Below are 57,671 nucleotides of genomic sequence, written 5' to 3' on the forward strand. Positions count from 1 at the left end.
GGTTTCAGTTTCAGCATGGAACGAATCGTCAGCAACTGATCATTCTCACCCTGCACCAGTTTGGCATACTTTTTGTACAGGTTGTAATCGCCTGTGCGAACGGCGTGTTGTAACGTATGAATCGTTTGCGGGTTGAACAGATGTTCCTCCCCGTCATTACGCCACTGATATTCACCGCCTGAATCCAGCACTTTGTCATTGCCGTCTTTGTCCGTAAAGGCACGATTATGGTGAGTCAGCACCTCTGCTGCCACTTCTTCCAGACCAATACCACCGATCCGGGATGGCGTCCAAGTAAAGTAACGATCAACGAAATCAGACTTCAGGCCAACCGCTTCAAAAATTTGAGCGCCCCGATAGGACTGAATTGTCGAGATTCCCATTTTGGACAATATTTTAATAACGCCTTTGGTTGCGGCTTTAATGTAGTTTTTGACAGCTTTCTCATGCGAGATGCCGCGCAGCAGCCCTTGCTGAATCATGTCATCCAGTGTTTCGAATGCCAGATAAGGGTTCACAGCACTTACGCCGTAGCCCAGCAGCAATGCGTAGTGATGAATATCACGAGGCTCTGCCGATTCCAGCAAGATGCTGACTTTGGTTCTTGTACCCTGACGGATCAGGTGGTGATGCAAACCTGCCACTGCAAGCAGTGCAGGAATGGCCGCATTCTCCGCATCCACGCCGCGGTCAGACAAGATCAAAATGTTATGACCTTTGTCGATGACACGGTCCGCTGCTTCAAATAGCAGATCCATTGCTTTGCGCAGTCCTTCCGCACCTTCTTTGGCCGTGAAGAAAATCGGGATGGTCATCGAACGGAAGCCTGGACGGCGCACGTGACGAATTTTCGCGAAATCTTCATTGGACAATACCGGTGTATCCAGACGAATCTGGCGACAGCTCTCCGGTTCAGGATTGAGCAAGTTGCGCTCTGGACCAATCGTTGTAGCCGTAGACGTGACGATCTCTTCACGGATGGCATCAATCGGTGGATTGGTTACCTGTGCAAACATTTGTTTAAAGTAGTTATACAAACGCTGTGGACGATCCGACAGCACTGCCAGTGGGGCATCATAACCCATGGAGCCCGTAGCTTCCATGCCTGTGGATGCCATTGGCTCCAGCACTTTGCGCAGTTCCTCAAATGTATATCCATAGGCCAGCTGAAGCTGGGTTACGTTATCGTGTTTTGGATCTGGAAGTTCCGGCGCTTCCGGCAGTTCATTCAGATCCATCAAGTGCTCATCGAGCCACTCCTGATACGGATTCTCGGCTGCAATTAGAGCTTTTACTTCCTCATCCGAGATGATGCGTCCTTCTTTTGTATCCACGAGCAGCATGCGACCTGGACGCAGACGATCCTTATACAGAATTTCTTCCGGAGCAATATCAAGGACCCCGACTTCAGAGGACAAAATGATACGATCGTCTTTCGTTACATAATAACGTGCCGGACGCAGACCGTTACGGTCCAGTGTTGCACCAATCTGCAGACCATCCGTAAAGGCCATTGCTGCCGGCCCGTCCCACGGCTCCATCATCGTGCTGTGATATTCATAAAATGCTTTTTTGGCCGGATCCATTCCCTCATCCGTGCTCCACGGCTCAGGAACCATCATCATTGCCACGTGTGGCAAGGAACGTCCGCTCAAATACAAGAACTCCAGTGTGTTATCAAACATCGCCGTATCCGAACCGTCCGGGTTAATGATCGGCTTCACTTTGGAGATGTCGCTACCGAACACTTCGCTCTCAAACAGCGATTGACGTGCGTGCATCCAGTTCACGTTACCACGCATCGTATTGATCTCACCGTTGTGGATCATGAAGCGATACGGGTGGGCACGCTCCCAGCTCGGGAATGTATTGGTACTGAAACGGGAGTGTACTAATGCAATCGCCGATTCAACCAGGTCCTCTTGCAAATCCAGGTAGAACTGTCCAACCTGCTCGGTTGTCAGCATGCCTTTGTAGACAATTTTACGACAGGACAAGCTTGGCAGGTAGAACGAACCGCCTTCTTTCTCATCAGCCGAATATCGGATCGCCAGCTCAGCACGTCTGCGAATCACATACAGCTTCCGCTCGAACGCGAGCTCATCGTTGATATCCGCAGATCTGCCAATGAACACCTGACGCACATAAGGCTTCGCAGCCAGGGCGGAACGACCAAGCATCTCATCAAAGGTCGGCACATCACGGAAACCGAGGAATGTCTGTCCTTCTTCTTCAATGATTTTCTTCAGGCTCTCCTCGTGAGCATGACGAATCTCAGGATCCTGAGAAAGGAACAGCATTCCCACGCCATACGCTCCCTGCTCTGGCAGCGCAAAGCCGAGGCGCTCTGCTTCCTGTGCAAAGTAACGATGTGGAATCTGAATCAAAATACCGGCTCCGTCACCGGAATTCGGCTCACTGCCCTGTCCCCCGCGGTGCTCCATATTACTAAGCATGGTCAGTGCCTGGCTAACGATATCGTGTGAAGGTACTCCTTTGATGTTGGCAACAAAACCCATTCCGCATGCATCTTTTTCGAACTGTGGGTCATACAAACCCTGTTTAGGAGGTAATCCGATGTGTCTCATGGAACGCAACCTTTCTATAATGAAGTATTTCGGAAAGATCAAGAACATAGGCAACAAGCAACAATGAAACGGGAGGAGCGGGCCTATAGGTTGAGAACCCTGCTGAATAATCGGGGTGACCACAATCGGGTCATTGGATTTAGAGTACTTCTGCTGCTGGAGAAGAAGTCATTCTTTCGTAGTGCTTCCGGATGAGCCGGTAAAGGAGCACAATTATAATTACTCGCAGTCGCTGGCACGACCGCTGATATGGAGCGACGTTTTTTGATATAGTTCTATTATTTTAACACCGACCTAACATCAGCGCAATTTAAACTTTTTAATACCTCTGATAAGAAATGTTTTGCAGTACAGCTTTAGTGTAATGACGTTTAAATTCATCTCTTTTTCGAATAATTATACACATTTTAAGACAGAGTACAACTGATTTTATCTGCTGACAAAAGAAAAACATTCCATATGCAGCCTGCGTTTCTGCTTAATATCACCAAATTCCCATTCCGTTTTCGAGCAAAATGCAGCCCGAACATGCATTTGTATACAAAAAGAGCCTGTGGCCCATTTTGGGGTCACAAGCTCTTTGCACTTTTTGACTACTATGTTGCATAATTTTGATACTGGTTAACAAACTTTATTTTTCCAACCAAGCCATTACTCTGCATTACTTCAGACTTATGCTGTCACAACTTGACCCGATTCGGCCGAATCAGTCATTTCAGCTTCTTTTTTCGGACGACGGCCACTCCAGAGGAAATACGCCAGCGTCAACAGAACGGATACCCCTGCATAGATGGCCAGGATTCCAGCCTGATGCCACATCACATCGAAGTTGCCACTGGATACGACTGCTTTGAAGCCCATAATGCTATGCGTCATCGGTAACCATGGGCTAAATGCCTGAAGCCAGGACGGAATCAGTTCTACCGGGAAGGTTCCTGCACTTGCCGCAAGCTGGAATACCAGCAGCAGAATGACCACATAGCGTCCAGGCAGATCAAGCCAGGTAACAAGCGCCTGAACAATCAACATGAACGTCAGTCCCGTAATAATTGTGAACAGATAGAACAGTCCTACACTGTGCGTTTTCAGACCAAGACCATACAGCATAAAGCTCGCAACGATAACCGATTGGAAAATACTCATGGAACCAAATACGAGTGTACGGCTTACAAAACGGCTCCAGCCGGATGCGCCCGGTACGGATGTATCACGCATTTTCAAAATAATTGTCGAGATAAGGGATCCGACAAACAGTCCAATGGACAGGAAGAATGGCGTCAATCCTGTACCGTAATTGGACACGGATTCTGCTTCATTCTCAGCCGAGTTAATCGGTTCAGCAAACATGTTGACCACATCATCAGTCTTTTTCACTTCAGACGTTTTCTGAGCAGCATCATTCAGCTTGGTCGCCAGTTCACTTGAGCCGTCTTTAAGCTCAGTCAAACCATTCGCCAATTCGCCTGCACCATCACCAAGCTGTTTGGAACCGTCTGTTAGTGAACTCACACCACCGCTCAGCTTGCCAACTCCGGTTTGCAAGGCACTTGTGCCTGTGCCAAGTTGTTTGGCCCCGTTCACCAGCTGAGTGCCGCCGCTTGCAGCTTCACCCAACTTGCCGCTAAACTGCTTCAGGCCTTCTGAGAGCTTCGCTCCGCCTTCGCTAAGCTGATTGGCTCCAGCCAGCAGCTGCTGCTGTCCATCAACCAGCTGGTCGGCTCCAGCCAGCAGCTGCTTTTGTCCGCCGTGAAGCTCTGTCGCACCTGCTGCAAGCTGCTGGTTGCCCTCGTGAAGCTGATTGGCACCTTGCGCCAGCTTTTGCTCGCTCTCGTGCAGCTGCGCGCTGCCTTCTGCCACAGCCTCACTGGCTGCCAGCAGCTTCTGAACATCCTCACTTGCAGCCAGCTCCGGATTAGATGCAGCCAGCTGTTTCAAACCATCCGCCACACCTTGGGCACCATCCGCAACTTTACTGCTACCATCAACGGCAGACTGTAAGCCTGACGCCAGAGTTCCACTACCCTGCACTGCACTTTGCAGGCCTTCAGACAGCTTCGCACTGCCTTGTTCGGATGATAGAAGACCTGCCTGCAGCTTGCCTGTACCATCAAGTGATGATTGAAGACCTGCCTGCAGCTTGTCACTGCCATCCTTTAACTGGTCTGCTCCGCTTTGAAGCTGATCCGAGGCCGCAGCCTGCAGCTGCTGAAGGCCGGATACCAGACTGGTTGTTCCGCTTTCCAGCTTGGTAGCCCCGGTATGCAGAGCATCAACACCATCGCTCAATGGGGATAGCCCATCCTGAAGCTCCAGTGTTCCGGATGCCAGTTTGGCCAAATTGTCTTTCAGCTTGACGGCACCATCATCCAGTTTGCCTGCCCCCGTATTCAGTTCGCCCGCACCATCGCCGGCTTCCGCCAGTCCGTCAGATACTTCGGAGAACTTGTCGAGCAGCGTTTCGGCATAAGCCTCTGTCACCTTGGCAGATACTTTCGCCTTAAGATCCTTGATTGCCGTCTTGCCGATCTGTGCGCCTACGAAGCTGTAATTGCCGTTCGGTTCGTAGATCAGTTCAGCAGGCTGCGGTTGATCATCCAGCAGCGTGGTGGCCTGGGATGAGAAATTTTCAGGAATCGTAATTTGCATATAGTACTTGTCGTTCTGCATACCCTCTTTGGCTTGAGATGCATTAACGAATTCCCATTCAAAATCTTTATTTTTCTTCAGCTCATCCACCAGATCATCGCCCACCTGCAAGGATTTGCCTTCAAGCTCTGCTCCCTTGTCGAGGTTGACGACAGCCACCGGCATCTGGTCAACATGACCATATGGGTCCCAATAGGCAGCCAGATAAATGCCGCTATACAGGATCGGAATAAACATTACTGCAATGACGGGGATCAACACCTTCGGGTTTCTCACGGCCGATCCCACATCCTTGAAAAACACGGATAAAGATTTCATGTCTTTTTCTCCCCTAACTCTCTGCTTCATGAGCAGGAACTAACTTAATGTAAATATGTGAATAAATTCAGCAATTTGCTGAAATACGAACTGACTACTTTCCTCAAACGGTCAATTCAGAACAAAAAAACAAACCTGCCTCTCGGCAAGCCTCACTGCCTTCATGGAAAAAGACACTCCATATTCTCCCTATATTATAGTAGAGAAATTTGGAAACTACATGATGGCAGCAATTCCTTCCATTAAGAAAAGACGAAAGTAATTTTTGATTTCCTCTTTGCTGAGCGGTTCGTGCTGTTTATTCCAATCCGAGGTGAGTGCAATATACAGACGGATCATCATAAAGGCCACGACTTGCGGATCACAATCCCGAATCTCACCGCTGTCTCTGGCTTTCTCCAGCTCCTTGGACAAGAAATCGGAAATGACCTTCTCCACCTTGTCCAGACCCTCCTTGGCCTGAAGTGTTCCAAAATCCTTAAGTTCCTGGGATAGCTTCACCAATAAATCATGATCACGTCGGAATTCCAGCAATGAATCCAGCACACGAAACAGGTTATCAAAAAAGGCACTTTCCTGACGCACTTCACGATGGGCAATATTTTTCATTTCCTGGATGACTTCCACCAGAATCTGATCAAACAGCTGCTCCTTGTTCGTAAAAAAAGTGTAAATTGTCCCTTTGCCTACATTCGCTATCTTGGCTACCTGATCCATCGTGGTAGCTTTGTATCCAAACATGGCGAACGACTGAGCTGCTGCATGAATGACCTGCTGCCTCCGGTCAATCGGAGCCATCATATCCCCTCCTTCACTAATCTTCACTTACAAAATGACCAAAAATACAATTTGGTCACTTGGTCAAAACTTACATTATCACCTTCGTCAACAGATTGCAACCCTAACATTTCAAAATTGTGTTAATTTATTTTAACCGAAATGCAGTGGAAAGTGATTCATTCGTCGTCTATAGTGTATGATGGTTCCAATAATACGGATTAAACGAAGATGGACTGTCTCAGAACATCAACTTTCGTGTAAATATTTATGGAATGAACATGATTTTCCGTTTCGCTGTATATTCATGTATTGAAGGGTACGGCAGAACGGTGAACTTATCAAATTTAAACTTATGAATAAAGGTGAACTCATGCGAAAACCAAGAGTGCTCTTATTATCCGAAGGTTTCGGCACCGGTCACACCCAGGCCGCACATGCGCTGGCAAGCGGCATCAAAAAGGTCAGTCCACACGTCCATAGCCGCGTGATCGAACTTGGCAAATTCCTGAATCCGACGGTGGCTCCGCTTATTTTTTCCGCCTATCGAAAAACATTATCCGTCCAGCCCAAACTGGTCAGCATGCTGTATCGGACACAATATAATAAATCGTTAAACGGATTTACCAAACTCGCCTTGCATCGGATTTTCTATACTCAGACGGCGCAGGTCGTATCCCAGTTGAAGCCGGATGCCGTAATCTGCACCCATCCGTTTCCGAATGCGGTCATTTCAAGACTGAAACGGCAAGGGCTGAACATACCACTGTATACGGTCATTACGGATTACGATGTGCACGGTACATGGATCAATCCTGAAGTAAACCAGTATCTGGTCTCTACCCCACAGGTTAAGGCATTACTTGAGATTCGGGGAGTCGACCCCTCTCGAATTCAGGTTACGGGAATTCCCGTGCATCCTGATTTTTGGGAAGCAGGTGACAAAGTACGGCTGCGTCAGGAAATGGGGCTTCAGGATATGCCTACGGCACTGCTTATGGGCGGTGGATGGGGGCTTTCCTTTGATGAAGAACATATGAAACTATTAACCTCCTGGGCTGATCGGGTGCAGCTTGTATTCTGCCTTGGAAGCAACGAGAAGATGATCTCCAAGATGAAAGAGATGGCTTGCTTCCAGCATCCGAACATCCGAATTCTCGGTTACACAAGGGAAGTCAGCAAGCTGATGGACGTATCGGACGTCCTTATTACGAAACCGGGCGGCATGACTTGCACAGAGGCTCTGGCCAAAGGGCTGCCGATGTTGTTTATCCCACCGCTCCCCGGCCAGGAAGAAGAGAATTGCGAGTACTTTGTACAAGCCGGATACGGCCAGGTGATACATTCAGCAGACGTCATTACCACTAGGTTCAGAGAACTGTGTGACCGGACAAAAGCACCAAATGAAGCTGAAAGTCAGCTGAAAGTTGTACGCAAACCGTGGAACAGACCATCCTATGATCCGAAGTCTTGTGCACAGGCTGTTCACGAATTATTGTGTCCGGCTGCAGCCGACTTCCCCTCCACGCCCAAGGAACGCTTCAAGGCCGGAATTCCTGCCACGACGCTGTCAGGTACCAGAATTCCTTTTTAAAGCCTCTAAGGGCCCTTAGAGCTCTTCTAGGAGGGTGTTGAATGCGGATAGACATGTCTTATGATTAACATCAACTCATTTGAAACGAAATGGATACAGAAAAGGTTCCCTTCTCATTTTGGAAGGGAACCTTCTTCAATTTCCTTTAAAATAAACGTATGTTTTACCAGAAAAAAGGGTAATTTAAAGGAAAGAGATCCATTTAAATACCGAAATAAAACTCTGTTTCAGGTGTTTTCAAAGGTTCGTGTAATGTTAATACATTAACTACCCTGCCTGTTTGCAGAATTTTCAGATCAATTACTTGTAAAAAGTATGATGACCGATCGTTTTCACTTTTTTCTTCGAACGGGCAACCGTCAGATCATCGGCAAGCGTCAATGATAAGAAATAATACGTATCATCAGCGACTTCCTTCTGTCCATTCAGTGCAGCATTCACTGCCTTCACGCTGTCCTCATTGGGAACTACACGCTTCAGACGTCCGTTGGCTACCGGGCTGAATTGAGACTTCTGATAGATTACCTTATAAATAGTATCGGGAAAATTGGCTGACCGCAGCCGGTTTAAGACAACATTGGCAACTGCCACTTTGCCTTCGTACGGTTCACCTTCCGCCTCTGCCATGACAATTTTTTGCAGCAGAAGCAGCTCTTTATCGGACACACTGTATGACCAGGTTGCAAGTTTCGAGTCCTCCTGGTTCAAAAGCTCGGTCCGCGTAAAGTAAAGTTTTTGGGGGGGAGTTGTTACAGCAGCAGCCGCTTTGGCCTTCTCTATTTTGGCCAATTTCAGGGCAGCTTCTTTTTTGGCTTTGGCCGCCGCAGCAGCTCTGGCCTTATGCTTGGCCTTGGCTTCCTTCAATTCCTGTTCTTCCTGAGCAGCCGTAAGCCAGTCCTTGGCTGGCAATGAAGCCGTCCAGTTTGCCGTATGAATCGATGAATCAGCAGACAGACTTGTCCCGTCTGTCATCATACGCCTGTCCCCAGTTGAAGAAGATGATGCGCTATTTTGCACAGAAGCCGCCAGATCAGTCATCTGTTTACTATCACTTGCCTCGTTCCATTTCCCAGTTGCCTGGACTACATTAACCCCCACTATACATACAAGCAGCACAGATAACATCGGTGCTACCCAACGATTCTTGCTTATAATATCCATTCGTAAGATTCCTCCTGTCGCAACAATTCCCTTAACTAAGTAACCCAAAAAAAAGAATTTGAATAACGATGGCTAATATTACATAGGGATAAACGTAATGTCAATGTGATTTTATGTCATAAAAACGAGTTTCAGGAAAATGAAAACGTATCCACAACCTCATACATCGGCGATTGTCCCAGCCTGGTCACATAAAGTACAAAGTCCTCCACAATCCATGATTTAGCACCCAAGGAATGTTCCGGAAGCACCCCATAAATACCTTTATCTTCATTTCCTGGGGCTAAACCCAGAAATTTGCGTGCAATTGTAATGTGCGGAGAGTAAGGTCTCAGCTCTGCTTCATATCCAAGTGTCGATGTGGCCTCCAGAATCCGTTTGTGAAGAAGATTCAAAGACTCCAGCTCGCCGTCCACACCCCTCCACAACACCTTCGGAGCATCTTTCAGACCAAAAGTTCCCCAACCGGAAGTTTGCAGTTCAAACGGCTTAATTCCATTACTCGCCATGCGCAGCGCTTTCCGCAGATGCCCGATATCACTCACCAGTGTATCTCCCAGAAATTGCAGCGTGATATGGTAATCCCGATGGTCTGTCCATTTGCGAAAATCAAGTCCGTTCTTCACCATTCCTGCATCAAGTTGAAGGGATTCCTGAATAGCTGCCGGAAGACGTAACGCCGTAAATAATCTTTCCCGCCGTGATGGTAGATCCGTATATGAATAGTTATTCATCATCGTATACACCTCTCTAAAGTTCGTTCTATTATTTCACAATTATATGTATCGTTTCAAGTTGGGTAATTATAGATTGACATAAGTTTCGGCACTTGCACATGAGGCTGCACTCCTGCCTTTCTGCAACATTTTCTCAAATCTGCTACACTTATCACACAACTCAATCGAATTCAGGAGGTTACACACTATGGGTAAAATTGTATGTTTTCCATCTTTATCTGCGGAACAGCAGCAGCGCATTTTAGACGCCGCACCCGGCTACACGCTGACCGTCAGCAAAGCCAAGGAGATTGACCCTGCAGCGTTAACAGAAGCTGAAATCATTGTTGGCTGGTCTCCACTCGTCACAGAACATGCCTTGAAGAAGGACAGCCTCCTGAAGTGGGTACAGGTCTGGTCCGCAGGTGTGGATAACCTCCCCTTCTCGGATTTGGAACAAAAAAATATTCAGGTGACCAGTGCCAATGGCGTACATGCCATCCCGATCACTGAAATTATTGTAGGCATGATGTTATCGCACAGCCGCTGGCTGAGACAAGCCATGCTTCATCAACAGCAAGCCGAGTGGAAAAATCCCGGCAAACCACTGCCAGAACTGCACGGCAAAACGGCTGTCATTGTTGGTGTAGGAGAGATCGGCACCGAAGCTGCCCGTATTCTCAAGGCGTTTGGCATGAATGTCATCGGGGTTCGCCGGTCCGGCAAAGACGTTCCTAATGTCGATCACATGTACGATATGTCCGGACTGCATGAAGCTTTGGGCAAGGGTGATTATGTCATTAACATCTTGCCTCTCACAGACGAAACCCATCATTTGTATGATCAAACCGCATTCGAACATTTCAAGACAGGCTCCTGCTTCGTCAATGTAGGACGAGGTCCAAGTGTAGACACTGAAGCGCTGATTCGTGCACTGGATAGGGGTCAAGTCGCCTATGCTGCATTGGATGTTTTTGAAGAAGAACCCCTTCCTGCTGAGCATCCATTATGGCATAAGGACAATGTTTTAATTACCCCCCATATCGCGGGAAGTACGGAGCAATATACGGATCGGGCACTTGATATTTTTGTGGAAAATCTGGAAGCTTACCTGGCGGGCAAAACACTGCCGGTCAACCTGGTCGACTATAGTCATAAATACTAATTCGCCCTATATTTTCCATGCGTAATTGTACAAATGCCTTATCATTATTTCTAAAAATGGATATAAAAAAACCTCCACTCCCGGAAATCATTTCTTCCGAGTTGGAGGTTTTCTTCTACTATATAACTATGTGCATAACCAAACGTGACGTATAAACGTTCCTTTACGCACAGCGCAATACTGATTCACTTCCCACCCCGCGGCAAGCAAATGCTCTTCCACCCATTCCGTGGAGACAACTACAGCCCGTTTCGCCAGCCTGCGCAGACTTGTCAGCATGTCGCGCTGGTCTTCATCTGGAAGGACGGAACACAGATTGTAGGGCATATCCAAAATCGCTGCGTCGTAAGAACCGTCTAATTCATTCATGTCACCCAGCGTAAGACAAGCAGGATCATAACCAAAGTGCGACAAATTGATGCGTGCTCCCTGAATGGCCAGCGGATTCAGGTCGTTCCCTCTTGCCTCAATCCCCATGGAGAGTGCTTCAATGACTACCGTACCCATGCCGCAGCATGGATCAAGCAGCCGCTGGTTCAGGATGTTCGGTACAGCAATGTTAACGAGAGATCTGGCCAGCGCAACTCCGAAACCCGTGGAGTAGTTTTGCGGCTTTTGCTGATGACTGTGCCACGATCGATCCGCTTCTGTCCACTGACCGAAGATCCATTTTCTACCTGTTTGTATTAGTCCAAAGGTCACTTTTGGGCGCTTCATCTGCGCCTTGCCCTTGATGCACATTCCCACTTCTCTTTCCAGCTGACGGGAATGTTCATAATCAGGCATATGGTCTCCTTCTTTCAGACATACCACTTTGAACGTTTCTTCCGGAAGCAATTTAACCTTCGCTGCAGCCGGAAGCAAATCATTCACGCTATCCGCTTCCGATATCACATCAAGCCTTCCATGAATAAACGGGCTTCTGCCTGGTGGAATGCATATACTGGACCGGACATATGAGCGTAAATCCGAATTCATTTCCAGCCTGGATCCAAGCAGCGTATTGAGCTCAAGTGAGCATAATTCACGCTCGTTCTCATGACAGGCAAACGTATAGACGTAATCTTGGTTGATTGAACTCCTTGTGATGTCGGTCGAATTGATTTCAGTCAAAATTGCAGCCGTCCTTCATGTTTCTTCTATTATAAGAAGAAGGTTTATATTTTTAATTTTTCGATGGAAGTTAGCAGGTCATCCGACAATTCCTTCAATGATTGAATGCTGCCGCTAATCGTTTCCATGGAGCTTACCTGTTCTTCAGCCGAAGCCGAAACTTCCTCTACGCTTGCCGCAGATTGCTCCGATACTGCCGAGATCTGTTGGCTGAAATCATTCATGCGTCCACTTGCATCCTGCATGCCTTCCAACCCAGCTGTCATCATGCCAATCACGTGAACCATTTCCTCTACGGATTCATTAATATTTCGGAACAAATTCCCCGAAGTTCGCACATGTTCTTGCCCCAGTTCAGTCTCCCGGACACCTGTACGCAGTTCAGCAACAACTCCCTGGGAATCCTGCTGGATATCTTCCGTAATCACTGTAATTTCCTCCACTGAAGTCTGGACCGCTTCCGATAAATTCCGCACCTCGGCTGCGACTACGGCGAACCCACGACCACTCTCTCCAGCGCGGGCTGCCTCAATGGAAGCATTCAATGCCAGCAGGTTGGTCTGCCTTGCGATGTCACGAATCACCTGGACCAGCTTGGAAATATCCTCGTTTTTACGGTTTAGCCGCTCCATCCGATCCATCGAAGCCGAGACAGCCCCGGAGATTTGCTGCATTTGCTGCACCGATTGCTCCATCGCCTTCCGTCCATTCAATCCCTGCTCCAGCACACGTTCTGACATCGCACTAAGCTTGCTCCCTTGATTAGCATGCTGCTGTATGTGATCGTTCAATCCCTCAACCGTACGTGCTGATTCGACTGCCGTTACGGCTTGACTCTCTGCAGCCTTGGCTGACTCTTCCATCGTTATGGCAATCTGCTGACTTCCAATTTTGACTTCTTCCGAAGAAATGGCCAGCTCGTTACTCTGGCGATTCACCGCTTCGGCAACACGTCTGACATTCAACACCATGGAAGTCAGATTCCCTTTCATCGTGTTTACCGCTTTGGCCAAGAGCCCTACTTCATCTTCGTGCTTGGTATGTATATCCTGCACATTCAGTTGGCCTTCTGCAATCAGCTTCACTGCACTAATGACCCGAAGCAGCGGTTTCACGACCTGCGAACGGATAATCGGAATCGCGATCGCCGTGATCGCAATCATGATCAGCACCCCGACAATAATGATCATTCGGCCATTCTGCACAGACCTGATGGTTTGTGCTGCCGAGAGATCCGACTGATTCTGATTATACTCGACCAGATAATCCAGATCGACCTGCATAGCGTCAAAGGAATCATCCCCTTTTTCTGACACTTCCTTCGCTAGTTGGGATTGTCCTTGATCACTCAAATTGATTGCTTGGGTATTCAGCTTAAGGTAAGCTGCCCACTTCGTCTTGAATGCATCCCAGTGCTCCTGTTCGTCAGCCGCCTTTTCCTGCTGGTCGTATATTTTAATCGTCTGTGCCGTTTCGCGAATGTAATTGGTACGCTCTTCAGCGAGTTCAGCCTTGTCTCCATCCGGAGCATCAAAGTGCCGGTAACTCAATGACAAAATATGTTCGGTGGTATAGTTCAACCTATTGATTTGCTGAATCGAAGGCATCCAGTTCCCCGTAATCTCATTCGTACTCGCTTCCATGGAGTTCAACCGAGTAACAATGGTGACACTAAGGAGAATTAAACAGAGGATTAATAAATAGAACGCGATGCTGATACGCAGACCGATACTCCTGACCTTGAATCTGCTGAACATGTGATTTCCCCCTTATACCGGATTCGGCCAACCTCCGAATTTTCGGTTCTTTGGTCTTGGTTTTACCCTTCTTTTGGCATCTTGCAAAATACTCTTTTATCATATCTCTATGGGTAAACTGACGTAAAGTATTATAACATTATTTTGTTTAGGACATGCTTCGTTTCGTAAAATCTTGTGCCTCGTATACACGTTGAGGTCATAGGAATATATCAGAAAGCATCAGCGAGATAAAATGGAAAAGAGCTGCAGCATGCGGAGAATACCGATCTGCAACCCTTCAGACGTATTAGTTTATGGGGTTAACACTATGAAAACTAGCAAAACACCTCTTACTTCACCATGTTTTTACCAAACTCGGCAAGTAACCGATAAGACGCAAGTCTTCGCTCGTAATCAGGTCCGGCTGTAACTACCAGAAATTGCTTCGTCCCCAGTCGTTCGCTTACCTGCCCGAATTGTTCCCAGATCTGCGGCGCTGTTCCTGCAAAATGTTTACGCGCTTCGTCCTCACCCTCGCCCTTCTCAATGTTGATCTGACCACCCGTACCTGTAGTAGAGTTAAATTCCTTCTCGGCAGCGTGCAGAGCTGGTGCATCTTGTCCACTCTGTCTGCGCCGATCTGCCATTTCGCGGCTCCAGTCCCGAGCTTCCTCCTCTGTCTCTGCACACATTGCACTGACCGCAACCATCACTTGCGGTTCGTTCAACGTTTTACTGGGGGTAAACCCCTCCCGATAACGCTTCACCGCTTCGGTACCATCGGCGTCACTCATAAACTGACCAAATACATACCCCATGCCAAACCGTGCAGCAAACTCGGCACTCTTGACGTTGGTACCCAGCATCCACAGGGATACGGGAAGTTCAGGGATCGGACGTGCCGTTACGCGATGCTCCTCATAGCTGTACCGATCCTCGAGCAATTCAGTGAGTGCCGCGAGTGATTCAGGCATTTTGGACACATGCTGCAAATAATTTCCGCTTAGCGCCATGGTGGCATGCGGTCCACCTCCAGGCGCGCGTCCCAGTCCCAGCTCAATTCTGCCTGGGTACAGTGCAGCCAGCAGCCGAAACGACTCTGCAACCTTCAACGGACTGTAATGCGGCAGCAGCACCGCACCCGAACCCAGCTGAATGGTTGCTGTCCTCGCACCAATATGCGAGAGCAGAACTTCAGGCGATGCGGATGCAAGCTCCTCCATATCATGATGCTCGGACGTCCAGTACCGGGTATATCCCCAGGCTTCGGCATGTTGAGCCAAGGATACAGACTGCTGTAATGCCTCTTCCGCTGCAGCTCCATTCAACCTTGGCACAAGGTCGAGCACGCCCAGACTGAACGACTCACTTGAGCCTGTGCCGATGTTTGTATCCAAGCTTCTCACTCCTTATTCTAGTCCAGATCGTAGATGGAACCTACCTTCAGACCATACAATTCATTGTATATTTTCTCGGCAAACGCATCCGTCATGCCTGCAATATAATCAATCACCATGTGCTCCCATGTCCAGATTGGATGAGCCTTCGCCTGATCCTTCTCATAACGCTGCAGCCAGTCGGATGGAATGATGGACTTGGACGTTTCCGGGTCAAGGAATGCATCCCATAGACGCTTGATCATCCATTCACTGCGTTTTTGCAGTCGCTGCACGCGCAGATCACGAATCATGGTCACCCAGGCAAAGCTCTTGAGAACACTCACCGTGCGCAGCATATCAAGATCCTCTGCACCTTCCCGGACAAACGTCACCTTTTTCCAATCCCCATCGTCAATTACGCCCAGGCTGCCCACAAAGAGGCTTACCCAGTATGCCTTGACCTCGCGGCGGGTGCGGGAGTAATCATGCTCGCAGAACGGCATCTTCTCATTCCAAACGCGCAGGAACGAAGCGAGCACTTCTTCTACCTTTTGCCCAATCGCCTCTCTCGTCCATCCATTCCAGAACAGATCTTCGAGTGTAGTAATCTTATCCACAATCAGTCGATGAATGTGCGGGTCCTGCAGGAAATGCTCATGCACTTCAATCTTGCCTGCCTTAATGCCATCCTCCAGATCATGCGCGGAGTACGCAATATCGTCACAGAGGTCCATGAGCTGTGCTTCAAGCGTCTTCTTCCCGGCCGGCATATTCCAGCGATTACGAATCTCGTGGATATATTGCCACTCATGATGATACATGCCCTTCTTGCTCTCCGTACCTGGGTAGGGATATTTATTGATTCCAAGCAACACCGCATCGGACAGATTCAATCCATCGATGTCCTCCCGTTTCTCCAGGAACATGATGAGACGGAAGTTATGTGCGTTGCCTTCAAAATGCTCATATTTCCGCTTCAGCTCTGCACGAACCTCCGGCTCCTGCTGGGGTGATTTCGCTCCGCGGCTCTTCTTCATGATCTTCTTGACCTCGCTGTTGATCAAGTCATCCAATATGCCATCCAGTACTTCTTCCCCTTTATGTCCAAACGGCGGATGTCCGAAATCATGTGCGATTGCGGCACATTCCACCACTTCCGAATCAATAATAAGCCCCGGGCTGTCCGCATGACTCCAGTCCACTTGTGGGTATCGACGAAGCAAGCTTCTTGCCGCCTCTCGCGCAATCTGCGCAACCTCAAGGGAGTGGGTTAACCGGGTGCGATAATAGTCGCCTGTTCCGGCCCCAAACACCTGGGATTTGCCCTGCAACCGGCGGAAGGTCGGTGAATGAATCAGTCTGGAATAGTCCCGCTCATACGCTGCACGAGCTCCATCCAGTTTGGTAAGTTCAGGATATTGTCTATGTTCTCTCAAATCGTTCCATTGCATGTGATCACTCCTAGCCGACTGTCTCTATTTTGAGTGATTATACACAACATCCGTCGTTTCGAAAAGCAAAACCTGTCTGTGATTGTCATCTCTTCTCACATCAACTTGCGATGTACAGTCTTCTTCTTTTATTATACCCCGACAGACTATCATCCGTGCACCTAAATGAATATTGATATACTGAAAATATGAAAGCATTTAGAGAATGTAGAGATACATTCCCTTAACGCAAAAAGATAGAATAAAAGTGCTAATGAGCATTGGTGGCCGTGGCCGTTCCGGTTACGGATCGTTCTTCCGATCGCTGTTGTCTCCAGGTTTTCTGAATTTCCCTTGGCAAGGGAAAAACCGGAGACAAACGCAACCGCTCCGCTTCTTCAGAATCGATTCCGTCCCCTCCACTACTTCGCAGCTGACCGTTATGGATTTCGACAAAACAGGATATTCGTAGAATCTAAATTATTTCTAAATTGGCAAAAGACAAACCCATTCTCAATTCAAGTGCGGCCTTTCATGATCCTCTGTCTCCTATTTGTTTCTTTGGAGGGAGAGAAAATAAAAAACCGACAGGGACGGAATGCCCTGTCGGGTGCAGATGGTCAGCGCTGCGCTTGCTGGCCTATTATTTATGGAATGCTGATAGCGTGAAATTGCACGTTACTTAAAACTCAGCTCGGTGATGCGATTACACCATCACTTTGCAGATATCGTTTGTGAACTCTACCGGATCTTGGATTGGCAAGCCCTCAATCAGCAATGCCTGGTGGTACAGCAAGCTAGTGTACAGGCTCAATTTTTCCTTATCCTGCGCGTAAGCATCTTTCAGAGATTTGAAGACATCATGGTTGACGTTGATCTCCAGCACCTTATCTGCCTGTACATTCTCACTGTTCGGCATGGCTTTCAGAATTTTCTCCATCTCGATGGTCAGTTCACCTTCGGTGGACAAACATACCGGATGGCTTCTGAGGCGTTTGGAAGCTTTGACGGCTTTTACTTTGCCTGCCAGCTGTGCTTGCATTGCTTCAAACAACTCTTTGTTATCGTTGTCTTCTGCTTCGTTTTTCTCTTTGTCCTCGCTGTCTTCGATACCCAGGTCACCGCTGGAGATGGATTTGAATTCTTTCTCCTTGTAGTTCATGATCATTTTGATCGCGAATTCATCGATGTCCTCGGTGAAGTACAGCACTTCATATCCTTTATCAAGCACACCCTCAATCTGAGGCAGCTTCTCGATCCGCTCAATGGACTCACCGGATGCGTAGTAGATATACTTCTGATCTTCCGGCATTCTGGAGACGTATTCGTCCAGGCTGACCAGCTTCTTCTCTTTGGAAGAAGAGAACAGCAGCAGATCCTGCAGTGTATCCTTGTTTACACCATAGTCGCTGTATACGCCATATTTCAACTGACGTCCAAACGCTTGATAGAACTTCTCGTAGCTCTCGCGATCGTCCTTCAGCAGGCTTTGCAGTTGGCTCTTGATTTTGTTTTTGATATTTTTCGCGATCAGGCTCAGCTGACGGTCATGCTGCAGCATTTCACGGGAGATGTTCAGGGACAGGTCTTCCGAATCAACCATACCTTTGACAAATCCGAAGTAGTCCGGCAGCAGATCCCCGCATTTGTCCATGATCAGGACACCGTTGGAGTACAATTCCAAGCCTTTTTCGTACTCTTTGGTATAATAATCAAACGGCGTGCTCTCTGGAATAAACAGAATGGCATTGTATACCACAGCGCCGTCCGCGCTGATGTGCAGGTGTTTGAGCGGTTTGTCAAAACCGTACCGTTTTTCCATATAGAAGTTGTTGTAATCTTCTTCGGTCAGCTCGCTTTTGTTTTTGCGCCAGATCGGCACCATGCTGTTCACGGTTTGCTCTTCCTTGTACTCCTCGAACTCGTTCTCCGTACCTTCCTTCGGACGCTGACTTGTCACATCCATCTTGATCGGGTAACGAATGAAGTCGGAATATTTCTTGATGATGGATCTCAGGCGATACTCTTCCAAAAACTCATCGTACGAATCCTCTTCGGTGTTCTGTTTGATCGCCAGGACGATTTCCGTACCTACGGAATCTTTCTCAGCTGGAGTGATCGTGTATCCGTCCGCACCTTCGGACTCCCATTTCCAGGCTTCGTTGCTGCCCAGCGTCTTACTCGTTACAGTCAGCTTGTCCGCCACCATAAACGCGGAGTAGAAACCAACCCCGAATTGTCCGATGATGTTGTGGCCGTCTTTGGCCTCGTTTTCCTTTTTGAATGCCAGCGAGCCGCTCTTCGCGATAACCCCGAGATTGTTCTCCAGTTCTTCCTGGCTCATCCCGATTCCGGTATCAGTCAACGTGAGTGTACGGTTCTCTTTGTCGATGGTCAGCTTGATGTAGTAATCCTCTTTGTTGAAGACGAGTGTATCGTCGGTAAGGGCTTTGTAATATATTTTGTCAATGGCGTCACTGGAGTTGGAGATCAATTCTCTCAAAAAGATTTCTCTTTGAGTATAGATGGAGTTGATCATCATATCCAGCAAACGTTTGGATTCTGCCTGGAACTGTTTCTTGGCCATGAATGGGTGTTCTCCTTTCAATTTGGGATATAGAATGATTGGATTGAATATAGAAAGAAGCTGAACATTCACAAAACCGCTAAGTGGATAGAACTCTTTAATCTCTATGATCCTTTTCTTAACTCTTGTATAAGCTCAATTAAAAACATGACATTGTGCGGTGTGGCCGTTCCGGTTACGAATCGTTCTTCCAATCGCTGTTATCCCCAAATTTCCTTTATTCCCTTTTGAAAAGGGAGAAATTTGGGGATAAAGGCGACCGCTTCGCTTCTTCAGAATCGATTTCGTCCCCTCCACTACCTTCGCCGTTAATCATAGCCAATTTTAAGTTGAGATAAATACAAGTTCTGTTGATCAATTATGCTCTATATCAAAGTATTCCCTGTCCACATTGCGACCCCGCGTTCTTTCAATTAACTTCTAGATTCAAAAACACAATCATTCCATATGTAGTTGCTGTAGTATAAAGGATCATGTGTTAGCACTCAGGTGACCGGAGTGCTAAACCCTTTCTTTTATATAACATATGGCAAAATTGGGTGTCAATACGCCGGGCGTTATTTTAACAAAATGGTAGATTAACACTTCATTTATACACGCATATTTGATTTTAACGTAATCAATTAGACAATACAAAAAGCCAGCTCGAATCATCGTTCGAACAGGCTTTTCTCTGATTGGTATACCTAAATGGCCAGCCTGGTTAATAAGCTGGTTAAAAAGTAGGTCAATGAAAGGATGGAGCGCATTCCTTCATTCACTTCACCATCTTCGGATCAAGGGTATCACGCAAGCCATCCCCCAGTAGGTTGAAGCCGAGTACCGTCAGCATGATGGAAAGGCCGGGAAAGATAAGCGTCCACGGTGCTTTTTGCAAAAACTGACGGGAATCCGAGAGCATTTTGCCCCATTCCGGGTCAGGCGGTTGTGCACCCATGCCGAGGAATCCCAGTGCGGCCGCCTCAATAATGGCTGTCCCGATGCCCAGTGTTCCCTGAACAATCAGCGGGGTAAGGCTGTTCGGCAGGATATGGCGAAACAGAATACGCATATTATTTGCGCCCAGTGTGCGGGCAGATGTAATGAATTCCTCCTGTCTCAAGCTAAGTACACGCGAACGCACCAATCTCCCGTAGGTCGGAATGTTGACGATAGCTATGGCGAGTAATGCATTTTGCAGCGAGGGACCAAGGATTGCCACAATGGCAATCGCGAGCAGGATGCCCGGAAAGGCCAGCAGAATATCGAATAGACGCGAGATGAGCATGTCTGCCCATTTTCCATAAAACCCGGCAACCAGTCCAAGCAATGCTCCCGCAATAATGGAACCGATCACCGAGAAGAACCCCACCCACAAGGAGATACGCGCACCGTGAAGCACACGGGAAAATACGTCACGCCCCAGATCGTCGGTACCAAACCAATGCTCTGCCGAAGGAGCCTGAAGGCGATCTGTCAGCACTTGTTCCTTGTAATCATAAGGAGAAATGTATGGTGCAAGGAAGGCCAGCAGGATGAAAAACACAATAATGATCAGTCCGGCGAGCGCCAGCCGATTACGGCGAAACGTTCTCCAGGCTTCCCGCCATGGACCGGATGCACGTGCCGATACTGCTTCTATGGATTGTCCGGTGTTGGTTGATAATTTGGCCATGCGGCGTCTCCCTTCTTTAGCTATGAATGAAAGATAAGAAGAATGATTCCAATAACACTTCGGACTACGATTGCTGAAACATCTTCCGATCGCTGTTATCCCCAGATTTGTTGATCCACCTTTTTCAATGGTAAAAATCTGCTGATAAATGCGAACGCTCCGCTTCTACAGATTGGTTCTGCACTCTTCGTATCGTGTAATTTCTGATATCTATCTGATTTGAATATTCATTCATCAAAACAAATGATGGAGTTCCTACTTATAGCTAATTCGTGGATCAAACACAGCGTAAAGCAAGTCGACAATCAGGTTAATCAATACGAAAAAGAAGGCAACGATCAGAATGCCACTCTGTATGACCGGATAATCCCGCGAACTAATCGCTTCATATATATAGCGCCCCACACCAGGCCAAGCGAAGATTGTTTCGGTCAGTACCGCGCCGCCGAGCAAAGAGCCAGTTTGGATGCCAATAACAGTCAGGACCGGAATAAAGGCATTTTTGAGGGCATGTCCATATACAACAAAAAACGGACCGAGTCCCTTCGCCTTTGCGGTGCGGATATAATCCGAACTCATGACCTCAAGCATGCTGGAGCGAGTCATCCGGGCAATAACGGCCATCGGAATTGTTCCAAGCGCAACACTTGGCAGGATTAGATGTTTGGTTACAGTCCACAGCTGGTCCCAACGACCGGCAATCATCGTATCCAGCACATAGAGACCGGTGATGGCATCAACGGGATCACGTGCGTTCATTCTTCCAATGGACGGCAGCCAGTGCAACTTGTTGGCAAACAGCCATTGTTCCATCAGACCAAGCCAGAAGATCGGCATCGATACTCCAACCAAGGCAATAACCATACAGCAGTAATCGAACCAGGAGTTATGTTTCCATGCGCTGACGATCCCTGCATTAACACCAATAATGACGGCAAATAGCATACTCGCCATCGTCAGTTCAAGAGTGGCTGTCAGGTAAGGTACGATTTCCTGGGCAATAGGCACCTTGGTGCGGATGGATGTGCCCAAGTCACCTTGGAGCAAATCGCCAAGATAAGCGAAGTACTGCTGGAACCATGGTTTATCAAGTCCGAGCTGGTCCCGAAGGGCTTGCTTGGACTGTTCGGTTGCCTTTTGCCCAAGTATCGTCTCCGCCGGATCGCCCGGGATGGCATGAATGATGGAAAAGACGATCAGGGTCATGCCGAGCAGCACCGGCAGCAGCACGAGTATGCGTTTGACAATATAACTGTTCAATCCCTATTCACCTGCCTTTGACGTATCATGCAACATGCAATTATAAAAGCGCTGATAGACAAGAATGCTTTAGATTGTTATGACCAGATGTGGATTCTGCCAAGCATTGCGTGTTTACCAGCGCCTTGAAAGATGTAATGTAGAAAAATGATTATTTTACATCACACAAATCCGTTATTCAAAATAAGCATTTGCATAGGATTCGCTGCCCAGTGGGGAAGGCACAAAACCTTTCAGGTTTGCTTTGCCTGCCAGAATAGGTGTCGTGTGCACAAGTGGAATCCACGGTGCATCTTCCTTGATAATGACTTGAGCCTGTTTGTACAGCTCGGCGCGTTTGTCCTGATCCGTTTCTTTCTGCGCATCAGTCAGCAGCACATGCAGCTCTTCGTTTACATAGAAGCTGCGGTTGTTGCCCGGGATTGCGTCTTTATCCAGCAGCGTGTACAGGAAGTTATCCGGGTCGCCGTTGTCTCCGGTCCAGCCGAGCATGTAGATGTCGTCCTTCTCTCCGGCTTTTGCATCATCGAGATATGTCGCCCACTCCGGCGATTCGATGTTGACGGTCACTCCGATTTTCTCAAAATCAGCTTGAATCGCTTCGGCCACCTTCTTGCCGTCAGGCATGTAAGGACGGGACACCGGCATTGCATAGAACGTCACCGGGTCTGGCAATCCGTCAGGGAAGCCGGCTTCGGCCAATAATGCTTTTGCTTTTTCCAGATCATACGGATAATCCTCAATGGCATCGTTGTAACCCCACAGCGTTGGCGGCATAGGGTTTACCGCAGGCTGAGCCTGTCCGGCAAAGAACGCATCGATAATGCCCTGTTTATTCACCGCATGGTTGAGGGCTTGTCTTACTTTTACATCGTCAAAGGGTTTCTTCTTAAAGTTAAAGCCGATATACGCCACGTTGAACGGTGGACGCTCGATCTTCTGCAGCTCACTGTTGCCTTCGAGAATGGACAGATCATCCGGGTTCAAGTCCTCCATGACATCAATCTCGCCATTTTGCAGGGCATTGAAGCGTGCCGTGTTGTCCGGAATCGAACGAACAATGACTTTGTTCAGCTTCGGTAAGCCCTCTTTCCAATAATTCGGATTTTTCTCCAGGGTGATGGAGTCGTTCCGCTTCCACTCTACGAATACAAATGGGCCTGTGCCCACGGGCTCGCTTTTGAAATTCTCTTTTTTCTCCTGAATCGCTGTTGGGCTGGCAATACCGAATGGGGTCATCGCGATATTTTGCAGGAAAGGTGCCTGCGGCTGGTTCAGTGTGAACTCAACGGTTGTCTCGTCAATCGCCTTCACTTCCTTGATGACACGGCCATCCTCTGGCCCAAACATGGAATCGTAATAGTCGAAGGAATCCCCTTCAAATTTATACTCACTCGCCGGATCACTCCAACGGTTGAAGTTAAACACAACAGCATCGGCATTGAAATCTGTTCCATCATGGAACTTCACACCGGATTTCAGCTTAAACGTGTACTTCAGGCCATCCGCCGAAATCTCCCAGCTCTCTGCCAGACCAGGAACGACCTCCGTCTCGCCTTCCTTGTAATCCAGCAATGAGTCGAAGACCTGGTGCCCAATCTTCAGCGACTCCCCGTCTGTTACAATCGCAGGGTCCAATGCCACCGAATCCCCGCCGCGGCCCATAATCATCGTATCCTGAGCTGCAGTTTCTGTTGGGGGATCGGCACCTTCTGCCGGAGCAGGTGAATTGCCTGTTTCTTCATTGCTGGAGCAGCCGGACAACACCAAGACGGTGCTCAAAGCCAGAGTCACAAAACCGGACATCCATTTCTTTCTCATTCGCATACGTACAACACCCTTCCCTGTCTCATAATGTGTGTAATGCTGGCGTGAAAAAACTTCAATGATAGCCATTGGTTCGGTGCTTGCTTGTATCAATGAAAGGCTTTAGGTGCCTGTGATACCTGTATTTGTGATCGTATTAGGATAAGATGGATTACTATTCGTTTTTTACGGTTTTATGGACCCAGATAGAATTTTTGTGAATTCAAAAGACTTCCTTTTAGTGAAGGGGTAGTTCGTCTCAGTTGCGCAATATTTGAACTTAGGTCAATTAGCAACAGCATTCTACTATTTGGATGGAAGTGAAAATTGAGTTAGAAGACAAAAAATACAAGAGAATTGCATCACGATATGGTAGTAGATCATCGCTCGTTTTAGATACATATGGTTTGTTTGCTCATGAAGTTTGGCATTGACCATTGGAAGGGTTAGGCAGCATCTAACAATTGTTAAAAGCTAAATGGATGTAGAACGTCGTAGTTTCTCATGAAGGTAGTTGTATGAGCTGTGTGTATGAGTGTGTGTGTTCGAAGATGCAGGGATTAGACAACAGGGAGACATTACGATAACTTATCATGTTAAGGCTCTGTCATGGTGAGGAGATTTATGTAAATAAACAGTGGTTGAAAACAATTTCGTGTAACTTACTTTACATCACATTCATCAATTAGACAAGAGTTTTACGGACATAAGTCTTCAACTTTATTCACGCGTTAATTTTAGTTACATAAAATACAAAAAAGGAACACTATTCGACATGATAATGCCGATGTGTCCCCTCCTAATCCCGCTCTGGTAACTTCCAATATAGCTTTATTATGTCGATGTTAACTCACTTCTTAAACAAACCTCTGCGATACATGACCGTAATAAAACGGTAAAAATCATAACTCGCCCCATTGTCGATGCTGAACAGCGGATTTTTGGTGTCATACGCCAGAGCCGCATCCACGGCTGCTTTGGCCCACACCGGAACTTCCATCTGCTGACGTGCCTGAAGTTTGTCTACCTGAGCCTTCAGCGCATCAAACGCTGCTTTCTCTTCGGCTGTCATCGGTTCGCCCCCTTTCGGTGGTTCGGTCGGCTTCACAGGCTCGGATGGTTCAGGCGGCTTCGGCGTGGCTGCTGCATATCTGGCCCGCAGCTCCGCTGCCGATCCTTCGAACTCATTCATGTCCACGTTGCCGCTAATTCCATTCACTTTGCCCGAATCCGTATACTGCCAGAACGTCCAACGTTTCCAGGCAGGCTGATCATCCGGCACACGTGTACTGCTGTACCTCGCAACCCACAGATCATACGTGCCAAGTGAAGGTTCAAAATTGCTGGCAAATGAATTGCCCGTATATATGATTGGTTTTACACCCGTAAGACGCTGCAGTTCAGTTAAAAAGGCTTTGGCTACCGTGTTGATCTGGGCTTTGCTCAGATTGCCCGGGTTGTTCTCGTAGTCCATGACCGGTGGCAGCTGCAGGGCCTTCGCGCCTCCGATCTTATTTAGCGTACTCGCATAGTGCGCCGCTTCCGTCTTGGCCCCATCCGTGGACGTTGCACGGAAGAAGTGGTACGTTCCGACCAGCATGCCTGCCGCCAGTGCGCCGCTTACATTTTTCTGAAAATTCGGATCGGTATATGTCTGTCCCTCGGTTGCCTTGATGAACACAAACGTCATGCCGCTTGCCTTCACTTTGGCCCAGTCGATATTGCCCTGGTAGCGGGATACGTCAATGCCCTGCGTGTTGCCTGAGCTTCTGGTTTGCATGTTTCTCACACCCTTTATGCGGCGATTGCCGTTTATATATAGTTAATGCCAAGGATCCTGGGATTGCTTGTGTGCGTGTCCCTTGATGAGGGTAAAAGGTAAGTTCAGTTAAAGTTACATACCAACCACTTTTCGGAAAACATATCAAGTCGCTACGTGACCGTTCCAGATCCGGATCATTCTTCCGATCGCTGTTGTCTCCAAATTTTCTTGATTTATTTTCTTAAAGGTTTGAAATTCAGAGACAAAGGCGACCGCTACCGCTTCTTCAGAATCGATTCCGTCTCCTTCACTACTTGTAGCTAATGGGACATACTTTCCATTCATTAGTACCCTATCTGTTGCCACAAGGCGCATTGGAATGAATGATGAGTCCTTACTTCGTATCATCCCTAATCTGTTCATCCACATCCTTATGATCTGATGGTGCAGTAGATTCTCTGGAATGAGGAGTGTAGCTGCCGGGAATCCCCCCGTCCCCACCCTTGCCCTTGAGCACTTCAATGGCCTGCCGGATCGCAGGCGGAATCGGTGCTCCCAGTTTGCCCCCATTTTCAATAATGGATAACAGCTCATTTGCGATATAAAAAAAGGCGACCGCATCCCTGAACAAATGTCCGTCTCCCAGAACACCGTCCACCAGATGAGCCACCGATACCATTGCAAATATAAATACCTTTCGCGCGATGCCGAACATCCCGACATTGCTTTCGAGCTTGCCACTTGCCCCCGCCGCTGCGATACCCGTTAGGTAGTCCAGGATAACAAATACGAGCAGTACCCCAAGCACGCCTGACCAACCGCCGAAGAAGTAGGTAGCTGAGCTGCTTAGCAGGGCGATAAAAGACTTCCATATGGTGTCCCATTTTTCCATGGTTTCACCTCCTTTAATTTTGGTAAACATGCCCGGAAGGCATAAAAATAGCGCTCCGATTATCGGAACACTTGTTAAACGATATTTTCTCTTTGTTCTACTCTTGCAGTTTCAAGAGCCTCTGCTACCTTCGTCCGACTCGATTCAGGAACAGCATCAATAGTTATTACACCTTTTTGAATCAATGCAACGTAAACTGCCAACATAGTTCTCACTCCTCTCTAGAACGTAATTTCCCCATCTGATTAAAGGCCTGGCAATCTTATTCTTCATTTGTCGTTTCTTCTAGTGCTTGTTCCTCTGGGACATCCTCGGCAGGAGCTTCTTCCGTAGGTGCCGCTTCTTCAGGTGGCATCAAACTCAGCATCATAGCATGTAGCTCCATAAGGGCGATTTGATTGAGTGTACTTTCTTCGGCCAATTTTTCATTTCGTACGTTTGCTTCAAGAAGCTTTTGGGACAAGTCGGAAATTTGATCACTTAATGAAATGCCAGGCACTTGTGGTTCTTGTGTAATTGGATCGGGATAAGAGAACAATGGCTTCAATGTTTCAAGATCAACTCTTTCAATCACTCCGCCTTCGGCACGATCTAAGGAGTATTCCCCGTGTTCAAGTTGAATCATGCCTACACTTTCGGGTACTTTATCCGCCAATGCCTTATACAATTTGAAGTCTTGTTCTCTTGTCGTTTCGACGACAATTCCGGCGCTCTCTGGCGTAATAACAATGACGTTACTGGAATTCAAGTCGTAATAAACCTTCATACCGATTTTATTTTTCGGTTCTTTCGTTCATTTTTCCCACTACCTTTCTTTGGTTATTAGTTTGTTCTCTGTTGTATGTTGTCATTTGTTTGAATTATCCCCCCTCTTGAATGTCATGAAGAACGACTAAAAAAACACGATTTTACATGTACATAATTCTTGAGTTTTTAAATTTGTGCAACACGCTTGTCGATGTGGACGCGTTGTTATAATTGACGGCAGAAACAAGACTTATCGGCCCATCGACTTCAAAACCTGTTGGAGGTGTAGTATTTGGGTACCAACCCCAGTTGTATTGATTTGGTATCGAAACAACATCACCTGGGCTTAGCATTAACAAAGCAATACATATTTTAGATACTAAATCTATTTGAGCTGTCAACAAATGCATATACCTACTACTCGAATTCATGCCGTTTGCAACCTCTCCAATCCTCCATAACCTGCCAGATCTATCTCTAAGAGCAAAAATCATTTGAATGTCCAAAGTAGAGTTTCCGGTTCCAACCATTGGTATTTGACCATTAGCATAAGGGACAATACTTATGGATTTTGTTCCGGCTGGGAAATTTGCATAGGTCGCAATAACAGGTGTTTGCCCAGCGGAAACAGTTACGTAATTTGAACCATCCGCAGTTGGTGTGTTTAAATTTATGACACCTAATTCCGTTTGAATAGGCCCCTCTAACCTGTAATTGTCCAGCAAATAATTATCTATTAATGGCATTTAATCCCCCACCTTTTCCATAACGACAGTGACATACACGAGAGCGCCAGTTGCCGAAAATGAAAGTTGTCGCCCATTCTTAACCAACATTTTAGGTAATGGAAGAATTAGAGAATCTCCTGCTTTGATCTCCTTTTTATCTATCACGCTCCACGCATTCGTCATAGATAAAATAGACGAAGTACCACTTCCATTAGTGTTACAAATGATAATAGACTTTATCATTGAGTCAAAACCGTTTGCAGGCGTAGTTACTGCGGAAGTAGAAGCAATTAAATTTGATTTTAAATAAGGATATTCTGCCGCTTTGTAATCACGCTCGAATCCAGTTACGAAAATTGATGCACCAGCAACAGACCCCATTATAGTAATATTCTCAGCTTCTAACAATGGTATATCCAACTCGTCGAGTACCAATGAGTCAGACGCCTTTAACGTGTAATTATACGCAACGTATGCTCCGCCAATTATTACTCTAATCGTCATTGCCGTAGCTGCCGCATTGCATATAATTATCGACTTTACGACAGCGTACTTTCCGGTCGGAACAGTGTATACGTTTGTAGAGGAGGTAGGCATTGCCCCCTCAAGCAATGTTTTAACAATATTTTCCATTAAAGAATCTCACCCCAAACGTTTCGTTTATTTTGTTGCTTTAATTGATGAACAGCCTCGTTAATCGTTGTCTCAACCACGGATACTGCCGCCGCGTTCTGACATAAGATGTCGTTCATGTCCGTGAGTAACGCCTTTTCATTCTCAGCTACCGATCCGACGAATGGAGCGGCCGGAAACATGTCCAGCATAAAGTACGTTACGGTGTAAGTTGCTGATGGATCGTACAATGTTCCGGGAATATTCGCTCTCGATGTTCCGTAAGACTCTACGGCATTGTCACTGATTGTCCATTTGCGATCTTGAACTCCGTTCTTATATATCGCGAGAATACTTTTTGCTTTATTTTTGAGTAAAGAAGCAGGAACTTGAGTAAAGTTTATCTCTCTACGTCCGGCTAGGTTCGGGTTACTATTTGCAGGAACAGGAGCATACTCACCCAACACAATTCCCGTTCCTACTTCAACTTGGTTATTTCCTTCGATCAACGTCAATTGACCTTCTGATGTGATCGGTTCGACAGTTGGCGTTGCAAGCTGATAGAGGAGTTGATATGGCGTCCAGTTTGGTGCGTTGGTTGTCGGCACAACTCCGTCAACTCTGCCTGACCAATCCGAAATCCGTATCCATGCCTTACGATCTCCATCTGATCTGTTGTATAATTCCGAGCCACCAATAGTTGCATCAAACATACGCCAACCCATGAAATACGCCTTAATCTCGTCGGCTGTTGGTGTGTATAAATCCCCCCATCCGCTGTCTGTGTTGGAAACGGATATTGCAAAATTATTATTGAGTTTATCAATTGCCCATGCATCTCCAGCTGCTTCGTGGGACCCCCATATTAAAATTTTCCCATCGAATTTAACAGCAGCTGTAGCCGTCTCAGATGAATAGGCGTAATTAGCACCCTCTAGCTTAGGGTATATAGTTTTGAACCCTATGTGAGGGCTAAGCACCGGGTTAGGTAGAATTTTCGCCCCCTCGACGGTAACCATCTGCCATTTCATCAACTTGAAGAACTGGCCGTCCTTCTCGAACACCTCGTCAGCATTCGCACCAGTTAATGGATCAGCGAATAGATACGTATGCAATCCGAGCATAGCGTCTTCTTTAGGCTTAAATGGTTTGGCTGTCGTACCAAGTGTAAGCCTTGGATTTTTAAACTTGAATGTTCCTATTCCTGGAGTGCCTGTATCAGCGATATAATTCGATAAATACACGCGAACGATTTTTCTTTCTCCGGTATTAAAACTAACAGAAGTCGCTGCTGTATTATTTGCAATAATAGACCCGTCGGGTCCACCTGTAACTGATATCGTGGCGCCGTTTTGAGCGACACTTAACGTATAGTTAGTATTTGGAATTACAGGAACTTCATATGAAATGGCAGCTACATCTGCTGTCGCAGATGTTATAGTTACCTCATAAGAGGCATCGACTTTACAGTTACCTAATCGCGCCCACTCATATACTGGAGGCAGTAAATTCTCTCCGTATCGAATCGCATACGGATTTCGCACGGGTTGAATACTATCAACGTAGGGATACTTGGTTGCTACTTGTTCCGAAGTCATGTTGTCCAATGAATCGTATTCGGCTGCACTAATTTCGTACAAACGTACAGAGTCAAAAAATCCGGATTTACCAACGGAGCCTACCACTGCTAAATCAACATTTCCATCTGTTACGGCTGATATTTGTTTCTTTGCCCAAATTGTAACGAACTTATCTGAACTCTTCATTGCAGAAGAATAAGGGCCTCCAAAACTCCCTCCAAAGCCAATTTGTAATCCAGATTCTGCATCTATGTTCTTGGCGTCAGCGATCAAGACATAATAACGGCCTGATCTAAGTCCTGTTACAGATGTGTAAGCAAGTCCCGCGGATGCAGTTGAGGCCCCTTCCAGGTTAGTAATTTTAAGCCCATTGACACCGGAAGTCTTGTTAATAGAATCCAAAACAAGCGTTGTATAACTTCTAGACAAACCTGTTAAACTTTCCATTCCTCCGATACGCCCCAACAAGTTAACTAGCGTCCGGCCCTTCAATCCTTCCAACTTAAACGGCGAAGCACGTTCAGCATTAATAATCTGCAACCCTGGCTCCAACGTTACAGATCTCCGCTTTTCCGTATCAAGCCTCTCCTGGATTTTACCAACATATGCAGCGGTCTCTTCGGCCTTCTCCTCTACCTGCTCTGCAAAATCATCAACCTTCTCCCAGTTTTGATCCAGATACTTGTCCAGATCAAAATAGGTTGTCGATGGCGAGCTGCGGTCAATCTTATTTAGACCGAGATTGGGTGTTTTCGGTTCATTCATGTTAAGCTCCACCTCCTGAAAATTTATCCTGCCGGGTCTGTTCGATTTCATCCAACGTCATGTTCTCGACCTCGGCAATTGTCAAATACCGCAGGCGATATTCCACGGTCATATGTGCGGGTTTGATATCCTCAATCGCTGCCTTCAGATCGTCCAGATTGGGCGGCAATCCCCATGTATCTATGAAGCGAATTCGAATCAGATATTCCTCGGGTGAGACGGAAACTTCAATCCCACCACTTTCATACGCCTGTGCCACATTTTTAAGCATCGAACCTGAAACTTTGCCACTCCCTCGCATTTTGGAGATGATGACGGATCTCCGCTGGTCTTCCGGCTTGGCTGGATTCGTTGGAATTTGCAGATCCCGCTCATACCGCTCCAATGACCAGGTTGCAGACTCCGGATAGAATTGGTTCAATACACCTTCCAACCCCGCCGCAATCTTGTCCAGTTCTTCACCTTCGGTCTCCGTGAGTAACTGCATCTCCAGTACATTTTCATACAACGGGGGTAAAAGGGACATCAGCACCTCAGCTTTACTCATGTCACTTTCACCGTCCCGAGAACGGCTACTGCACCGGGTGCAATCTCCAGATTGGACATGCCACCATTCACCAACAGATCGCTATAATCGATCACAGGCGGGATATCCAGGATGACATTGGCAACTCGCGTCCAACGGACCAGCGGATCTGCAAATGCCAGCTCCTTCAGATAGGCAGTGACACCCTCTTCAATCAGCGTTTTTACCCCCTCATACGTTGAGCCTGAAGCAAGTGTGACTTGCACCTCCACATCAATCGGTACTTCTTCTGCCCCCACCACCGTGACCACAGGGCCAATTGGAGCCGCGCCTTCGCCCATCCCATCCCGTGTTGGATCGATATAATCCTGTACTGCGTGAATCACAGCCTCGGCGGGTGCATGCATCTCATTGTTTAACAGCGCCACTTTTACCGTGCCCGGACCGTCCCACAGCGGAAAAGCTTTTGCTTTACCAACCCCTGAGTTTTCCCGTGCCCATAGTTCATATTGATATTTATTGGCACTCGTTACCGGACGGGAGACTTTGTCCTGATATCGGTCATACAGAGCCTGATCTGTTTCCTCATCTTCACCTGGAACAAGCAACTGGGTCAGTTCCGCTGTTGTCAGTCCAACGATATAATCGATGGGCAGCAGCGCCCCTGTATATTCATTGCCTCCCGCTCCGGCAACCTCAGATTGCAGCACATATTGACCCGCTGCCAGTCGTTCGACAGCAAGATACACCCGATCCCCTGTGGAAAAACGACTCCCCAATGGAATCTCAACCGGTATGCCCCCGTTGTCCTTGAAGCTGCCGATCCAGCGTGCCTGGGTTGCCGCTTTCCGGGCAATGCCAGACCAGGCCACCGCTCGGTCCAAATACTCCCGGGAAGCTGTGTCCGCAAATTTTAGATTCGCGTTAATATCCAGCTCAATGTACATCTGAGCCATTTCCACAGCTGCAGGCGCAAGCGCATCATAGATAATACTGCCTTCACGTTTATCCACACCATCTGGCACCCTGTCCAGCATTCGGTCTAAAATGACTTCAAACGTCTGCTCTTCAACCATTCATGTTCACCTCCGTTTCTCCCCTGAAAGAACCAAAATCCGTTTCCACGGTAAAAGACACCCTTACCCCATCCGCCTCGTGAACAAAATCAAACTCCGTTACATCCGAAATGCGATCATCCGGAAGCAAAGCCTCCACAATCCAGCGCTCCAATTCGGATTCCACCATGGATCGTCCGGCCATTCCCTCCCAGGACCATTCCATGCCGTAATCCGATGAGTAGATCAGATGCTCATAACGACGAGTGGACAATGCCTTGTACACGGCTTGTTTCACCGCCTCTTTTCCATCCAGCTGCAGCCTTCCGATTCGCTGCCCAGAAGGCTGCAGCAGATAAGTCAGGCTTGGAACAACAGCCGATTCTTCCTGTTCTTCTGCACTCATTTGTGCGCCTTTTGGAATCATGTCTTCACCAACCGATCCAGCACAACAAAGCTGTCCCCACCTTGCGCCCGGAGCAGCAGGACGTGGTCACCGACAATCCAATTCTTCCTCGCTGCGGATTCCGGCATCACCAGAAAAGGCTCAGCCAAGGTCAACCGTTGTTCAACGGTAATCTCCAAGGGCTCTGTCCTCGTCACTGTTCCATACATGACCTGAACAGGGGCTTTGGCATCCACGGCGGCCACAGCCGCCTTTTTAATTACATCCAGCATCATGAATCGTTACACCACCTTCAAATCCAGCGACATCGTGTGCACGCCTCCCTGTACTTTGTGTGTACATTCGTCTACCAGAAAATATTGATTGATCTTCAGTTCCTCAATCTGAATATTGACATAACTGCCTGCCCTGACTTTGAAATCACCTAAGGCATCCACTTTCAATGATTGAGTCTCGCGGTTACGCAGCGTCATCAGGGTTTTCAGCATGGCATCGATCTGGCCTTCATTCAGGCCATCGTCCGCTTTTTGGTACAAAAAAAGCAGCCCCCATTGACGGATGCTGCCTGAGTCCTGATGGACGAACGTTTCTCTTTTTCCCGTATCCTTGTTGTCCCGATACAACTTGATCTTGTTATACGTCTGGTCGTCAATCGACCGGGTATAACTGTAATCCGTAAGCAGACTGTTATCCCCAATAACAAATCCGTAAGGCATCTCTTCCACATCCCGAAGCACAAGCTTGCCGAAGTCGTCGTAAAAGATATAGTTTTTGCCGCCATATATCAGCGTCCTATCTAGTGCCTCACAGATCATGTCGATAAGCTTCTTGTTATCAAATAACATTCGCGGAATGACATATTTCGGCTGAATCAGATCCCCGATCTTCAACTGAAAGTCAGTTGCAATTCGTTTGATCACATCCGCAGCGGTTGCGTTAACGAACTGGTAGGTCTGGTTCGCGGTCAGATAGCGGGTCTGGTCGTAGGCTTTGATTTTGACACTTTCGTCCTTCCCACTGTCCACCGAGAAGATATACCCGAAAAATATCCCCACTTCGTTACTGACATACTTTACGACGTATCCATTCTCATATGTGAACTTCGAATTCTGGAATAAGCTGCCCTTGATCAACGTGAATTCCAGAGAGGACGGCTTGCCAATGCGGGAGGTTTTATAGGTAATTTCCCCGGCAATCTCACTAATATCCCAGATGTTACCCAGCTTATCATCCAGCCATAATTGCTCCTTCAACTTTCTCTGCTTGCCATCCAAACTGATCTGCTGCTGCATGTTCCCTCTCCTTTCACGGAAGCTTGATCACCAGACCGATGGGAAGCTTCTTCAGCTGTGCATCCTTGATGCCGTTCAGTTTCTGCAGCTCCTTCCAGCGAGATCCATTTCCCAGATGGGCTTTGGCAACAGACCACAAGGAATCTCCGGCTTTGAGTGTGACGGTCTTGGCCTGGATTTTTTCATTGGGCCGGGAGGCTTTGGTTTTTGTTTTCGAAGCAGCAGTATCCTTATTGTCCTTGAGTGGCACTACTTTTTTGGCGGCATAGAAAATGAACTGCTTCAGCTTGATATCATACTGGATATCGCCTACCGTACCCGCTGACTCCTTCCAGTCGAAGCTCTCAATGGAAACAGCCATATTAATGGTGTACCTTGCACTGGAAAAGAAAAGCCTGACGGGTCTGCCTGTCTGCATCCAGCGAATTATCTTTTTCACATATTCATACGGATCAAGGTAATATTCCTTCTGTACTGCTGGATGACTTGCATCGTAATTCAGATGATACGGGCTGTAGTCTGCCGGAAAAATACCGCTGAAACTGACTTCACGCAGCTTGGGCGACTTGATCACGTTAATTTCTCCGAGTGCACTAACGCTAAACGTACTGCCATCCCCCGCATCCGAAAACTCAATGCTCTCTGGTGTCACCGGGAAATACATGTATTCGGAACGGTTGTTGAAGCTAAGCTGGATATAGTATTCCATTAACCGTACACCCCCTGAGCACTGGAAACAATCTGACTGTTCAGTCCATCGGTGATTTTGCTGATGATGCTGTCCACGTCGTGTCCGCTGTTGATATCCCCTGTGGTGACCTGAACGGTTGGTGTTAGACTGACGAATCGCTGAATAGCCTGCATCTCTGCAAGCTCACGCATCAGTTTCAGATCTTCACTGGTCACATCCACCGTGCCATCCACATCTCCGATTTTGTCCACCTGTCCGATATTGTTGATTTTGTTAATGCTGCTCATGTTGTTATTGGGGACCATAGCGGGAGCGGGTGTAGTGGGAATGGTTGGCATGGAAGGTGTTTTGGGTGTATAACCCTGACCAAATTTCCCAGGTAAATCTTCTGAACTACTGGAGAATTTATTTGTTGTTTTATCTACCAAGTCATGTCCTTTACCATACCCCTTATCAAATGCATCTTTATAATCCGCTGAGGCATCCGCCCTCCATAAATCTAAGACATCCTTTTGACTTTCAGGTGCAGTTGCTTCCAAATCATTCATCAAGCCTTGTATTTTATTACTAACGGAATGAATATTAGAGCTTGTGACGAGTTCAATGCCTCCCCAATCTGTACCAAAAATCTTATTTAGATAAGGTATCAGTTGGTTTATACCCTCAATGACCCAGTTAATCTGATCTTTGAATCCGGCTGCAAAGTCTTCGATACCCTTTGTGATATTGAATAGAATCTGTAATGCAATTAACCCCATGTCGACGAATAATTTTCGAATTGCATAAACCGGATCTCTGACTAAATTAACAAAAAATTCAGCCCATGACATAACGACGTTGAGAATAGATGCGAAAATCGATTTCACGTGTTCATACACCATATAAAAATAACCGACAATTGCCCCAACCATATCTCCAGCTGTAACTCCGCATAATTGAAGTATATAGATGAGCAATGCAATTGCAGCAATCACAAGTAAGACAGGCCAGTTAGCTACCAGCCAGGCTGCTGCGAGCGAATATACCTCCGCAATCACGATGGCAAGTGAAACAATCATGTTATAGAGGAGCACCATCGCTATAGCAGTCAAAATAGGGGCAATGATATCCCAGTTTTCTTGCACAACTGTAGCGAAATTGATAAACCCATCCACAATCAACGCTACCACCTGAGCTATAATTGCGAAGGCCCCACTAATCCATTCGATAAACCCACTGAACTGGCCTGAGCTTATTGCTTCATTCAACCGATCAAGTACCGGAGACAGCACTTCCAACGCTTTCGTACCGATTTCGGCCAATATACCATTGAACTGGTTCACGAGAGCAGTCCATTTCTGTAATGGAGAATCTAACATCGTATCAAAGGCCTGCTTGGTATAACCTTGCATTTCAAGAACCGTCTGCAAACCTTGTATGAAGCCGTCAAGATCTCTGGTTTGAATAAATTCGCCCAGTCCGGCACCATTTAAAGCACTTTCCGGAATGTTAAATTGATTCGACAGATCCGTGTTTTTCCCGTTCATGGCACTAACAATTGCTTTTGACGCATCTGATAGACTTTTACCATCCGGTGACAACATGCTCAAACGTTGAGTCAAATCATTGAGCTGATCTACCTGACCTGTGTTCTGTGCCAACGGCAAGAAACCTAAAGAAGATTTAAGCGAATCATTGATATCAAGGCCGCTTTTAGAGGCTTGATCTCGGAACTTATTATATATTCCTTCCCCGAGCACTGGATCCTCAGCAGCAACCATGTAACGGTACTTGAAGTCTTCTTCCTCAGCAGCCGCTTTCAACACGACAGTTCCAGCTGACTTTAACATTTGCAGCCATTTAGAGAGCTTGCTCAGATTATCTCCCAGAGCATCGCTCGTATCATCAGCGGCATCCTCCAGTTCTTCCATCAGATTAATGGTTACATTCAGCTGTTGATTTACTTGATTGAAGTGGTTAGTTATGTTGTTCTGGTTAAATTGATTCAGATTAATCCGGTTCATCTGGTTGAAATTGTTCAAAACTTCGGTTGTTCTTACTTGAACCAGATTCAAGTTGTTGATCAGATTATTCATGGATGGAGGATTGATTACATCGATCCTTGTTTCGGACATTCGTTTCTCCCTCCTTCCCCTGTTATTTTTTCCTCGCACGGTTCTTGGACCGCTCTTTCTTCTCTTCCTCCACCCGAATGGAGATCATGGCGAATATCGCCGCCCGCTCACGAGGGGAGAATGCCATCAGCTCATGCGGGAGAATGTTCAATTCATGGAGAGCGTAATAAGCCAAATTGGCTTCCGAATCGCCCTCTTTAATTAGTTTTTTACGTCATCCACCAGTTCGTTCATGTCCTGATTGAAGCCGTTCAGCTTCTGGACCTGTTCACCGAGTGCAGCAAATTCCCCCGGCAGCAGCATTTTCCGCAAAAGCGATTCCGCCCCCATCACGCCATATGAACGCTGGAGCTCTGCATTTTTCAAATCAGGATACACCACGCTGGCGCTCATCAGGCGAGCCATATAATCATTGGCATCAATATCAGGTGTATAGACACCGTTCTTGCCCTTGATTTTGCGAGTTGCTGCCTTGCGGCATTCCTGATTCTCGTCTTCGGTCATGCTGCGCAGTTTCCAGGCAACCGGTTCACCCTTCTCATCCTTGAAACGGGGAGATACGACAAACTCCTCTGTTGTATCCGCCGCTGCATTTTGCGCAAAAAACATGCTCAATCCACTCATTGTTCGTTCCTCCTCAATATTTGGCTCCCCGCCGCAAGAAGCGGCGAAGAGCATGTGTAATGTACTAATGTAATGCCCCTCTTCAAACGAAGAGAGATTGCAAACGAATTTGGACACGCCAAATAGCCCGTAACACAGGCAAGCTGAACAGGTTTGTTTTGCAGACCCGCTACTAAAGTTGAACTCGTTATAGATCTATGGCTAATATATTTGTCACTTCAAAAATTACTTCGGCAGATTAAACGATACAGGCATATCGACATCTTCAAAGGTAAAGCTCACTTCTTCCTCCAAAGCCTCGGCCTCGGTATCCAGGGATGCCATGATCACACTGTCGAGGTTGACGCCTTTGAGGGTCACCGTCTGTTTGCCAATAGTTGACGAAGGATCTTCATTGGTCACTTCGATGTCGAAATAGGTGTCCACACCATTTTGCATGTACTGAAGCATCAGCTCACGGAAACGGGATGTTGTATAAAAGATTGTCATGGAACCCGAGCCAGACCAACCGGTTGCTTTGTGCTGGACGCCGCGACGGCCCAGTGTTTTGACCTCTGCTTTTTGTTTCTCCACCGTTGCTTCCAGCGTCTTCACGTAGAACATCTCTTCTGTCTGTCCGTTAATCGTTGCATATGCGCGGCCTTCCTGGCCAGAAATCGTATCGCTTGCTTTCAAAAATGCCATCTTAAACCACCTTCACTTTCATGTATACTTTTTCAACGGAATCCACAGGCTGGACTTGAATCTCGATCACGATACTGTCCGTTTCATTTCCCGGAGTCACAGTGATATCTGTGTTGGAGTCAAAATTTTGAATGGCCCCGATATCCTGAAGCTGCTTCAGGTAGGTAACACATTGGGAGCGGAACAGGCTGCGCCCATCTTCGTTGTTGTTCACTTTGCCGATGTAATAGGACTCAAAGATTCGTTTCATGTCGTTGGCAATGCCATCAAGTACACGGACAACACGGTTTTTGGCAAAATGACGTGCTTTATCTGGTGTCACGGAACGGAACGTGTTCACATCCTGCTCTACAACTGCCCGGTTACTGCTTGCTGTAAAGACAAACTCACCATTACTCAGTGCAGCTTCTGTCTCGCTGTGTGTCAATCGACCATTTACATCTACAGCATCGTCATAGGCACGGAAGGTCAGGGATTCGTTCAGATTGGCCCCGGCTGTTGCTCCGGCTGTCCAAGCTACCGTTTGTTTTGGGGAGAGAACGGTACCGTCTGCGAGCACCACGCCGTTTTTGACGCTAATCACTCCTTCGTGATCCGCAGCCGGGTAATCTGCCAGTACCAGTTGTACCTTCTTGCCCTCCGTGTCGCGCAAACGCTTGATGTATGCAGTATATACAGAATTGAGGGTAGCATCGTCAGAAATCAGTCCCACAGTGTTGAAATCCAGTACTTCCAGCTTGGACAGGAATTCTGCATGCTCCTGGTTCGTTGCAGAGCCATCCAATCCACCTGTTAGTGGAAGTGAAGCTGTTGTTGTAAGGGCACCTTCGCCAGTAAATGTAACGTATGCATTTGATTCCAACTCTTCGATGGTCGAGACGGTTTGTTTATCCACTTCTTTCGTTGAAAGCAGCGTTGTGACATCGAACTGGTCCGGCTGATTAATATTGGCTGAGACCACAACCGCCAGATCATTACCTCGCAAACCGCCGTGTTGGGCTGTGACTGTTAGTTCTCCCAGCGTGGCCTTGGCCTGTGTCCCTGCGTTCAAACGATATAGGAACAATGTTTGTGCCCGCTTCAATGCCTCTCGAATCAACAGCAGTTGAGGTGCTGGCCAATCATAGCCCAATTTGGCTTGTACATCTTCACCTGCCTGTAGGGTCAGGATTGTACCTGCTTTTCCCCATGACAACGGAAGTGCCAAAGCCACTATTCCTCGCTCTCCTACCGTCCCCGGCAACGAACCCTCTGATGCAAAATTCATATATACGCCAGGGCGTACCTTATTTTGAGTTGTCCATGTTCCTCCAGCCATTATTGTGCCTCCTCATTCATAAATTGTTGGATGTGTTGCTGCGCTTCTTCTACTGTGTATGTCACATTCTCCCGCAGTACAGCTACCAGAATGTCTTTCTCTATCCGGCTCAACTGCCGGGATTCAGCGAACTGTGCTTTGCTGTATTTCTGGTTAGTTGTCTGGTTGCTTTCCGGAGTATTAATTCCCGGCTCTTTCTTCGTAAACATTGCTAGTACGCCTCCCATTCCTTTCATGGTTATCCCCCATTTGGTTGTTATTCGTTAGCCGCTTTAAGTGCGGTGGGTCGCTGTTCCAGTTGTTGCATGGTCGTAGCAGACTCTGACACTTTGGTCGTTCGCATGGTGTAGTACACCAGCAATCGCGGATTGTTGTTCTCCGTCTCCCATCGTAGCTCTGTTGCACGATACGGTGTGCCCTCTACGTCGATTGTTTCGAGCGCTTCAAAGAGTTCGTCAGGCAGGGTTGCCGGGATATTGTCTGTCTCGAGCCAGCGGATTTCATATGCATGGGATTGCACAAAGCGATCGCTACGTTCTCGAGTGAGTTGAGTGGATAGCAAGCGGTAGGTGATACCTTTGGAATCTGGGTCGGGGCTTGTTGGGCTAGTTGCTAGATTGATCGGGATGTTTGGGAAGTATTGCGTGAGTGTGTGAGTGATTGCTGTGGTTAGTTGGTTTGTGGTCATGGTTCACCTCCTTTTTATCTGGTGAAGATTGAAACTATTTCATGTCTCAAATTATTTGTTTTTTGGAAATAGCACTCAATCCTAAAAATATATAAATATCTGTTCAGGACTGTTGTATAAAAGACATAATCAGTGTCCCAAATTTCATTAATACACAATAACTAATTACGAGGACATGAGATTATGTGTTATATATTTGGAAGCGAGTTAAACTATATTTCTTCTCTAGTTCACCCCACCGCTGCCAGAGCTTCAGCCACTTTATCACGGCTTTGTAATGGTACAGACTCCAACTTGATCAAGCCTTTATGAATCATCATTACGTATACAGCTAACATATTGTCACCTCCTTTCAACCGACAAGGTTCAAAAACCGATAGGAAGTGCTTTAAGCATTATCACGTGTAATTCCATCAAAGCCATTTGATTTGCATTGTTTTCTTCGGCTAGTCTAGACAATCTCGTTTCTAAACCCTCTACGGCAATATAGTCGTAGTAAAGCTTGTCCGATTCTGGGTAAAACATCAGAACTGGCTCCATATTGGGAATCGCTTCGGGATTTGGTATTGCTGATTTGCTTTCTTTATAATCACCCGTTATGGTGTCGTTAACTCCGTGTTATACACCAACGACTTGACCTGCTTTTTCATAAACTATTCTCAAGGGTGTCCATCCTTAACCGTAAATGTAGTTATAATTGGACTCGAAATTAAAATTGGTTGTTGGGGTATTCCCCGTAGCCCGACCAACTATTTTCACAATACCCTCCATATCAAAGTTTTCTGGGGCATTTGCTACTGTGAAGGGATAGGAAGCACTAAACGTATGGATCGTTCGATCGATACTGCTAATCAAATACTGGGAGTTTATATATGTCCTTGACTGATTACCATAACCAAAGAAACTCATAAAGTTCCATATAGTTCCTTTTTCGTCAACGGCGACATACGTAAATGTGGTCGTCCCGTTATATTGCGCCCAAAACGATACGGGTGGTGTTGACGATTGGATATTGGGGAATAAGAACAGTTGCTTTGCTCCTGCTGGTTTTTCAACGACTGTAAACTCAAACGCCCGACCAGAATCAACGGGTTTATCTCTATGGGATGTATATTGAGAAAGAACCATACCCGAATTGCTAGGGTCTAACGTACCAACAACACCCCCAATTGTGGAGACACCACGCCGTATGTTTTCTGGAATTAAGGTGGGTGTAGGTGTGGTCACCCATGACTCACCGCTGTAGTATCCATTTGGTGGTCTTAAGAACACCCTATCACCAACCCATAATGTTGAATCTATGGCAGGCATGTGATGATTTTCTGCTGAACGGTTAGGCATCGTTCCTATTCTGCTGTTGCCAGCCACATTACTAAACGTCGCACTTGTCAACACTTGTGCTTCTGTTGCATTGCCCGTAGACCGGACTACAGTAGTTAGCTTTGAGACAAGCTGTGCCCATGACTCTGATGTGGAAGCCGTTACACCAATGGAGTTGAGAGCGGCCACCACATTATTTTTTTGCTCAACTCCAAGCAGCTTTGCTGCTGTTGCCTCATCGAATGCTAACTTAACCGCGCTCGGCGTAGCCGCTTTGTCCTTCACAGTACTATTGATCGCATCAGACAACTGCACCTTCCCCTTCTGCGTCAAAGACGCATCAGGAATATCCATCTTGCTCACCGCTTCACGAAGCGTATCCAAATCTTCTTGTGTCGCGACACCTGCATCAATCTTTTCAAAAATCCCATTAATACTCTCCCGGGTTACGTTCTCGTTGCCCAAGGGAAGAGGCAATTTCAGTCGATCCGTTTCTTGTGGCATTACGCCCACACCTCCAGTTCATTCCACGTCAGGGACGCGGCATCTAGTTCATCCCAGGTCATCTGTTTATTGTCAAGATCGTCCCAGATCAGATAGCGATACTCATATTCCACAGCCATGTGGGCCGGTTTTAGTTCATCAATCGCACGTTTGAGATCATCAATATTGGGCGGAATGCCCAACGTATCCACAAAGCTTACCGTAAAACTCCACGCCTCCGGTTGAAACGTCACGTCCACCTTGCCTCCGGCATATGCCTCAGCCACGTTCGCAACCAGCCTGCCAGAAAATGTCCCAGCACCGCGCAGCTTTGACTCCACCACGGCACGTCGCTGGTCCACGGGTTTGAGTCGATCAGTCTCAAGGCCAAGCTCCTGCTCCCAAAAGTCCAATCCCCACGTCGCTGTACGGACAAAAAACTGATCCAATGTCTCATCCAACGCCTGATACAGCAGATCCATCTCGGTCCCTTTGGACTGCATATCCGCCTGCATAACGCGCGAAGTCTCATAATAGCTCGGCAAATACGAGAACAGCTCTTTCCCCTTCGGGCTTGTGAGTGTAGAAGCCACAACCTCCGGCAGACTACTCATGGACATCCACCGTCCCCAGTACCGCCACCTGACTCGCGGTCATCTCGATATTCTGGTCGCTCACACCATTTACGGTAAGCTCCGAATAGTCGATGATCGGCGGAATGTCCAGCAAAATTGCTGCAATACGGGTGTATCGCACGAGCGGATCGGCAAAAGCAAGCTGCTTCAAATACGCGGTCACCCCGCGTTCGATCAATGACCGCACATCCGCCAGTGTCGCATCACTCGCCAGCGTCAGCTTCACCTCAATGTTCATGGGCACTTCCTCTGCTGGCATGACCGACACCACCGGACCTGCAGGGGCAACGCCTTCACCTTGACCATCCTGCGTCGGGTCCACGTACTTCTGCACGGCCGCCACCAGATCGCTGCCCGCAGCACGTTTGTCCGTATCCAGCAGATACAATCCCACTGTGCCCGGCCCCTTCCACAACGGAATTACACGTGTCGCGCCTACGCCTGGTACTTCACTGGCCCATTGCACATACTGTGCCTTGTTGCCGCTTGTCCCCTGGTTGCGGACTTTGGCATAAAAGCGTTCCAGCAGCGCCGTATCCGCCTCGATGTCCGCACCGCCTTTGATAACGTCCGTGTTCACCACAGACGTCACGCCACTTACCGGTGTGGACAGTACGGTCACAGTGGCAGCCGGCACATTACTTTCTTTTCCGGCAACGAGCGCCCGCACACCAACTACTCCGAATCCATCTTCTCCAAGCTCTACATTCCCAACGGTCTCGTATTCGAGCGAAGCTTCACCAGATACTTCATCCGCGAGCGTCGCCACTACAGTACCCGCTGGCACCACTTTCCCCGGAGTACCCGTGAACCTAACCGTACCTTGTGCCGCCACCGCGGCCCGCCGGGTAATACCATGCTCTCCCGCCCGCAGATCCAGCTCTTCCGAACGAAAATTCGGGTCACTGCTCGCAGCCGTACTGGCAAACCCTCGCCGAAGCAGCTCCTGCGCCCACAGCGCCGCCTCAGACAGCATAAACGCAACCGGAGCCTCCGCATCCCACAGAAACGATCCCTCCGACTTATCCAGATCCGCGGGCAGACGATCCAGCATGCGCTGCATAATCTGTTCCTCCGTCTGGTCCTCCAAATAACGCGGAATCTCAGCCATCCCGTCAGATCACCTCACTTTCCAAAATAAACATCTCTTCCTGTACACTCGCCACCCGACACGAGAACATGCACTGCTCTAGGTTCCAATCGAACGTGAACTGGTCTACCGAATCCGTGCGTGGATCAGCCAGCAGCGTTTCCGTCACCATTCGGGTAATCTCACTTTCCATCACACCCCGGCTGTCCCCCTGACCCACCAGCTCTTCCAGCTCCGAGCCATAGTTTCGAGAATAGATCACATGTCTGTACCGCGGCGTCTTCACCGCCTTGATGCACCATTGCACCCAGGCTTCCTGCGGACCTGCCGTGGCCACTTTGCCACTTGGGGTCAGCACAAAATCCCCCGCATCATAATCGAATCGCCAGCTCCGCCCAAAACGCACCTCTTCCGAAGCCACACCCGACAGGTCCTCTTCATCTCCCCAGACCACACCTGTTTCCGGAAACAAACTAGGCATTCGCACTCACCACCTTACACAGCACCACAATGTCGTTACCGCCATTTACCCGCATAGCCAGCACGCGGTCCCCAGCTTTCAAGCCTTTCCCCAGAGACAACACCACTTCCTCCACTTCCCCTTCTTGCAAAAGAAACCTTCCCGTGCCCGTCGTTCCGCCATTCGCCACGTCAGGTATCCCGGAGATCGCGCCAATAGCCTCGCGCTCCGGCAATCCAAGCGTGCCCGGCAGCTCGGCCACGAGATAATCCTGCACTTCGTGCTTGAAATCATCCAGCTTCACGCCGGACGACGTCATTGTCCCCAACACCGCGCCCATGCCGCTCACAGCCTGACGGGTATGCGTACTCATCGCACCCCGCATGACGTCGGCAAAATGTCCATACGGATCTTCCTTATTCAAGGTAATACCTCCTTTTCACCAGCTCCGCCGTGCCCAGCTCCAGCGTCATCGTACCTGGCCCCGCCGATAGGTCTCGACTAAGGGACATGACGATCAGCTTCAGACCTTTGAGAAGCACCGCATCGCCGGCGCGAATCGTGTTCACATCCGGTGCGGAAACGGTAAACGTCTCCTGGATGCCTGTCAGACGACTCTTGGCAAGCTTCTTGGCAGCCGCCGCCGTTTTGACCTGTTCGTCCTCGATCAGCTTTTGCAAGGTGCCCAGTTCCTCCACACCATCCTGCTCAATCGCCAGTACTTTCGATGGCACTTCCTTGCCGCTGCTGGATTCCGATGCAGCCATGACTTTAACCTTGGTGACTGCACCCTCCAGCGTACGCATCTGGGACAGGTCGATCAGCCGATCCAGCTCGTACACCTGCGCATTGCTGCCTACCTTGAACAGCTGCAGTCCGGCAGGCGTCATCCGGGGATGATACATGTCTCCGCCAGACTTGGCGGTTTCCTTCAGATCGGCAAACATCATCGAAAAGATCGTCTGCGACCGATACACCGCTTTGCCCAGCTTTGTTTTGGTGTCTGGCAGTGCTCCATATGGAATCTTCCACTCTTTGGCGTACGTTTTGAGCCGCTGCGTGGCGGTTTGATCTTTCGGCAGAAGGAACTCGTCTTCCGATTTTTCCAGATAGATCATCCGATCGTACACCGTGAGAGACAGCCGCTTGGTGCCGCTGTTCGAGCTTTCCACCTCCCAGATGACCGCAGGATGCAGCAGATGAACCATGGATTTTTCGCCAAAAGGAACCCCACTGATCCGCACCACCATCCCCGGTGATATCGCAGGTAAACCTGAAGATGCCGAAACCGCCAGCCGGATGTTTGCCTGATAGGCAATCTGATCAAGCGAATCCTTTAGCGTAATCGTCTCCACCAGCTTCGTAATGTCATATTTGTCGTCCACAATAACCTTGTAGGTCACGGCATCACCAGCTTTTGTCCGGGCTTGATCCGGTTCGGATCACTGCCAATGGTTTTCACATTGAGCTTGTAAATCTCGTCCCATTTGGAACTGCTGCCCAGCTCAAGCTTTGCAATTTTGGACAGAGAATCGCCAGATTTGACAGTGTAGGTCTTGCTGCTCTTTTTCAGATCCGTACGAGAATCCGACTTGCTTCCTGATGTTGCCGCGCCGACCTTCTCCACTTTCGAATCCCGCCAGGTGCGCAGTGTAATGTCAAAATAAATGTCCCCACTCTCGCCGCCCCGAAAGGTCGTATTGTGCGAGATCAGATACACCGGCACGTTCACCCCTGTGTTGGAAATGATGAAACGAAGTGGTTTTTTGGATACGAGAAACGTATTCAGTATATTCATCGCCACCCGCGGATCAGGTACAGGCTCGTAAGTGCAATAGGAAGCGTCATATTCTTTTGGAAAAAAAGAAGAGAAAGTGATCTCCTTCACCTTCTCTCCCTGTGCAAAATCAAATTCGCCATACTCCAGCATATTGATCGTTTCGTACCCTTTGGACCTTGATATTGTCAGCTCCTCTGGCTTCACCGGGAATCGAAACGATGTTGTTCCATCTTTCAGGGTGAATTCCATTCGGATTCCTTCCACATTGTCCTTAATTACACTCATAACAGGCCTCCTTTCTGCTTAGGCCATAATGGTTTTACGGTTTTCCATCGCGCGACGGAACTCTCCCGAAATCCGCTGTCCAACTTGATGTGTGATCGCGTCGTAGTCGATGGCATTTTCACGGACAGTCACCTGCACTGCCCCTTGAGGCACGTTGACGGCGATCTGGTTCGTCGTTTCGGTTTTAAAATCCTTAAGGTAACCGGCCAGACTGCTCATCTGTTCTTCTGATATTTGTACCGTCATCGTAGACGATTTGCCATTCGACTGAGCACCGTTACCCAGCGCCATTGCTTGGGACTGCATCACACTTGTTCCCATAAAAGCTGCAGTCGTGGATTGACCGCCCATGCTGTTCGTATAAGCCATAGGCCCAAGTATGGTGAGCGCAGACGGAATATAAGCCGGGGGAATCGAAGGACCAGTGGGTACTGGAGTTGGGTTAGCAACGGTTGCAGCTGAGACGGTTTTTTCTTCTTTTTTGGAACCAAAACCGAAGAAATCGGATATGCCACTCACCATGTTCTTCGTTTTTTCAGAAACAAAATCCGCTGCAGTCGACAACGCTTTGCCTGCACCTTCCGTGGCGTTAGACATGAAGTTTCCAATATCTTTAGCCTTGTCCCCGATCCAGCCTCCCGCGGAACTTCCTGCCCATCCACCTAATGCACCGCCAATATACGTGCCGATTCCAGGTAAAATAAAACTGCCTATGGCGCTACCAATCGCGGTACCAGCAGTTCCACCGATCATGGATCCGACTGCTCTGCCCCGTTCCTCAGGAGGAGCAGTGGCAACATTCGCTACATCGGCAAGCATGCTAATTGGTCCAAGAAGTTTACCCGCTCCCTTCGCGAGTCCCCCGCTCAGTTTGCTGAACATACCATTGCCCGAAGACATATTTGACATTGGCGAACCTGAGGGAGCATTTGCGCTAAATCCTAATCGATTCGGATTCAGTTTTTGATCAAAGTCCACTTTCAGCTTCCTCTGTTCAGCATCAGAGATGTTGGTTATGATTTTTTTCGCAGGATCGGAAGCAGGCGTTTTTACAGTTCCAGTCGCACGTTCTTGGTAGGACTTGGAACCGCTCTTGTAAGGACCTTTTTTTCCTCCCTCTGTTGCGGCTACAGTTTTAGCACTGCCACCACTTGCACTTTTGGTTTTGCCACCTTTAGCTCCGCCTTTTGAAAGTCTTCCTACCAGACTTCCTCCAGAACAGCAGCAACATTGGGAAGTATTGCTTGAATTTGATTTCCCTTTGAATTTATCGTAGATGACCTTAACACCATTTCCGAGCTTACCAAACAAGTCTGTTGCATTATTAAGCGGATCAACAATATCATTAAACATTTGAGCAAACTCACGCCATTTGGGCAGTGGCTCTTCCTTTGCAGCACTAGTTACCGTATTATTGTTACTCCCAATGTTCAGAGACAGCGAAGGCCCGCTCGATGCCGGATTAAACTTTCCCATCGCCACTTCAACCTTCTGCTTCACCTCCACCGACACCGTTCCGGAAGCCTTCACCATCTGGTTACGGAAACTATTCAGTTTCGCGAGTGCACGGTCCAATGCCGGACTTAATTGATCATCCAATCCGATCTTCGGTGTGATTCGCAGCCTGCTCAATCGAACAGCCGTACTATAGATGCTTTCCAGCCTGCGTCCAGTCGTTCTCAGTTCATTGTTCACCTTGATCAAACTCTGATATCGCACCCTGCCCAGACGTTCAGTCGAACGCTGGATCTGATCCAGATAACGGATGGTCGTACGCATCTCCGCGTTGGATTTGGATAAACCCACAATCATTTCTGCCATTTCTTTCACCTCCTGTCCAAGCTAATTATCGATTCATTTGCGAAGTCAGCACTGCCATTTCCTCTTCCGAGAACGCGATCAACAGTGAGCGTTCGCCTCGTGGTAAAGCCCAAAACTCTCCGGGACGAAGATGGTGACGAACCCACATGTGATACAGGAACGTGGTCATCCCGCCGGAGTGAATCAGTTTTTTAGGTCTTCAATCTCCACACCGAAGCCGGATAGCTCCAGTACCTTGTCGCCTACGGCATCCAGTTCACCCGCAAGCAGCATGCGGCGAACCGCCTGTTCTCCACCGGACAGCTTCATGCGACCTGTAATGCGGTTATCTCCCCATCCGGACAGTTCCAGACCGCGGACATTCATTTTCACCGTGGCTTCGGAGATCAACAGTGCGTTAAAGGTTTCGGTATCCACCTTCTCCTCGGTACGGCCCTTGGTCGTTTTGCGGATGGTACAGCGTTCGCGGATCTGATCCACTTTGGAGGACGTCAGTCCACGCAAGGTTAACAGCAGATCCAGGCGCTGAATGCGCACATTCTCCTCTGGCAAACGTTCTGCTGCTTCAAACAGCTGATCCAAAATCTGTTCTTCGGACATATTTTCATTCATACTCATAGAGCGCAATCTCCTTCTCATTTCACAATTGGGTAACTCATCTCAACAATTAGGGACAACAAATAGACGGAGATTCTCTCAGCCTGGATGTGTCCCTATCTTGTAAAGTTAACTTGCTCATCTGCTCGATCAGACAAATTTCATTATAGATTCTGTCCAGATCTTAGTTGGCAACAATCGGGTTCAACAATTCAAACCCTTCAAACGTAAAGCCTGTTTCCTCCGGTACTTCCTCACCCGCTGTCCAGTTTGCAAGCTGGATTTTGTCCACCATGCAGCCCTTCAGCAGAACACTCTCGTGTCCATACGACTCCGGATCGTCCAGCTTCGAGATGATTTGGAACTTGGTGAACCCGCGCTGGATCATGTCGGAAGTAACCTTGTAACCTGTCATGGTGCCTGTTCCTTTTTTCGCACCATTTTTGTGAACTTTCCAGTCATTGCCGACCAGATTCAGCTCACGTTTTTCAATTTCCACACTGGCTTCCAACTTGTTAATATTCGTTTGCCACACTCCATCCATATGCAGCTGACCATGGGTACCGAGAATAACTCTTGATGCATCCAACATGTACAATTCCTCCTTGGGATCTTTTCAAATGAAAAACAAATTCAACTCATTACCAAACTAAGCAAAGCTCTCGCCCTGCTCTTCTACACTACTTATTGCACGTAAAATGTACCAAACAACTGCTCCATCACATCGGTCAGCTTCACATTCCACTGCAGGAATACCTGATCTGCCTCCGGTTTCAGGATTGGGGCTGCGCCATAATAGGCTGGGTCGAGAATGACATCATATCCATCAGCCTCAATCACATTGCTCTGTGCGAGCAGCGCAAGATAAGCCTTCATTGCACCGATCAACGCCTGGCGCCCCTCTTCGGTATTGTTTACTTTCCCGATATACGTATCTTCCGCAGAACGCTGCAAGTCTGTGTTAATCGCATCCATCACACGAATGGAACGGATTTTTTTCCATGCGTTATTTTGTCCGGCAGCAGGCGTCACGAGTGTGTTTACACCGCGAAGAGCTTTCACTTGGCGGCCATCATGGAAGAAAATAAATACGCCATTTTGTACGGCCTGTTCCTGCTCTGCCCGAGTCCAGCGGCGTGTGACATCATCGAACGGTGAAGGAGCGTACGTTGTCGATTCATTCAAACGTTGTCCAGCGATGAGACCCGCGACATAAGCGGATGTTTCCGCCGAACTGTAGTACGCATCCCCTAGACGCACACCGGTACCCACATTGATCACACCTTCGTGATTCAAAGTCAGTGAACGGGCGGCTGCCTTCTGTGCAGCGGTTGCAGACGTATCATCTGCGATCGAACCGCCAAATACGGCCATCACTGGTTTTCCTTCGCTGCGAACACGTTTCACCCAAGCCGCGAAGCTTGCCAACATAGGCGCATCGGCCGCATGATCCAGTGCCAATACGTCGAATTGCTCCCCTTCCAGTGCACCCTGAACCGCAATATATTCCGCGTTGGTCAGGTCATCGTTACCGCTGGCACCACCTTTGAAAGCCGCACCCGACACGGTCGCAACCACACCCGTACCATCGCCAATCGCCTGAGCCGTTACCCACTCATTGCGCTCGTCCTCATTCATCTGTTTGGCTAGAGATGCTGCCGAGATATCCGCGGTCAGAAGTGCATACAGCATCCGGTTCCCTTCAAACAGACGCACTTCATGCTTCGTGTTATCAATTACACCCGGCTGAATGGTGACATAGAATCCGTTCGCACGATCTCCCGGATACTTGGCATCCAGCTGCAGTACGTCCGCATCGCTGCTGTCCTTCAACGTTAGACTGGCTGCTTTTGCAGTGGCGCCTGCTACCCGATAGGCAAGCAGCTTTTTCGGACCACCCAGCAGAGCGAGCTTCAAAGAAGTATAGGCTGTCCCATTATCCAGCGTATGTGCAGAGTAAATACGTTCAATCGCCGCTTCGCTGCCAACCTCCACAAAGGTTCCCACCGGACCCCAGTTCGCCTTGACCGGAACGACAACCGTTCCCCGATTGCCAGCCTGAATGGCTGAAGATGCTGCCGCCTGAAAATTCATATATAAGCCCGGAAGGACCGGACGATTCGTTTGCTCCCATGTTCCACCTGCCATTATCCCTTCACCTTCGCTTTCATAAATTGGTTGATTCTTACTTGTGTTTCCTCAATGGAAAACGTCTGCTGCGCTGCTTCGTACAGCGCACCATGCAGCACCTCTGCCTTAACGGCAAAGAGGGCTTCCGCATGATTCATCAGTTCCGCCCGCGTATATTGCGGGTCAGCCTGTTTGCTTTTTTTCACGGTGCTTGCCATTGCCACTTCACCTCATTTTTGAATTTCAAATACTTTTCCACCCTAGGAACGGTTCCTTGCCATTCTTGACTATTCCATTCCCTTACTGTGATGAATCTCGCGGATCAACGGCACATCCATCCCCGGACGACGAGATCGCTGCTGCAGCGTCAGACGAATTTGCCCGTTCAGGTAGGCATCTGCCTGCAAATCAGCTGAAACTTCCTCCACCGTCAGGTACCGGGTATCCTCTGTATTTGCCAAAGCAATACGAGTCTGTACAGCCAGTTGTTCAACCAGACGTGTAACGGTATGACGGGTGACCCCTTCATCGGGAGTCACAACATGTCCCGTCCACTGCTTTCGCATCTCCAGCGCCGAAGTGCCGGCTGCAGCTGAGCTGTAACCCGTCAATCGCCACAGCACGGAAGGTGCCTCATAACCTCCAGGCCAGACGTCACCATACACGGACCATTCGGAGCCAAGCGCTGACTGTGTCCAGTCCTGAAGCGCAGCCATCCAGGAATCCGGTGTACCTGGAACAGCATGGTCATCGGTGGATTCAGGAATATACATCCCGAACCGCAGACTTCGCGTCAACATGCCTGATCCGGCGTTCACCCGGTCACAGTCGGATGAACCAAAATAGATACAGGTAAACGCTGCACCCTTCTCGTCCTCCAGCCGTACCTGATGAAGTCCTTTTACCAGCTCCGCGGACCACGTTTCCAACTGTTCTGCTCCTCCATCTTCCAGGCGAACGTACGGAGAGATTTTAATAATTCGTCGGTACCCTGCCCAAGCAGACTTGGGCACTTCTTCAGCGAAAGCAACAACCACACAAGGCCCTGTCAGAACCTCACCCTGTGCAGGCACATCCAGCACCCGGCCTTCCCAGGCCGGAACGAGTGCTGCAAGCTTTTGCTTCAGCGTCTGTCTAACAGCCACACTCATTTTGCTTCTTCCTGTAGCTGCAGTGTTTGTTTCACTTTGGATAGACACATTCATTTCGCCCCCTTCAGCTGCAAGTTTGTCATCTGCTCGCATGATGCAGCGGCCATGCGGCAGCGCCTGACTCCCCCTCGATCTCAGTGACTGAGTAAATGATAAATACCGTGATCAATGCCGGACACGAATCACCGCATCAAAAAGACCGGCCTCTTGGCCGGTCTGTACATAAGCGTATGAGCTTTCAGTGTGTGTCCGTTTGCGATTGATCCGATAATACAATCATACACCCTTTTCTACCTAGCGCGGACGGTGAATCGGATGACTTCCGTGCGGTTTAGGGAGTGTCTGGGGCGGAAAAAAGACGAGTCCACGTTTCTCACAATAAGATGAACTGAAGCATTTACACGAGAACGAAGAGTGCAGAATCAGTCTGGAGAAGCAGAGCGGTCGCGTTTATCACCGGATTTTTCCCTTTAGAGAAGGGAATCACAAAAAGCCGGGGATAACAGTGATCGTAAGATGATTCTGCAATCGTAGTGGTCTAGTGTAAAGTTTATAGGTTCATATTATCTCAACGTAACTTGCGGACTCAATGTAATTTCAAATGCACGTCCCCAGATGAAATCCGGATTGGCATAGTCGAGTGCAGCATGGCAATATTTCGCATACAACACATCGCAGTTGCGGATCTGGTTGATCGCCACATTACCTTGAGCAAAGGCCGTTTTGCTTGCGAGACCCGCGGTGTACGTCTGCATCAGATCCCGAAGCAGCTTCTGCAGGTGAGCATAATCTTCCTCGGAGTTGAACAGCACCATATTCTGGTCCGCAAGGGTAGCCACATTGGTATAGAGCGCATGAGCTCTGGAGTACGTGCGGATATCCGCGATCGCTACAGCTTTATAGTAGTAATCTTTCAGGAACCGTTTGAACAGCAATGATCCATGCGCATCTACGGCTTCGTGAAGAGCAGCAGGGCGCTTTTCTGTGGTGACAAAAGCATATCGGGATTGTCCCATGCCTACGGCAAGGCCAATCTTGTTCCCCGGTGTGTTCCAGGCACTATAACCCAGAACCCGGCCGGTATATGGACTGTTCAGCAGTGCTTCCGCTACATCCACATTGGCTGGTCCTTTTCCGACAAAATCAATCAGCACCGCCGGCAATCCTTGCTCACTAATACTCGTTAGCCGTTCAACCGCGGCTTGGACCTGATCCAGCGCCGTAATCGCAATAATCTCGACATCCACACCTGGCTTTGGTCCCGGCTTTCCTGAAGGCCTGTTGGTCATGCGATCCAGTTCCGAGGACATGTTAAGCGAAGTGGTTCCCTCAGCATCTCCTGGGTAAGCCGCATCCGCTACCAGCACCCCGCCTACAATATCAATATGGCGAGCTACATTCTCGTGAACATCCATATATTCATAGGTATTAATAATTGTGGAGCCGTGAGGGCCGTAATAATTCACAGCGTAACGTGTTTTTGCGCCGCCTCGCAGCAGCTGATTCGCCATCCGCGCGACAAGAGCATGACCGAGACCGTCCGCATCCGGAAGGATGATGGCCCGTTCGGGATTTTGTCCGTTAGTTCCCCCCAGCCATTCGTTAATTCGCGCTTCTACATAGTTAATCTCGTTAATCTGAACCCCCTGTGTATTCGCATCGTCGACACCTACAGCGAGGAAATCAATGTACCCTTTGCGGGCCAGCTGATCCAGAATGTACAGGTTTGTTTTGAACTTGTGCTGTCTGGTGTTGTAGTATTGCTCTTTATTGAAAAAAGTCGTTTCACCATACTCCACACCATCTGGCGACAGGTTGTAGCCGTTAATAATGTCCTCAAACTCGGTATAGGCCTGACGCGGCTGCTGCATGAGTGCACGGGACTCGTTGTAGGCGTCGAGCGCAAGACCGTCTGCAAATGACGTGGTCGCCAGTCGCATTACCGTATCCATGACATACACCGGTTTACGCGGATATTTCTCCTTGATCACTTGAATCACATTGAGCAGACGCGTCGTTTCTTCATTGTAGTCCGGATAGGCGTCTCCTCCGTCTTCCCGTAGCTGACGACTGCCAATCAAACCGCCATAGGCCAGCATATCAGATGAGATAATGAATCCATCGACTTGGGCAGCATGCTGCAGAATAAACGTATAAATGTTGGTCGGAATACCATACGTAGGTGCAGACGTACCAAGCAGCGTAGTGCCTTCTGTCATTTTTTCCGAATCGAGTCGGTTTTGAATATCACCCAGGTTCGGCGTAACGATATGGATGCCTGCTGCCTTCCCTTGAACAATGACGTCATCCAAGTTAGCTGGGCGGTCATCCAGTGGAACATACAATACGGTTTTCATATCACGTAACCTCCTGTTTATTAAATTCAGTCTTACATTAAGTACCCGATTAGAGCAGGCTCACCATCACCGCATCAAAAAACCGGCCCTCAGGCCGGCTGTACATTAGCGTATGTGCTATCGGCTGTGTCCCTTGCTGCTAATCCGATAATACAATCTTACACCCTTTTTCCGGCTCTGCTGACGGTGAAAGGTACGGTTTCCGTCTGATTGTCGTCGCCCTCCGGGAGGTAAAAAGTCGGTTCCAAGTGCTCTCTGTTGTGATCATCGAACATTATGCTTATATTGTACGTTTAGTACATATAAACAAGACCGTGTAAAGGGTGGATATCATGAAAACATCGGATTGGTTCTATTTGTGGATAGCCATACCCTGTTATATGGCAGGACCCGTTATGTACACCATGACGATGTACATTCTCTATCAGGAAACGAACGTATGGACTGTCCCCCTTCTTGGATGGACTGCTGCAACATTTTCGTCCGTTGTTATACTGTTTTATCTGCTTACGGTCATCCTCTTGCGTGTGCTAAAGATCTATTTCTTTTGGCTGCAAACACTGCTCTATATGCTCCTATCCCTCATACCCGTGTATATGACTGCTGTTCTTATGGGTTCAGGAACTTCCCGGCTGCCAGGACTTTCTTTTCCGTTCACACCTGATGGCATCCCATTATTAGTGCTCTGGGAGAGTATCGCAGTTATGAGTTCCTGGGGTGTCTGGGCTGCCCACAATCCTTCCATGAAACGTCCCTTCCTACTCTTCTCCGGTGTCATTCTTATCCTGTTTACCCTTGAGTTCTAGCCTCGTTAAAACCAAAAAAGAGCACCAGCCATTTCAGGCAGTGCTCTTCATCATTTATATGTTTGCCATCGCATAACATGCATTCTTAAATGCCCTGAGCGATTGTCTTAACATTTATTCTTACGCAATAATATACCGGAAATTCTCCCAGCTCTCCGGGAACGAATTGCCGTTTCTTGTATGATGATAGAAGCTGAACGGAAATTTGAACACATGGCCTGCGTTCCAGTCGCGGGATCGACGGTCGGTGAGCCAGTATTCCAGCTCGTGCGGCAGAGCCGTCGAACGTTCGGCCGGAACCAGCGGCAGCACGTCAACCGGCGATTGCAATGTCCACTGTCCATCTTCACTTACCGCTTCCCGGCTCAATCGAAGGGCCTTTATCATCGTTAGAAACGGTGGAATTCCTTTGTGGAACAGTGCCGGATAACCCAGTTCATGCAAGATATTGAGTGCATGGCCGTAGGTCAGCATATGACCGATCAGATCATGATGGGACTCGGCCTGATAGATCGCCGGGAAAGCACCCAGCTCATCCAGAGTCAACCTGGACAGCTGCTCCGGTCCGTCAATTCGAGGGAAATCATCCGTATCATCTATCTGCAGACTGCGGATTTCCTTAACCGTTGTGTTCAGCCACGATCTTCCCGGAATGGTCTTCTCAAACGAATCGATCAGTTCCACCATCCGTTCGATATCCTGCGCTGTGCCCCAACCATCCAGCTCGCGGATGGCTTTCAGCGTAAGGGCGCCATAGATTGCTTGGTGTCCAACCCAGTGAAATTCTCCAATTGTACGATCCAGCGCTTCTGTGATCCGCGCCTCGGCTTCTTCCCGTTCTAGTATTTCACCACGGGCAGATTGTGGCTCCTGATCTACTCCGTGTTTGCGAAGCATGGCTTTCGCCTCTGCGGTAACGCTGCCCGCCGCAAGGGAAGACAGACGATTTTCCCGAACCCAGAAATAAGCGGCAATTGCTCCTGCTCCATAGTGGGCATGCCACAGGTCACCTGTACGCTCCCGACTTGAAACGATGACCCTCAGACCCTCTTCCAACAAACGTCGATCCATAACGTCATCACTCCTTCACCGAATTTAAATGTATTACACCATGTTTACATTGTGATTACTTCTATAAAATGAATTAAATCGTGCATATATGCCCGTTTCGCTTTCCAGATTCAATCATTTACCCAAACTGTAGTCTGCCGACACCTTGTACGACAACTTCGAGCGGGAATCGTTGTGCTTTTTGCTCCGAAAAGAACCAGATCCGTTCCTTTTTCACCACAATAAACAGACCACTCACGTCTCCAACCGGGGCAAAGGTTTTACTTATTGCTCTCCATCGGTTTAAGCCCATTCGCTCCAATTCTCCCACTGTGGACAATACATCTTCCGATACAAGCCCTACTTCGCACACTTGCAGCAGATCCTCTGCTGAGAAAGGGCGTTCACTCTTATGATGGGTATTGTGATGAGCAATCAGCTCCAGAATGTTACCAGCGGGATCCTCGAAATAAAGTGAATGGGAATTCCAGTTCTCTGAAAAGGTTTCATCCTCTCCGTCCTGCGTACTGAGCTCTACGCGTGCCGCTGCCCAGGCTTTGGCCTCCTGAAAACGATTCTTCGGAATCATCCAGGCAAAGTGGTAGAAGGGCTCATGCTCCGTCTCGCTGTGGACAAATATCATTCTTGTGCATCCGATCTGCAGTGTAAATGAAGAATCGGAGTCAGAGGTCACCTTCAGTCCGAGCGTATCCCTATAGAAATGTTTAATCTCTTCCAAACGGGCGGTATGCAGCTTTACTTCTTCAAATAGCATATGACTGCCTCCTCTCGATCACGCCCGTCCGTGCAGCTTCTCCCATGTACTCCATGGCACCATACCCATCTCCGGCTTCGCTTCATCCGGAAGCATGGATATAAATTCAAGAGAATGTCCATCCGGGTCCGTGAAATATACCGATACAGCCGGCATCCAGCCGAATACATACAGCTCACCGATATCATCATCAAGGAAGTTGTGCGTTGTAATCCCTTTATCCTCCAGATACGTTACAGCATGCTTCATGTCCTCCAGCGATACGTGAAAGGCAAAATGCTGCCGCTGCACCTGCTCCGGTTCTTTTTCCCACAGCCCCAGCATGGCATTCCCCGCTCCACCAATCCAGTAAAACGAGTTACCGCGATCCTTCTGCCCGTAAGCATGCGGCAAACCGACAATCTGTTCATAAAAGTGATGTGATCTCTCCAGATTCGTTACATTCAAATGGGTTTCAAATATGCCTTTAATCATGTTCATGACCTCTTTCTCAGCTTTCGGATAATTTCCGTGC

At 48.2% G+C, this 57,671-nt stretch carries 57 protein-coding genes (2 of these 57 only partly in view); 5 read left to right on the top strand and 52 right to left on the bottom strand.

Features of this window, described 5'->3' with window-relative positions; genetic code table 11:
* Positions 1–2,588 carry the 5' portion of a glutamate synthase large subunit gene (gene gltB / locus CHH60_RS19600; protein WP_095360713.1) on the bottom strand. Its footprint begins 2,011 nt before the window's first position, so the window shows 2,588 of its 4,599 coding nt (coding positions 1–2,588); the start codon lies at positions 2,586–2,588; its stop codon lies off the left edge, out of view.
* Here gltB and CHH60_RS29620 point away from each other — a divergent pair.
* A complete protein-coding gene (locus tag CHH60_RS29620) occupies positions 2,580–2,783 on the top strand; it encodes a hypothetical protein (protein WP_141236974.1) in 204 nt (67 codons plus the stop codon). The genes gltB and CHH60_RS29620 overlap by 9 nt on opposite strands.
* A 477-nt stretch (positions 2,784–3,260) precedes the next feature.
* Here CHH60_RS29620 and CHH60_RS19605 read toward each other — a convergent pair whose 3' ends face one another.
* Together CHH60_RS19605 and CHH60_RS19610 are read right to left on the bottom strand one after the other, a co-directional pair.
* Positions 3,261–5,552 carry a YhgE/Pip domain-containing protein gene (locus tag CHH60_RS19605; RefSeq protein WP_095360714.1) on the bottom strand — a complete coding sequence of 764 codons (2,292 nt, stop codon included), beginning with the start codon at positions 5,550–5,552 and terminating at the stop codon, positions 3,261–3,263.
* A gap of 216 nt (positions 5,553–5,768) precedes the next feature.
* Complete coding sequence (locus tag CHH60_RS19610) at positions 5,769–6,350, bottom strand: TetR/AcrR family transcriptional regulator (protein ID WP_095360715.1); 582 nt, start codon at positions 6,348–6,350, stop codon at positions 5,769–5,771.
* A gap of 352 nt (positions 6,351–6,702) precedes the next feature.
* Between CHH60_RS19610 and CHH60_RS19615 the strand changes: the two genes are divergently transcribed.
* Complete coding sequence (locus tag CHH60_RS19615; protein WP_095360716.1) at positions 6,703–7,923, top strand: MGDG synthase family glycosyltransferase; 1,221 nt, start codon at positions 6,703–6,705, stop codon at positions 7,921–7,923.
* A 300-nt stretch (positions 7,924–8,223) separates the two neighbouring features.
* Here CHH60_RS19615 and CHH60_RS19620 read toward each other — a convergent pair whose 3' ends face one another.
* Both CHH60_RS19620 and thpR read right to left on the bottom strand, forming a co-directional pair.
* A complete protein-coding gene (locus CHH60_RS19620; RefSeq protein WP_095360717.1) occupies positions 8,224–9,084 on the bottom strand; it encodes a cell wall hydrolase in 861 nt (286 codons plus the stop codon).
* A 131-nt stretch (positions 9,085–9,215) separates the two neighbouring features.
* Positions 9,216–9,818, bottom strand: a complete 603-nt coding sequence (gene thpR / locus CHH60_RS19625; RefSeq protein ID WP_176476134.1) for an RNA 2',3'-cyclic phosphodiesterase — start codon at positions 9,816–9,818, stop codon at positions 9,216–9,218.
* A gap of 190 nt (positions 9,819–10,008) precedes the next feature.
* On the opposite strand from thpR, the gene CHH60_RS19630 reads away from it, so the two are divergent.
* Complete coding sequence (locus tag CHH60_RS19630; protein ID WP_095360719.1) at positions 10,009–10,965, top strand: D-2-hydroxyacid dehydrogenase; 957 nt, start codon at positions 10,009–10,011, stop codon at positions 10,963–10,965.
* A 126-nt stretch (positions 10,966–11,091) separates the two neighbouring features.
* On the opposite strand, the gene CHH60_RS19635 is transcribed toward CHH60_RS19630, so the two are convergent.
* From CHH60_RS19635 to CHH60_RS19650, 4 genes are all read right to left on the bottom strand, one after another.
* The gene (locus tag CHH60_RS19635; protein ID WP_441339405.1) at positions 11,092–12,069 is read right to left on the bottom strand and encodes a TRM11 family SAM-dependent methyltransferase; all 978 of its coding nucleotides are present in this window, start codon (positions 12,067–12,069) and stop codon (positions 11,092–11,094) included.
* A 53-nt stretch (positions 12,070–12,122) separates the two neighbouring features.
* On the bottom strand, positions 12,123–13,835 hold the full coding sequence (locus CHH60_RS19640; RefSeq protein WP_095360720.1) for a methyl-accepting chemotaxis protein: 1,713 nt from the start codon (positions 13,833–13,835) through the stop codon (positions 12,123–12,125).
* Between the two features lie 332 nt (positions 13,836–14,167).
* Entirely contained in the window at positions 14,168–15,214 is a 1,047-nt protein-coding gene (locus CHH60_RS19645) for an MsnO8 family LLM class oxidoreductase (protein WP_255248008.1), read from the bottom strand.
* A 17-nt stretch (positions 15,215–15,231) separates the two neighbouring features.
* Positions 15,232–16,647: a deoxyguanosinetriphosphate triphosphohydrolase family protein gene (locus tag CHH60_RS19650; RefSeq protein WP_095360721.1), complete on the bottom strand. Its 1,416-nt coding sequence runs from the start codon at positions 16,645–16,647 to the stop codon at positions 15,232–15,234.
* A 253-nt stretch (positions 16,648–16,900) separates the two neighbouring features.
* Between CHH60_RS19650 and CHH60_RS30105 the strand changes: the two genes are divergently transcribed.
* Positions 16,901–17,098 carry a hypothetical protein gene (locus CHH60_RS30105; protein ID WP_217990001.1) on the top strand — a complete coding sequence of 66 codons (198 nt, stop codon included), beginning with the start codon at positions 16,901–16,903 and terminating at the stop codon, positions 17,096–17,098.
* Between the two features lie 234 nt (positions 17,099–17,332).
* Here the strand turns inward: CHH60_RS30105 and htpG are convergent, their stop codons facing one another.
* From htpG to CHH60_RS19835, 39 genes are all read right to left on the bottom strand, one after another.
* Entirely contained in the window at positions 17,333–19,213 is a 1,881-nt protein-coding gene (gene htpG / locus CHH60_RS19655) for a molecular chaperone HtpG (RefSeq protein ID WP_095360722.1), read from the bottom strand.
* Between the two features lie 757 nt (positions 19,214–19,970).
* A complete protein-coding gene (gene nikC / locus CHH60_RS19660) occupies positions 19,971–20,867 on the bottom strand; it encodes a nickel transporter permease (RefSeq protein WP_095360723.1) in 897 nt (298 codons plus the stop codon).
* Between the two features lie 255 nt (positions 20,868–21,122).
* On the bottom strand, positions 21,123–22,127 hold the full coding sequence (locus tag CHH60_RS19665; protein ID WP_095360724.1) for an ABC transporter permease: 1,005 nt from the start codon (positions 22,125–22,127) through the stop codon (positions 21,123–21,125).
* A 174-nt stretch (positions 22,128–22,301) separates the two neighbouring features.
* Complete coding sequence (locus CHH60_RS19670) at positions 22,302–23,948, bottom strand: ABC transporter substrate-binding protein (RefSeq protein ID WP_095360858.1); 1,647 nt, start codon at positions 23,946–23,948, stop codon at positions 22,302–22,304.
* Positions 23,949–24,783: 835 nt separating this feature from the next.
* Positions 24,784–25,713, bottom strand: a complete 930-nt coding sequence (locus CHH60_RS19675) for a glycoside hydrolase family 25 protein (RefSeq protein WP_095360725.1) — start codon at positions 25,711–25,713, stop codon at positions 24,784–24,786.
* A 144-nt stretch (positions 25,714–25,857) separates the two neighbouring features.
* Positions 25,858–26,103 (bottom strand): hypothetical protein, encoded by a 246-nt coding sequence (locus tag CHH60_RS29890; RefSeq protein WP_095360726.1) that lies wholly within the window; start codon positions 26,101–26,103, stop codon positions 25,858–25,860.
* Positions 26,090–26,587, bottom strand: a complete 498-nt coding sequence (locus CHH60_RS19685) for a phage holin family protein (RefSeq protein ID WP_095360727.1) — start codon at positions 26,585–26,587, stop codon at positions 26,090–26,092. Before CHH60_RS19685 ends, CHH60_RS29890 begins: the two co-directional genes overlap by 14 nt.
* Before the next feature lie 74 nt (positions 26,588–26,661).
* Positions 26,662–26,793 carry a CD1375 family protein gene (locus CHH60_RS30330; RefSeq protein ID WP_255248009.1) on the bottom strand — a complete coding sequence of 44 codons (132 nt, stop codon included), beginning with the start codon at positions 26,791–26,793 and terminating at the stop codon, positions 26,662–26,664.
* Positions 26,794–26,849: 56 nt separating this feature from the next.
* Positions 26,850–27,335, bottom strand: a complete 486-nt coding sequence (locus tag CHH60_RS19690) for a hypothetical protein (protein WP_095360728.1) — start codon at positions 27,333–27,335, stop codon at positions 26,850–26,852.
* 160 nt (positions 27,336–27,495) lie between these two features.
* The gene (locus CHH60_RS19695) at positions 27,496–28,080 is read right to left on the bottom strand and encodes a hypothetical protein (RefSeq protein ID WP_095360729.1); all 585 of its coding nucleotides are present in this window, start codon (positions 28,078–28,080) and stop codon (positions 27,496–27,498) included.
* Positions 28,081–28,695, bottom strand: coding sequence for a hypothetical protein (locus tag CHH60_RS19700; protein WP_095360730.1), 615 nt, complete (start codon positions 28,693–28,695; stop codon positions 28,081–28,083).
* Positions 28,695–31,019, bottom strand: a complete 2,325-nt coding sequence (locus CHH60_RS19705; protein WP_095360731.1) for a hypothetical protein — start codon at positions 31,017–31,019, stop codon at positions 28,695–28,697. Before CHH60_RS19705 ends, CHH60_RS19700 begins: the two co-directional genes overlap by 1 nt.
* Before the next feature lies 1 nt (position 31,020).
* Positions 31,021–31,566, bottom strand: a complete 546-nt coding sequence (locus CHH60_RS19710; protein ID WP_095360732.1) for a putative phage tail protein — start codon at positions 31,564–31,566, stop codon at positions 31,021–31,023.
* A complete protein-coding gene (locus CHH60_RS19715) occupies positions 31,563–32,621 on the bottom strand; it encodes a baseplate J/gp47 family protein (RefSeq protein ID WP_095360733.1) in 1,059 nt (352 codons plus the stop codon). Before CHH60_RS19715 ends, CHH60_RS19710 begins: the two co-directional genes overlap by 4 nt.
* Complete coding sequence (locus CHH60_RS19720) at positions 32,614–33,006, bottom strand: DUF2634 domain-containing protein (RefSeq protein WP_176476136.1); 393 nt, start codon at positions 33,004–33,006, stop codon at positions 32,614–32,616. The genes CHH60_RS19715 and CHH60_RS19720 overlap by 8 nt, the downstream gene beginning before the upstream one ends.
* Positions 33,007–33,023: 17 nt before the next feature.
* Entirely contained in the window at positions 33,024–33,281 is a 258-nt protein-coding gene (locus CHH60_RS19725; RefSeq protein ID WP_255248010.1) for a DUF2577 family protein, read from the bottom strand.
* 6 nt (positions 33,282–33,287) lie between these two features.
* On the bottom strand, positions 33,288–34,298 hold the full coding sequence (locus CHH60_RS19730; protein WP_095360735.1) for an XkdQ/YqbQ family protein: 1,011 nt from the start codon (positions 34,296–34,298) through the stop codon (positions 33,288–33,290).
* 13 nt (positions 34,299–34,311) lie between these two features.
* Entirely contained in the window at positions 34,312–35,007 is a 696-nt protein-coding gene (locus tag CHH60_RS19735; protein WP_095360736.1) for a LysM peptidoglycan-binding domain-containing protein, read from the bottom strand.
* Positions 35,007–37,103, bottom strand: a complete 2,097-nt coding sequence (locus CHH60_RS19740; RefSeq protein WP_095360737.1) for a hypothetical protein — start codon at positions 37,101–37,103, stop codon at positions 35,007–35,009. The genes CHH60_RS19735 and CHH60_RS19740 overlap by 1 nt, the downstream gene beginning before the upstream one ends.
* A gap of 22 nt (positions 37,104–37,125) precedes the next feature.
* Complete coding sequence (locus CHH60_RS29895; RefSeq protein WP_176476119.1) at positions 37,126–37,278, bottom strand: hypothetical protein; 153 nt, start codon at positions 37,276–37,278, stop codon at positions 37,126–37,128.
* 26 nt (positions 37,279–37,304) lie between these two features.
* Positions 37,305–37,727: a phage tail assembly chaperone gene (locus CHH60_RS19745; protein WP_095360738.1), complete on the bottom strand. Its 423-nt coding sequence runs from the start codon at positions 37,725–37,727 to the stop codon at positions 37,305–37,307.
* 225 nt (positions 37,728–37,952) lie between these two features.
* The gene (locus CHH60_RS19750; RefSeq protein ID WP_017690162.1) at positions 37,953–38,411 is read right to left on the bottom strand and encodes a phage tail tube protein; all 459 of its coding nucleotides are present in this window, start codon (positions 38,409–38,411) and stop codon (positions 37,953–37,955) included.
* A gap of 1 nt (position 38,412) precedes the next feature.
* Complete coding sequence (locus CHH60_RS19755) at positions 38,413–39,729, bottom strand: phage tail sheath family protein (protein ID WP_095360739.1); 1,317 nt, start codon at positions 39,727–39,729, stop codon at positions 38,413–38,415.
* Complete coding sequence (locus tag CHH60_RS19760; protein ID WP_095360740.1) at positions 39,729–39,938, bottom strand: hypothetical protein; 210 nt, start codon at positions 39,936–39,938, stop codon at positions 39,729–39,731. Before CHH60_RS19760 ends, CHH60_RS19755 begins: the two co-directional genes overlap by 1 nt.
* A gap of 47 nt (positions 39,939–39,985) precedes the next feature.
* The gene (locus CHH60_RS30545) at positions 39,986–40,417 is read right to left on the bottom strand and encodes a phage tail terminator family protein (RefSeq protein WP_095360741.1); all 432 of its coding nucleotides are present in this window, start codon (positions 40,415–40,417) and stop codon (positions 39,986–39,988) included.
* 675 nt (positions 40,418–41,092) lie between these two features.
* Positions 41,093–42,241: a tail fiber protein gene (locus tag CHH60_RS30110; RefSeq protein WP_095360742.1), complete on the bottom strand. Its 1,149-nt coding sequence runs from the start codon at positions 42,239–42,241 to the stop codon at positions 41,093–41,095.
* Entirely contained in the window at positions 42,241–42,834 is a 594-nt protein-coding gene (locus CHH60_RS19775) for a YmfQ family protein (protein WP_176476143.1), read from the bottom strand. The genes CHH60_RS30110 and CHH60_RS19775 overlap by 1 nt, the downstream gene beginning before the upstream one ends.
* Positions 42,827–43,966, bottom strand: a complete 1,140-nt coding sequence (locus CHH60_RS19780; protein ID WP_095360744.1) for a baseplate J/gp47 family protein — start codon at positions 43,964–43,966, stop codon at positions 42,827–42,829. Before CHH60_RS19780 ends, CHH60_RS19775 begins: the two co-directional genes overlap by 8 nt.
* 4 nt (positions 43,967–43,970) lie before the next feature.
* Positions 43,971–44,426, bottom strand: coding sequence for a DUF2634 domain-containing protein (locus tag CHH60_RS19785; protein WP_095360745.1), 456 nt, complete (start codon positions 44,424–44,426; stop codon positions 43,971–43,973).
* On the bottom strand, positions 44,419–44,829 hold the full coding sequence (locus CHH60_RS19790; RefSeq protein ID WP_095360746.1) for a hypothetical protein: 411 nt from the start codon (positions 44,827–44,829) through the stop codon (positions 44,419–44,421). The genes CHH60_RS19785 and CHH60_RS19790 overlap by 8 nt, the downstream gene beginning before the upstream one ends.
* On the bottom strand, positions 44,822–45,808 hold the full coding sequence (locus tag CHH60_RS19795; protein WP_095360747.1) for an XkdQ/YqbQ family protein: 987 nt from the start codon (positions 45,806–45,808) through the stop codon (positions 44,822–44,824). The genes CHH60_RS19790 and CHH60_RS19795 overlap by 8 nt, the downstream gene beginning before the upstream one ends.
* Positions 45,805–46,434 carry a LysM peptidoglycan-binding domain-containing protein gene (locus CHH60_RS19800; RefSeq protein ID WP_095360860.1) on the bottom strand — a complete coding sequence of 210 codons (630 nt, stop codon included), beginning with the start codon at positions 46,432–46,434 and terminating at the stop codon, positions 45,805–45,807. The genes CHH60_RS19795 and CHH60_RS19800 overlap by 4 nt, the downstream gene beginning before the upstream one ends.
* 54 nt (positions 46,435–46,488) lie before the next feature.
* A complete protein-coding gene (locus CHH60_RS19805) occupies positions 46,489–48,291 on the bottom strand; it encodes a hypothetical protein (RefSeq protein WP_095360748.1) in 1,803 nt (600 codons plus the stop codon).
* A 183-nt stretch (positions 48,292–48,474) separates the two neighbouring features.
* Positions 48,475–48,909 carry a phage tail assembly chaperone gene (locus CHH60_RS19810; protein ID WP_095288941.1) on the bottom strand — a complete coding sequence of 145 codons (435 nt, stop codon included), beginning with the start codon at positions 48,907–48,909 and terminating at the stop codon, positions 48,475–48,477.
* 163 nt (positions 48,910–49,072) lie between these two features.
* On the bottom strand, positions 49,073–49,480 hold the full coding sequence (locus CHH60_RS19815) for a phage tail tube protein (protein WP_095288940.1): 408 nt from the start codon (positions 49,478–49,480) through the stop codon (positions 49,073–49,075).
* A gap of 92 nt (positions 49,481–49,572) precedes the next feature.
* Positions 49,573–51,036: a phage tail sheath family protein gene (locus CHH60_RS19820; RefSeq protein ID WP_095360749.1), complete on the bottom strand. Its 1,464-nt coding sequence runs from the start codon at positions 51,034–51,036 to the stop codon at positions 49,573–49,575.
* Positions 51,036–51,236 carry a hypothetical protein gene (locus CHH60_RS19825; protein WP_095360750.1) on the bottom strand — a complete coding sequence of 67 codons (201 nt, stop codon included), beginning with the start codon at positions 51,234–51,236 and terminating at the stop codon, positions 51,036–51,038. Before CHH60_RS19825 ends, CHH60_RS19820 begins: the two co-directional genes overlap by 1 nt.
* 69 nt (positions 51,237–51,305) lie before the next feature.
* Positions 51,306–52,262: a hypothetical protein gene (locus CHH60_RS19830; protein WP_095360751.1), complete on the bottom strand. Its 957-nt coding sequence runs from the start codon at positions 52,260–52,262 to the stop codon at positions 51,306–51,308.
* A gap of 470 nt (positions 52,263–52,732) precedes the next feature.
* Positions 52,733–54,526, bottom strand: a complete 1,794-nt coding sequence (locus CHH60_RS19835) for a DUF4127 family protein (RefSeq protein ID WP_095360752.1) — start codon at positions 54,524–54,526, stop codon at positions 52,733–52,735.
* 332 nt (positions 54,527–54,858) lie between these two features.
* Between CHH60_RS19835 and CHH60_RS19840 the strand changes: the two genes are divergently transcribed.
* Positions 54,859–55,332 carry a hypothetical protein gene (locus CHH60_RS19840; RefSeq protein ID WP_095360753.1) on the top strand — a complete coding sequence of 158 codons (474 nt, stop codon included), beginning with the start codon at positions 54,859–54,861 and terminating at the stop codon, positions 55,330–55,332.
* 120 nt (positions 55,333–55,452) lie between these two features.
* On the opposite strand, the gene CHH60_RS19845 is transcribed toward CHH60_RS19840, so the two are convergent.
* The 4 genes from CHH60_RS19845 to CHH60_RS19860 all read right to left on the bottom strand — a co-directional run.
* A complete protein-coding gene (locus CHH60_RS19845; protein WP_095360754.1) occupies positions 55,453–56,403 on the bottom strand; it encodes a hypothetical protein in 951 nt (316 codons plus the stop codon).
* A gap of 118 nt (positions 56,404–56,521) precedes the next feature.
* The gene (locus CHH60_RS19850; RefSeq protein WP_095360755.1) at positions 56,522–57,157 is read right to left on the bottom strand and encodes a VOC family protein; all 636 of its coding nucleotides are present in this window, start codon (positions 57,155–57,157) and stop codon (positions 56,522–56,524) included.
* A gap of 18 nt (positions 57,158–57,175) precedes the next feature.
* The gene (locus tag CHH60_RS19855; protein ID WP_095360756.1) at positions 57,176–57,631 is read right to left on the bottom strand and encodes a VOC family protein; all 456 of its coding nucleotides are present in this window, start codon (positions 57,629–57,631) and stop codon (positions 57,176–57,178) included.
* A gap of 16 nt (positions 57,632–57,647) precedes the next feature.
* On the bottom strand, positions 57,648–57,671 hold the final stretch of the coding sequence (locus tag CHH60_RS19860) for an NADPH-dependent FMN reductase (RefSeq protein WP_095360757.1). Its footprint extends 552 nt past the window's final position; the window shows 24 of its 576 coding nt (coding positions 553–576); its start codon lies beyond the right edge, outside the window; its stop codon occupies positions 57,648–57,650.

Source organism: Paenibacillus sp. 7523-1, assembly GCF_002276415.1.
Taxonomy (GTDB): Bacteria; Bacillota; Bacilli; order Paenibacillales; family Paenibacillaceae; genus Paenibacillus; species Paenibacillus illinoisensis_A.

Excerpts from the sequence above, each read along its gene's own strand:
- CHH60_RS19605 (WP_095360714.1), bottom strand. The coding sequence starts at position 5,552 with ATGAAATCTTTATCCGTGTTTTTCAAGGATGTGGGATCGGCCGTGAGA.
- CHH60_RS19610 (WP_095360715.1), bottom strand. The coding sequence starts at position 6,350 with ATGGCTCCGATTGACCGGAGGCAGCAGGTCATTCATGCAGCAGCTCAG.
- CHH60_RS19615 (WP_095360716.1), top strand. The coding sequence starts at position 6,703 with ATGCGAAAACCAAGAGTGCTCTTATTATCCGAAGGTTTCGGCACCGGT.
- CHH60_RS19620 (WP_095360717.1), bottom strand. The coding sequence starts at position 9,084 with ATGGATATTATAAGCAAGAATCGTTGGGTAGCACCGATGTTATCTGTG.
- thpR (WP_176476134.1), bottom strand. The coding sequence starts at position 9,818 with ATGAATAACTATTCATATACGGATCTACCATCACGGCGGGAAAGATTA.
- CHH60_RS19630 (WP_095360719.1), top strand. The coding sequence starts at position 10,009 with ATGGGTAAAATTGTATGTTTTCCATCTTTATCTGCGGAACAGCAGCAG.
- CHH60_RS19640 (WP_095360720.1), bottom strand. The coding sequence starts at position 13,835 with ATGTTCAGCAGATTCAAGGTCAGGAGTATCGGTCTGCGTATCAGCATC.
- CHH60_RS19650 (WP_095360721.1), bottom strand. The coding sequence starts at position 16,647 with ATGCAATGGAACGATTTGAGAGAACATAGACAATATCCTGAACTTACC.
- CHH60_RS30105 (WP_217990001.1), top strand. The coding sequence starts at position 16,901 with ATGAGCATTGGTGGCCGTGGCCGTTCCGGTTACGGATCGTTCTTCCGA.
- htpG (WP_095360722.1), bottom strand. The coding sequence starts at position 19,213 with ATGGCCAAGAAACAGTTCCAGGCAGAATCCAAACGTTTGCTGGATATG.
- nikC (WP_095360723.1), bottom strand. The coding sequence starts at position 20,867 with ATGGCCAAATTATCAACCAACACCGGACAATCCATAGAAGCAGTATCG.
- CHH60_RS19670 (WP_095360858.1), bottom strand. The coding sequence starts at position 23,948 with ATGAGAAAGAAATGGATGTCCGGTTTTGTGACTCTGGCTTTGAGCACC.
- CHH60_RS19675 (WP_095360725.1), bottom strand. The coding sequence starts at position 25,713 with ATGCAAACCAGAAGCTCAGGCAACACGCAGGGCATTGACGTATCCCGC.
- CHH60_RS29890 (WP_095360726.1), bottom strand. The coding sequence starts at position 26,103 with ATGATACGAAGTAAGGACTCATCATTCATTCCAATGCGCCTTGTGGCA.
- CHH60_RS19685 (WP_095360727.1), bottom strand. The coding sequence starts at position 26,587 with ATGGAAAAATGGGACACCATATGGAAGTCTTTTATCGCCCTGCTAAGC.
- CHH60_RS30330 (WP_255248009.1), bottom strand. The coding sequence starts at position 26,793 with ATGTTGGCAGTTTACGTTGCATTGATTCAAAAAGGTGTAATAACTATT.
- CHH60_RS19695 (WP_095360729.1), bottom strand. The coding sequence starts at position 28,080 with ATGCCATTAATAGATAATTATTTGCTGGACAATTACAGGTTAGAGGGG.
- CHH60_RS19700 (WP_095360730.1), bottom strand. The coding sequence starts at position 28,695 with ATGGAAAATATTGTTAAAACATTGCTTGAGGGGGCAATGCCTACCTCC.
- CHH60_RS19705 (WP_095360731.1), bottom strand. The coding sequence starts at position 31,019 with ATGAATGAACCGAAAACACCCAATCTCGGTCTAAATAAGATTGACCGC.
- CHH60_RS19710 (WP_095360732.1), bottom strand. The coding sequence starts at position 31,566 with ATGAGTAAAGCTGAGGTGCTGATGTCCCTTTTACCCCCGTTGTATGAA.
- CHH60_RS19715 (WP_095360733.1), bottom strand. The coding sequence starts at position 32,621 with ATGGTTGAAGAGCAGACGTTTGAAGTCATTTTAGACCGAATGCTGGAC.
- CHH60_RS19720 (WP_176476136.1), bottom strand. The coding sequence starts at position 33,006 with ATGAGTGCAGAAGAACAGGAAGAATCGGCTGTTGTTCCAAGCCTGACT.
- CHH60_RS19725 (WP_255248010.1), bottom strand. The coding sequence starts at position 33,281 with ATGATGCTGGATGTAATTAAAAAGGCGGCTGTGGCCGCCGTGGATGCC.
- CHH60_RS19730 (WP_095360735.1), bottom strand. The coding sequence starts at position 34,298 with ATGCAGCAGCAGATCAGTTTGGATGGCAAGCAGAGAAAGTTGAAGGAG.
- CHH60_RS19735 (WP_095360736.1), bottom strand. The coding sequence starts at position 35,007 with ATGGAATACTATATCCAGCTTAGCTTCAACAACCGTTCCGAATACATG.
- CHH60_RS19740 (WP_095360737.1), bottom strand. The coding sequence starts at position 37,103 with ATGTCCGAAACAAGGATCGATGTAATCAATCCTCCATCCATGAATAAT.
- CHH60_RS19745 (WP_095360738.1), bottom strand. The coding sequence starts at position 37,727 with ATGAGTGGATTGAGCATGTTTTTTGCGCAAAATGCAGCGGCGGATACA.
- CHH60_RS19750 (WP_017690162.1), bottom strand. The coding sequence starts at position 38,411 with ATGGCATTTTTGAAAGCAAGCGATACGATTTCTGGCCAGGAAGGCCGC.
- CHH60_RS19755 (WP_095360739.1), bottom strand. The coding sequence starts at position 39,729 with ATGGCTGGAGGAACATGGACAACTCAAAATAAGGTACGCCCTGGCGTA.
- CHH60_RS19760 (WP_095360740.1), bottom strand. The coding sequence starts at position 39,938 with ATGTTTACGAAGAAAGAGCCGGGAATTAATACTCCGGAAAGCAACCAG.
- CHH60_RS30545 (WP_095360741.1), bottom strand. The coding sequence starts at position 40,417 with ATGACCACAAACCAACTAACCACAGCAATCACTCACACACTCACGCAA.
- CHH60_RS30110 (WP_095360742.1), bottom strand. The coding sequence starts at position 42,241 with ATGCCACAAGAAACGGATCGACTGAAATTGCCTCTTCCCTTGGGCAAC.
- CHH60_RS19775 (WP_176476143.1), bottom strand. The coding sequence starts at position 42,834 with ATGAGTAGTCTGCCGGAGGTTGTGGCTTCTACACTCACAAGCCCGAAG.
- CHH60_RS19780 (WP_095360744.1), bottom strand. The coding sequence starts at position 43,966 with ATGGCTGAGATTCCGCGTTATTTGGAGGACCAGACGGAGGAACAGATT.
- CHH60_RS19785 (WP_095360745.1), bottom strand. The coding sequence starts at position 44,426 with ATGCCTAGTTTGTTTCCGGAAACAGGTGTGGTCTGGGGAGATGAAGAG.
- CHH60_RS19800 (WP_095360860.1), bottom strand. The coding sequence starts at position 46,434 with ATGGAATTCACCCTGAAAGATGGAACAACATCGTTTCGATTCCCGGTG.
- CHH60_RS19805 (WP_095360748.1), bottom strand. The coding sequence starts at position 48,291 with ATGGCAGAAATGATTGTGGGTTTATCCAAATCCAACGCGGAGATGCGT.
- CHH60_RS19810 (WP_095288941.1), bottom strand. The coding sequence starts at position 48,909 with ATGAGTATGAATGAAAATATGTCCGAAGAACAGATTTTGGATCAGCTG.
- CHH60_RS19815 (WP_095288940.1), bottom strand. The coding sequence starts at position 49,480 with ATGTTGGATGCATCAAGAGTTATTCTCGGTACCCATGGTCAGCTGCAT.
- CHH60_RS19820 (WP_095360749.1), bottom strand. The coding sequence starts at position 51,036 with ATGGCAGGTGGAACATGGGAGCAAACGAATCGTCCGGTCCTTCCGGGC.
- CHH60_RS19825 (WP_095360750.1), bottom strand. The coding sequence starts at position 51,236 with ATGGCAAGCACCGTGAAAAAAAGCAAACAGGCTGACCCGCAATATACG.
- CHH60_RS19830 (WP_095360751.1), bottom strand. The coding sequence starts at position 52,262 with ATGCGAGCAGATGACAAACTTGCAGCTGAAGGGGGCGAAATGAATGTG.
- CHH60_RS19835 (WP_095360752.1), bottom strand. The coding sequence starts at position 54,526 with ATGAAAACCGTATTGTATGTTCCACTGGATGACCGCCCAGCTAACTTG.
- CHH60_RS19840 (WP_095360753.1), top strand. The coding sequence starts at position 54,859 with ATGAAAACATCGGATTGGTTCTATTTGTGGATAGCCATACCCTGTTAT.
- CHH60_RS19845 (WP_095360754.1), bottom strand. The coding sequence starts at position 56,403 with ATGGATCGACGTTTGTTGGAAGAGGGTCTGAGGGTCATCGTTTCAAGT.
- CHH60_RS19850 (WP_095360755.1), bottom strand. The coding sequence starts at position 57,157 with ATGCTATTTGAAGAAGTAAAGCTGCATACCGCCCGTTTGGAAGAGATT.
- CHH60_RS19855 (WP_095360756.1), bottom strand. The coding sequence starts at position 57,631 with ATGATTAAAGGCATATTTGAAACCCATTTGAATGTAACGAATCTGGAG.